We start from the raw sequence: 57,671 nt of genomic DNA on the forward strand, positions 1-57,671 counted from the left end.
CTCGCTCTTGTCTCGGATGATTCACTTTTACCCCCTCAATTCGCGTATGTGCCAGTTGGGGGTGCGGAATGTGGGTTTAAATTGCATGGTAAAATAAATTTTCACTCTTGTGGGGAGTAGGGGTTGGGCCGGAAAGTCCGCCCTCACCATACAATTTAAATGAACAACAATTAACAATCGAATTAAGTTGATTATGCGACAAAGATAGGAATTTTCTAACGCCAGATAACTTGTGATAAGCTGATGCACCTCAGCTTAATATCATGTCCGATAGATTGACCATAATATCCGGGCAGGGCGGGTTTTTGAGATTGTTAATTATTGGCAGATATTGTTGGTGAACCCGCCCCTACCTGATTTTGGGTAATCGACCGGACATGATATAATTATTACTTCTTTTATATCGCATTACTCGGAAATCTCTGCTTCAAAACAGGCATTACCGGACAAGGTTTTTGCTCCTGTAAATTCTCTGGTTTGTTCCAAGTAAAAGGCCCTTTTTTCTCCGCCGCCATCCACAGCAAGCTTTTTGCTCGCGTCATCGCTACATACAGCAGTCGAAACTCTTCTGCTGTTTTCAAATAACCTGCTTGTTCCCAGGCTTCGCCTAGATTCGGTAAAGGATATTTTTCGTGCAAACTTGCTCTAATCTGTGCTCTCGCTACCTCTGCTAAAGTGAAATCTCCTAAAAATCGGGCTTGCGGCAAAACTCGCAAATTTCCGGGGATGGTTTGTTCGTGCAGAAACGGCAAAAATACGCAATCCCAATCCAATCCTTTAGCTTTGTGCATGGTAATAATTGTTAGTTGACCTTTGCTGGTATAGCGTTCTTCTATTTTGTCGTCTGCATCCACAGGTTCAAATCTTTCGGAACTGACAATTTCGCTTAGTACATCCAAAATATTACGCATTGAATTGTTGCCGGCTGTTTGGATTGCTACTCGTTCTGCTAATTTGTCGGCCGTGGCTAATTCTGTTTGGTCGTATTGCAGCGCTAAGGCTAAGAATGAAATGATTTGGTATGGTGGCAGTTCTAAGCTAGCTTGCAGCAAACCGCAGCAAAAATAGCGACATTTGCGAACGGGGTCTGACTGCTGCGGGTCTAGCGGGCCTGGGTAAAGGAATTGTTCGGGGCTAGTCGCAAAAGCATTGTAGTCTTGTTTGGGGATCAGTTGTCGATCGCTCAAAATCTTTAACGCTGCTTTCAGGTAGTCTGGAGAGTGGGGGCGATCGAGGAATTGCAGGAGTGTTAAGATTTCCCAAGGTACTTGAGAATGTCTGTCGCGTTCTCCCACATCTTCAATTTTAATCCCATATTTCTGCAAATCAAAGCTTAATCCGTGCTTTTTAGGATTTTCTAGCACTTCTTTGATAAACTTACCTTGTTTGTTTTCCCGCACCAAAATAGCCATCGATTTCAGATTTTCTAACGGCAATTTTGCACTATTTTCACCCTCGCTAGCTTCACCGCCTGATTCGATATTTTTGCCATTTATTCCAAATTCAAACTCTGCCGGTAAAAATTCTTCTACTAACTCTATTACCCGCTTGCCAATTAACTCAACTGTATGGTAAATATCGCGGGGAGTATGCAATTCTAATCCTCGGCCAATGGGATCAGGATTGGCATTATGCTGCGGGTCATCGCTGGGTACTGGCTTAATAGTTTGGTCGCGAAAAGGCTGTTCCGTTCCCGCTAATTTCGAGCTATTTACCCATTGCAACATAAAGTTAGCGGCATCGATAATCACCTGGGTGCTGCGACCTGCGCCGTCCATTGTGGCTAACTTATTCTCTACTTCGCACTCATCACAAAATTGGTTAAAATAAATCGGGTCTGCGGGAGTGAAAGTAGAATTAATCGCTTGATTTGGGTCGCCAACTCTGATAAAATTGGGAGGTAAAGTAGGATGATCGGGATCGATCGCCAATGTTTCCAAAAGCCGAGTCTGCAAAGGTGTAGAATCCTGCGCTTCATCCTCAAAAACGGCAAATACTTGCTTTTGCTCGATCGCCCTCGCCCTCGGATTTTCCAACACCCGCAAAGCGGCTAAAATCATTTCGTCGTAATCGATGAATTCCCGACTCCTCAACAAAGCTTGATATTTTTGATATAAACCCCCAGCTACTGCTAAAATCTCATAACCGTCTCCAGTATCAAGAGCGCTCATTTCTAACAACTGTTCGGGAAATAAACCAGAAGATTTCGCCTCGTGAATCACAGTTTTAGCTACCTGCGGCAAAATTTCTGTCCGCAAAACCGATTGTCGCCGCAGCCTCTCCGTTTCCTCTCCATCGAATTGCTGTCCTTCCAACAAAACTTGATATCGGCGGGGATTTTCGGCAATCCAAAGTTCTACACAAGTGCGGATTAATCGGTGACTTTGAGTGGGAGTAACTAAGGTTGAATTTTCTAAATTTAAACCCGACAAATCGGGATGGCGCATCGCAATATTCAAAGCTAAACCGTGCAAAGTGTGCACCGCAAAGCCGCTTTGAGATAAAGACAATTGGGCCAATCTTTCCCGAATTTTAGCTTTAATATTAGCAGCAGCCGATCGCGTAAATGTCACGACAATTAACTGGCGGCGGCTGTGAAGCCCGTTGCGGGCGATCGCAATTGCCGACGCAGCAGCCATTCCCGTAGACTTCCCGGCCCCCGGAACCGCCGAAACAGCAAGGGGGCCGCCTTGCCAATCCGCCATGTCCTGCTGGCCCGCACGCAAGCTTTCGCGAATTTTAAGGCAAGCTTGCTCTCGCAAAACTGGGGCAACCCCTGATTCTGAAAGCGCTGAGGCTACATCTGGGCGATCGATCTGGGTTGTCGATCGCATAAAATCAGTATCAAATTCATCTGTCATTCGATTTTAGATTTTAGATTTTAGATTTTAGATTAGAAAAATATTTGTGGCGTTCAGCCTTTTCAAACGGTATCAGAAACCGAGTTGCTTTAGTTGCGATCGCCTATGCCCAGAACCCAAACCGTCAATCGATTTTAGATTTTAGATTTTAGATTTTAGATTGAATAAAGCGACCTCGCTCATAAATCCGGGGGCTGGCGATGGGAAGCGAGGAGCTTTTTTCTCGCTCCACGGATGAATCCGGGGACTTGTGACCCAATTGTTTTCGGTCATCACACCGATATTTATTGGCGTTCATCTGCGTTCATCTGCGTTTATCTGCGGTTAAAAATCTCAAAGTATTCAACCTCTACCGTTTCCATTTCGGTATCGGCTAAACTAACGCTATCTATTCGAGCTTAAATTGAAACCAGCATAAAATTCAATACCCAAGCCTTTTTTATAGGAGTCACCCAAATGAAAACTCACCTCAAAATCAATTCCCCCCCGCCCAAGCCAAACCCAAACCCAGCCAACAACAGCACAACTCGTTTTGCTGTAGCAGTATTCTTAACTTTATCTTCAGCCATTGCTTTGCCTAGTTGCGGAGGATCTCCGCTGCCCAGCAGCGATACAGGCGGCGCAGTTTCATCCAGCAGCCCTGAAAACCAAGTTGCCCTATCGGCTCCACCACGCCCACCTGCACTCCCACCCATACCAGGAGTCACAGCCTCAAGACCTCGTTCGGCTCCACCACCCCCTCCTGCACTCCCACCCATACCAGGAGTCACAGCCTCAAGACCTCGTGCTGTATCACAAAAAGTAGCAGAAACTCCGGCAATCCGTCCCCAACTGATTAAAAAAGCCCAACTCAGCGTAGTTGTCAAATCTATTGACACCAGCACTAAATCTGTTACCAATATTGTCGAAAAACAGCAAGGCGATATTTTGGGTTTCCAAAATCAAAAGCCCCCGGATTCCAGTGTCCGCCAAACCGCGTCTATGGAGATTCGGGTGCCTCAAGAACGTTTAGAAACTACTTTACAGGCTTTAGCAAAACTCGGAAATGTAGAGAACCGTTCTCTGATGGCTGAGGATGTTACCGATCAATTAGTTGACAACGAGGCTAGGCTACGGAACCTCCGCAAATCAGAGGAAATGGTGTTAAAAATTATGGAGCGATCGGGTTCTGTCGGCGATGTGCTCAAAGCTTCTCAAGAGTTGAGCAAGATTCGGGAGTCGATCGAACGCATTGACGCTCAGTTAAAAAGTTTGCGAAATCAAGTAGCCTATTCGACTATTAGCTTAACTCTAGAAGCAGCAGTATCGGCTCAACAAACTCAGGAACCTTCTCTAGGTTTGCGGGCGCAGGAAACTTGGGGGAAAGCGACTCATTCTGTGGGTGAATTGACGCTCGGTTTGTTTGGTTTGGGTATTTGGCTGTTGGCTTACAGTCCTTATTTGCTGTTGATTGGGGCTGCGGTTTACGGCTTTAATCGATTTAAGAAACAGCATTCTGTTCCGCAAATTCAAGAACCGAAACCGCCTCAGTAGTCAGTAGTCAGTAGTCATTAGTCAGTAGTCATTAGTCAGTAGTCAGTAGTCATTAGTCAGTAGTCATTAGTCAGTAGTCATTCCACCCACGTAAAATTTATGTATTGTGGAACGGCCGGAGAACCCGTTCTTAAAACCAACGACAACTGACAAATAGCAACTAGCAACTAACAACTAACAACTAACAACTAACAACTGACAACTGACAACTGACAACTGTCAACTGACAACTGACTAATCATCAATTTGCCATCCATCTTTGGTATAGTCTTCATCCACAATCTTTTTGGGACGCATCACCAGAACAACTCGCCCCAAAATAGGAATATCTGGGGATTGTTCAAACCAGTACAATTCTAAATTGCCCCCGTTATCGGCGAGGAAATAACTGTCAGCATCCCACTGTCTTTGAGCTCGATCGGCAATAATTAAAACTTCTTCAACTTTGCCTTGCAGCGGTACCGGCAATTTATCACTCATTCCCAAAACAGCCACCGGATCTTCAGCGTTCAAAATTACCTGCCATCCGGGAATCGCCACCCAAGCTCCGGCTCCGGAAAATTTTACCATTCGGAACGGCTCGATTTCCTCCGGCAAAGGCACTGCCAGCAAATCTGTCGTAGAAAGTGGCAATTTGCCCACAACCGGGACAACGCGCGGCAATTGTTCTTCGGTATCGAGCCTGTAGACGGGCAGGCGGGGCGCTTCCCGTCTCGGAACTACGGTAAAATCAACGAGCAACTGCTCGATTTGCGCCCTAGCCGTTGGGCTGCTAGCTAATTTTAAACCGCGAGCAATTAAGCGCGATCGCTCTTGCAAATCGCTTTTCTGTCTCGCCAATTGCCAGCATTGGTAAGCCATAGCATCGCCGGGAGTGTCTGTGAACCCTTGGGGAAGACTCCCGAAGTGCGAAAACTCCTTGATCGCTTTAGCAACTTGGCGAGCATCGTCAACATCCAAATTGTGGGTTAGCATCAAAGCAGCCGCCCCGGCCCGCTCTACTTGAGAGAGAATCCGAAACTCGTATAAGATATCGCTACCTTTGCCCAAAAAGTGCGATCGAACTTCCTCTGAAGCCCCAGCATTGACCATGCTGGTGTAAACTTGGGCTGCGACGCTTACTTGATTTTGCTGAATTGGCTCAAAACCAGTTTCTTCAAAAATCCTTTGAGAGTTGTAGCCAGCTTTTAGCAGTGCTGTGCAGGCCTGTCCCCACTCTACCCAAGTGCCTTCTTTTCGGCGGAGCGATCGAATTAACTTTTCGGCATCCACAGCATTTGTGGAGGATGCAGATGCAGGAGGGGAGGAATCTTGCGGTGTATCAGTCATAATTGAATCAAAAACTCAGGCTAAGTTATGTGTTATTGGATACCGGCAAGGCTCGTGTCGCGGCAGAGCGATAGATTAATAGTAAGTGAGTTATGAGACTATTGTTACAGAATAGTTGCTCGCCTAAATTTACGAAGGGGAGTTTATCGTATTGTTATGGATAATGCCATTTCAGAGCTTGATCAAATTAAACGCCAGCTCATGACCCTACACAGACCGAAAAAGCCCAAAATGCTGGTAGTAGACGACGAACCAGACAATCTGGATTTACTCTACCGCACTTTCCGACGAGATTTTAACGTCCTCAAAGCTGAGAGCGGAATTCGCGCCTTGGAAGTCCTCGGCATCGAAGGCGAGGTCGCCGTCATCATTTCCGACCAGCGGATGCCCGAAATGAAGGGAACTGAGTTTTTGAGCAAAACCGTACCCCAGTTTCCGAATACGGTCAGAATTATCTTGACTGGTTTTACGGACATTGAAGACTTGGTGGATGCGATTAACTCAGGACAGGTTTACAAGTATATCACCAAGCCTTGGGACCCGAACGAACTGAAGATGGTGGTGCAAAAGGCGGCCGAGACTTATGAAATTCTCAAGCAGCGGACTGAGGAATTGGACCGCGCCCAAACTCAAATACAACTGTTAGCAACAATCATGCAAACGGCTGTGGATTATCCGAGTTTGGAAGCAAGTTTAGATCCAATTGCTACTGCTATAAGTGATAATTTTTTGGCGGACTATTGCATTTTACAACTGGTGGACGGAAATGTTTTAATGCCACTCCAAGGCTGTCACACCACTGGTTCACCTGTGGAAAATTGGCTGGCAGATGATCCTCTGGTTCGAGAAGCAATTACCTCTCAAACTATTCAGGGTGCTGTGAATATTGGGCTCGACACAAACCTAGCGAGTTTGCCGCACTATCAGAAATCAGGCATTCAAGCTCACCTGAGCATCCCAGTGATTCACAAAGGTCGATCGATCGCCCTGATTTCCATGCAGTGGAAGCAACCCTGTTCCCTGCGCCCCGACGAACTCACAACAGTTCACCTCGCCGCTCAAGAAGTTGCTTTGGTATTGACGAGTTTTCAGGGTCATTAGTCATCAGTCATGAGTCATCAGTCATCAGTCATTAGTCCTTAGTCATCAGTCATCAGTCATCAGTCATCAGTCATCAGTCGGCTCTGTGTCTTGAGTCGAAAATGATAGCCAACCAATGATTAAAGACAACATATCACCGATCGCTAACAAATAAAAAAGCATTAATGACTGGCGACAGCATGACATGAATGGACGGATTAATTATTAGTTCCGGCTGACAAATCACCTTTTCCCCAATCACCTTTTCACCTTTTCCGCAATGACAAATGCCCAATGACTAATAACGCCGCACAAATTAAAACTATATTTAATCGAATTGCACCAGTTTACAACCAATTGAACGACTGGTTGAGCTTTGGGCAACACCGGATTTGGAAGCAAATGGCGGTGAAATGGAGCAGTGCGGGCCCCGGAAATACTTGTTTAGACTTGTGCTGCGGTAGCGGGGATCTAGCTTTGTTGCTGGCTAAACAAGCAGGGCCGACCGGTTGCGTATTTGGAGTAGATTTTTCCGCCGAACAATTGGCCGTGGCGGCCAGGCGCGATCGACCTTTTCTCACGCCTGCAAGCCCCATTTCCTGGGTAGAAGCTGACGCCCTAGACTTGCCTTTTACTGACAATTACTTCGACTGCGCCACAATGGGTTACGGCCTGCGTAACGTGACTGACATCCCCCGCAGTCTTCAGGAATTGCACCGCGTCCTCAAACCCGGTGCCAAAGCAGCTATTCTCGACCTCCACCGCCCCAGCAATTCCCTAATGCGGAGCTTCCAGCAGTTTTATCTAGACAGTCTCGTAGTGCCCATTGCTCAGCAATTTGGCATGACTCAAGAATATGCCTACATTAATCCTAGTTTAGAAAAATTCCCGATCGGCGAGCAGCAAGTCGCGATCGCCCACAAAGCCGGATTTGCCACCGCCACCCACTACCCGATTGCCGGAGCTATGATGGGAGTATTGGTATTAGTCCGTTGACTGTTGTCAGTTGTCAGTTGTCAGTTGTCAACAGTCAACAGTTAACAGTTAACAGTCAACAATCAACAATTCCCAATTCCCAATTATTGATGAATCCGTCTGACATTTGGCTGTTGTTGGCCCCACCTGTAGTGGGAGGAATTATTGGCTATTTCACTAACGATATAGCTATCAAAATGCTGTTCCGCCCGTATCGAGCTATTTACATCAAAGGGCGGAAGTTGCCTTTCACTCCAGGCTTGATCCCCCGCAACCAAGAGCGCTTGGCAAAGCGAATTTCCGATACAATTATGGGTTCGCTGCTGACGCCCCAGGAACTGCAAAACTTGGCGCGCCGCCTTTTGCAAACCGAGCGGATGCAGTCGGTGATTCTCTGGCTGTTGCAGTTAGCGCTGGATCAGGTAAAAGCAGACGCAGAGCAAAAAACCGCTAAAATTCTCGCTAACATTTTGCGAGATTTGCTGGGGGAATCTGTGCCGCGAATTCTCAAAGTTTTGGCACGCCGGGAAGATTTTTTAGAAGTTCAGCTTAATCAAATTTTTGACCAAGTTTTGCTGGAGATTCAGTTAACGGAATCTCAGGCGGCTCAGCTTGCTGATTGGTTGTTGCAGGTAGTAATACCCCCGGAAGTGCTGCGGCAGGCTTTAATTGACTTTTTGACGGATCGCAATATTTCGATCATCGATGAAGGGTTTCGAGAAAAAACCAGCGGCACTTATTGGGTAGTAGCAAATTTGTTTGGTTTGCGGAACACTTTAACTCGGCTGCGGACTTTTTGTTTGGATGACAGAGAAGCCACAAATCAACGGTTAGCAGAGTTAACTGTTTCTTTGGGAATTCGCGGGCGAATTCAGGAATGGCTGCAAAATTTGTCGATGCAAAATTTACCGGTTTCGACTGTGAGACAGTTGCGAAAAACTATGCGCGACAGTGTTCGCAGCTATGTTCAGCAGCGGGGTACAGACGTACTTGAGGGGTTGAGTAAATCTATTGACTGGGAAAATATTTCGCGGTTGCTTCTCAATCGCTTGCAAACTTCAGCGGTGATGAGCGCTTCCCTCGGAATTGTCAGCAAAGAACTTGCTTTGGTTTTAGAACGCTATCTAGAGCGGGATTTAGAAAATATTGTAGCTCAGGCTATCCCGATATTGAATATTGACCAGGTGATTGTCGATCGAGTTAAAGGTACTTCTCCTGAAGAGTTGGAGTTAGCAATTCAGGGAATTGTCCAAAGCGAGTTGCAGGGAATTGTAAATTTAGGAGGCATTTTGGGTGTTTTTGTCGGCTGTTTACAGACAGTTGTGATTTGGATTCAGCGGTGATTTATTTCGACAGGTGTGAGCTCTTTGTTGTAGTCTAATATTCACTCTCTCTGGCGCAGCCAGTACCAAAAACCCGGTTTTTCGCTAGTATTTGCTACCTAAGCCAGAGGATTTTTGGTAGAAACCGGGTTTTTGTGGCCCAATCCTAATTTACTTATTTTCTAAATCTATGCCAACTCCCAATTCGGACGATCGCACAAACATCCCAAAAAACCCGCGCAACCTCAGCCGCCAACAATACGAGCGTTTAACAGCAGAAATGGCCACTCCCTACCGGCCTCTGCGACAGTTTGTCTATGTAGCTTGTGGCGCTTCTGGCTTTATAGGCGGCTTGGTTTTCCTCGCTAAAATTGCCTCTGGCCGGGAAATTGGTTCTGCTTTGCCCAATTTTGCCCTCCAAGTCGGAGTTGTGGCCCTGATGGTGTTCCTGTTTCGCTGGGAGCAGCGCGCCGACGGCCGATCCCCCAAGTCGAAGTAATAAAAATTTACAAATCGAGACAAAAATATATCTGAGGCAAGGAAAAGTTATAAATATAAAGAAATTATTATGAAATCGTGGTTTCCCAGCGATCCCTGTAATACTAAGAATGTGGCTTTAATTGGGGTCAGCAAATTTAAAGGCCCTAATCATAAACCGCTTGTAATTCGTTCAATTGGGGTCAGCTTTCATAAAGACCCTAAATATATAAAATAAATTAAAGCCCAGCGCCAGCCTTCACTGATAGAAGAGCTGGCGTTAGGCATTTTGCTAGGATCGGGAAATTGGGAGAGAGAATCATATCAATTCCGGTTGCACCGTCGGTGATTTTTGACTGTTGACTGTTGACTGTTGACTGTTGACTGTTGACTGTTGACTGTTGACTGTTGAATCGTGGTCGCAAAACTGAATGGTTGAGTGTTATCAGTAGGGTGTGCACCGCGTACAGAGAGGCCCATACAAGCGCCCTGACCCGATTTTTTTGCCTAGCATCCGATATAGGTAATACCAGTTCCCAAAAATCCTGCACCTGTAGACTTGTGATCGAAACCACGATCGTCATCAGTCATTCGCAATTCTAAAATCTAAAATCTAAAATGCTATAAGTGCTGGGGCGATCGACTAATTTGGTATTTCCCCAAGACCTTAGCCTGTGCAGTAACTAATGAGATGTGTCAAAGTCTAAGTAGAAAAAGATGTTGGGAGATTTTACTATGAATCGATCATTTTTCCAAGGGCGGTGGACGTTATTTTTGGCAGCAGGCGCGGGAATTGTATTTTACAGCAATGCTGCGGCGGCGGCCGAAAAGGTAGTGCTCAAATACAGTGCGATCCGAATGACTTTACCCGTCAGCGAATTAGAAATTTTTGCAGAAACTGGGAAAATGTCGCCCGCGTTAGAAATGCTGCTGGGAAAAGCAAAAAAAGACCCCGAAGCGGTTCGCAACAGTCTGACGAGACCAGTAAAAGTCAGTCAAAGCTTTTTGGATCGGACGCTTAACAGTAAGGTTGGAGAAATAATTCTCGATGAGGTGGGTCAGGTAATTCGCACTCCTTCTGGGAATGCAAATCGAGAAGCTTTGAGATCTGCCTTGGTGCTGTCTGCAACTAATGATAACGAGATTACAATGCTGGAAGCGATGAAGAATTATCCTACTCCAGAAGTTTATGTTGAGGGCGATCGCTTAGTTGAAGCTTACGGCAAACTTGTAGCTTTGTCAGAACAATTGGGCGGCGTTTCAGAACGGCTGCAAGACATTTTGAACAAGATTCGTCTGCCTAGATTGTAGTGGATTTGGTCAAGGACGGTTGATTGCTTCGAGCGATCGCACTTGGGTTGCTGAACCTGCATCTACAGGGGAGTTACCTTTTTTTGTACAAAATTTGCCTAATTTTGACACGAGTTAAAAACCAAATCTAACTGCCGGCCAGCTTCAAACCCGACGGGAATCAGTCATTCCTAATTCTAAAATCTAAAATCTAAAATCAGATAACTTCGCTGTCAAGTCTAGATCGGGATAGATGTTAGAGAGTTTACGAAAAGTTGCTCCTGAAGTATAGCAATCCTAAATGATTTCTGAGAAACAACCATAGCTAAAAAGCTTGGGAAAATCAAATATTTGGAGATGAGTGACTAATTTAAATAGGGCTTGCTGGGCGTTGCTTAATTAGGGTATGAAAAAAATAAGTTGAAAAGGCCGAAGCTTTGTGGATACTGGTTTCTATGACTGGCATATTTAGCCTTTCATACCGTAAATCAGCAACGCCGAGAAATACTGTCCCCTGCAATTTGATGCCCGAAGTTGCGATCGACACTCACTCTCGACACTCACTATCGGCACTCACTTAGCATATTGGAGGGGATGCCAGCAGAATTGGGCTATAAAATTCACAAACCGTGACAATTATTTGGTTTTAGGGTACTCAATAAGCCAAAGTTTCTAAAGTTTCCCGCAGATAGGAACGAACCTGCTGATCGATGGTGGCATTTTGCTGCTGACGCTCAAAATTGAGTTCTAGCTGCCAGCGTTGAAATCCTGAACTTGCGCCGATCGCGGATTTGAGACTGCCCCAGATTTCAGAATCTTCGCACAGCTCGATCGGCTCGGCGGCTTGAGGTTGTTGTGCGATCGGTAGATAATTCGCCATATTGTTATACCTCTGTTTTAATCCCCTGTAAGGATTGAAAGCTGACCTTGACACTCTCTATTATAGATTCTTCTCTCCAAAGAGCCAACCTAAAATATCCACAACCTGCGATTAAAAATTAAATATTAAGACTATTAATAATCTCTATCCGAAGAGGGGCCTTACCTATTTTTTTCACAGCATACATCTGTACAAATTAAAGTAGCTTAAACTACAATTGTCCCCCTCTTAATTTTTAATTTAACTTTTTTTCGATCGACTGTTCGGGTAGGGATGTAACGCCGTTGGTGTCAGCAGGCTTTGGGTTGACAATACTGCCGACAGAATTCCCTATGCTGGATGCTGGCTCAATTGACTCTACGGGTGCAGCCACAGCGGCAGTTGTCTCGGCTGCCAAAGCCGGCAAAAGTCGATCGACTTGCCAAGGTGCGATCGTAAAATCCTGCCGAATTTTTTCTAAAACATGAGGCTTTGTCGCTGCAAATTCTGATTCCGGCGTCAGCAAAACCGCCATGACACTAGCCGACACCTGCACAAACAAATTGCTAGCTAAAAAAGCAGCAACTGCCAACAACAATCCAGCCACTCGCCAGGAAGGAGGAAATGGAGCCACCGAAGCCGCGAGGGGAGCCAATCGGTAGAGTTGCCACAAAATTACTGCCAGCAAAACAGCCACAAAAAGAGCGATTCCTTGATTTAACTTAGTTTTAAACCGAGTCAGAATCTGCTGCTGCACAGAAGTTAAATTCTGCGGTTTCACCGCCACAACTAAAATACTAAAAATGTAAAAAGGGCGGAACCACTGCATCCACAGCACAGGAACAATACCTGCTACAGCCACTAAAAACATTTCTAACCAGACAGGGAGCAGGGGAGAACCCACTGCGAGTCCCAGCAAGCACACTCCCAGGAATATCGGCAGTGTAGCCGCCCCAGAAAGGTGAATCCACAAAAAAGGATCTGACCAAAAAGAACGCACTTTAAATAATTATGAGTTATGAATTAGGAGTTTTGAATCTTGGATTTTGAGATTTTGGGATGCACTCTTGACTCTAAAATCCGATGCCCGGAGTAAATATTTAGCTATCAAACCGAGGACTTACAAGCAGAAATCTGGTTTATTTCGGTAATTCTTATTTGAGCGAGCGAATTTTAAATTTTAAGCAAGGGTAAAGACGATTAGGAAGTTCTTAATTCCTTCTTCCTTCTTTTTTCGGTCAACTGTCAACTGTCAACTGTCAACTGTCAACTGTCAGATGAGTTTGGGAGTATTGAGTGAAGAGAAGAGTGGCGAGCGATCGGCAATTTGGTTGCGATCGCTCAAAAATTCTCTTCCAACTCAACACTCACAACTCAAAACTATTGAGAGAGAGTCCGGCGCTTAGTAACCATCCGGTAGGCTTCAATAAGATCGCCATCCGCCCAGTCGCTAAACCCGCTCAAAGAAATGCCGCATTCAAAGCCAGCATTGACTTCCTTGGCATCTTCCTTCATCCGTTTGAGGGAGTCGAGGACACCTTCGTAAACGACATTGTTGCCCCGGCGCACCCGCACCTTACAGTTACGGATGACTTTGCCAGAGAGTACCATACATCCAGCCACAGCCCCGCGACCGATCGCAAAGACAGCGCGCACTTCGACTTGACCCAAAGGTTCTTCCACCAATTCGGGTTCCAGCAGGCCTTCCATCGCCCCTTGAATGTCATCCAAGAGGTTGTAGATGATGCTGTATTCCCGCACGTCTACGCCAGCTTGGTCAGCCGCGAGGCGAGCGTCGGTGGCCAGAGTAGTATTGAACCCGATAATTACAGCATTACTGGCTGCAGCGAGGTCAATATCCGTTTCTGTAATTTCCCCAGGAGCAGATAGCAGCAGTCGGAGTTGAACTTCTTTTTGAGGAAGTTGAGTCAGAGCGCCGACAATTGCTTCGAGGGAGCCTTGGACATCTGCCTTCAAGATCAAGTTGAGTTCCTTGAGAACGCCTTCCTTAGCTTGTTGAGAGAAGCCGCTGAGGCTGATCCGGCCGCCTTGCAGCAGGCGTGAATCTCGTCGGGAGGTAGCTCTTCCAGAGGCGATCGCCGCAGCTTCTTTTTCGTTTGCGAAGACATCAAACTCGTCTCCGGCGCGAGGAACTTCCCGCAGCCCTAGCACTTCCACCGCGAAGGATGGAGTTGCGTGCTCTACGCGATCGCCCCGGTCATCGATCATTGCGCGCACCTTGCCCAAAGCCGAGCCTGCGACCACAATATCGCCCACTCGCAGAGTGCCGTTCTGCACCAGCAGAGTTGCCACAGGCCCCCTTGCCTTGTCGAGGTGAGCTTCAATCACAGTACCCTTAGCCGGTCGGTGCGGGTTGGCGTTGAGGTCTTCCATTTCCGCGACTGTCAGAATCATTTCCAACAGCGTATCCAGGTTTTCGCCTCGGATCGCGCTGACTGGAACCATCGTGATATCGCCGCCCCAGTCATCTGCGACCAAGCCGTACTCAGTAAGCTCTTGCTTCACCCGTTCCGGCTGAGCACCCTCCTTGTCAACTTTATTGATAGCCACGACAATTGGCACTTTCGCCGCTTTCGCGTGGCTGATCGCTTCAATTGTCTGGGGTCGCACGCCGTCGTCCGCCGCCACCACCAAGATGGCGATGTCCGTAACCCGTGTTCCCCTAGCCCGCATCGCTGTAAAGGCTTCGTGACCGGGCGTATCCAAAAATACCACCTGCTGGCTCTTGCCTTCGTGTACCACATCCACGTGGTAAGCACCGATGTGCTGGGTAATGCCCCCAGCTTCTCCCTGAGCCACCTTGGTTTTGCGGATCGAGTCGAGCAAGGTAGTTTTACCGTGATCCACGTGACCCATAATCGTGACTACTGGGGGACGGCGTTCGAGGTATTCCAAATCCGCTTCGTCCAGCATCTCGATCACTTTGAGAGCTGGGGCTACTTTTTCTGGGGTTTCTACCTCTACGCCCATTTCTTCGGCTACCATCCTCACCGCTGGAATGTCCAGGGTTTCGGTAATATTTACCGCAATTCCTTTAGAGAAAAGCCGCTTAATAATTTCGGTTTCGGGAACAGCCAGAGTAACTGCTAGTTCTTGAACGGTCATCGGCCTGCTCAGCAGCAGCTTTTCTGGACGTTCTACCTTAGCTTCGGCTGTTTTGCCCCGGTTGCCGCGTCCCCCGCTCGAACCTGAAGAACTTTTATCGTGAGAAGGGCCTGGTCTCTTATTTTTTCCGCTGCTTCCGGGTGCGCCCGGAGTTGGTGTTGACTTGGGTGCTGCTTGTCCCTTCGCTTTCGCTGGGCGGGCTAGGGAGAGGCTGACCGTGACTGGTGCTGGGAGATCCAAGCCGTTTTCTAAGTCATCGTCATCCTCGTCTATGGGTTTGAGGCGAGAACGTTTTGCCTTAACAGCTTTGGCAGCTTTTGCAGCATCTGAGTTTTCGTCATCATCTTCTTCCCAAATGACCGATGTCTTTTTGGCAGGACGAGGGAGGGAGGGCCTTTCGAGGAGAGGAATCTCCAGCAACGGCGTATTATCTTCTTCATTGTCATCAGTGTCATCCCCTAGCGCTCCGGTGCCACCGCCCCGGCTACGCAGCCCGGTAGCTGACGTTGCGGGGGCAAGGCTCCGGCGCGGCCCACCGGGCTGGGGTCGATCGGCCAGTGGAGTTTTGACTGGGCCACCAGCGCCTTCCCGGCGCGGTCTTTGCGCGTCGCGGGATTCGGTAGGAGCTCCCGGTGTAGGTCTGCTGGGGCGGCTCGGTTTCGCCGGCGCTTCCAGAGTTTCTGACTGTACTGATTGCTCTTGCTCGGTTTTTGCAAGTTTGAGTACCGGCTTGTTCCCCAGATTTTGTGGGGTACGGCTAGCCGACTCGGACGCCCCTCTGACTGGCGGCGACGTGAGTTTTGCCGAAGGCGCGGGAGGGGCGATCGGCGGTTGCGGGGTGCGTTCTGGAGCCTTTTCCGACGGCGGTTGAGGTGCCGCAGGTGCCTGAGCCTGGGCGGTGGTTTCCGGGGCGATCGCACCTACAGTTTCCGACACTTCTGACGGAGCTGCCGAGACTGCGACATTTGGCTTCGACAGTACAGGTCTATTGATAGTAGGTTTAGCTGGAGGCTGGAGTTGTTGAGCTGCAGGCGACTTGGGAGGAGTTGCCACGGTTGCCGCGGGCTGGTTTTTGTTCTCCTCGTTGCCTGCAGGCTGGGAGGAAGCACCAGCCGGCCGTACTTTTGGACTGCGTATTTCTAAAATTTGCTGCTTTTTTTGTTGGTCGTTAGGGTGAGGGCCAGATTCTCTAGATGGCGCTGCTGCTCTTTCGGGTGGAGCTGGCTTGCCGGGGGAAGAGTGGCTACTGGCTACGTATTTTTCCGCCGTTTTGCGAATGCGCTCTGCTTCGGATTCTGTAATTGTGCTGCTGTGGCTCTTGACTGAAATATTGAGCCGCTCGCATACTGCCAAGATGTCTTTATTATCCAAATTTAGTTCCCGTGATAATTCGTAAATTCTTACTTTGCCGTTGTTCATCCACTCTGCCCTCTTTTGTGCCAACCAGTTTTTACATTGTGATTTTTTGTTCTAATGACGACATCATTCGGTGTGATTGATTCAGTGTCAGGAATCGGGGTTTTGGTACTCGCTCAGCAATTTTATCTAAAAGATGCAACTCGCTGAAGTCTGCGGTTGAAGAATTCTCAAGTCTGTTTGGGAACTTGGAACTCCGAAGTCTGAGTTTTGGCAAAACCCACTCTCTCAAGCTTCAAAGTTTGCCTTTCCACCTTGAGGATACCTCTGCTAGTACCCTACCCTTATCTAATCTGACACAAATCTTTCCAGACTGGTGGGCAGATCGGATTGGGGTTTTATAGCTGGCGCTACCGGTAATTACTGGTAGGGCTGCCAAGAGGGTTTATACAGTCGATGCCGAACTATTGTCGGTGTTTCGTCCGGGTGAGCCAGAGTAAGATGTACAGTCAGATGTGGCTAAACGCTGCCAAAGTGTTTGGTACAGTTCGTCAGACACAGGCGCTTTGAGCGATCGCCCAAGTCGATTTTTTTTCTGAGCTGCTTTGAGGCATTCTGCTTCCCGACAAAGGTAAGTAGAACGGCCCATGCCACGATCTAATTGTACCTGATGAGAAGGATAGAGCCTGACTACTCGCCAAAAAGCTTCCTTAGGAGCTATTTTTCGACAACTTGCACAGCACCGGTAGTTCGGTTTCATTTCTTGTGAGAGGGGAAGTAGGGGGAGAGGGGGGAGTAGGGGACCAGTCCTCCTGGTCTCCCGAAGACAGAAAATCGTGTAAATGTCACAGTTTTTAGACTGCAGCTTCGGTTTCCTCCGTGGTAGCTGCCTCCTCTTCCTCAAATTCTGCGCTTTCCTCGTCGCCGTCGTAGTCGCCCGCTTCGTCTGCGTCGTCGTAGTCGCCTGCTAGTTCTTCGAGCCTAGTTGCTTCTGCTGCCAATTTGCTGTCTTCGGCGGCGCGATCGTACTTAGCAATATCTTTGATATCGATTTTCCAACCGGTGAGGCGGGCCGCGAGACGGACGTTCTGACCTTCTTTGCCAATGGCAAGACTCAGTTGGTCTTCAGCGACCAAAATGTGAGCTCTCCTGCCTTCTGGAGCCACCAAACGCACTTCATCTACTCTAGCGGGACTCAGAGCGTTAGCAATATAAGTTGCTGGGTCTGGAGACCAGCGGATCACGTCGATTTTTTCGCCGCGCAATTCGTTGACTACTACCTGAATCCGCGATCCCCGCGCTCCGATGCAGGCTCCTACGGGGTCTACGTCGCGATCGAGAGTATCAACTGCTATTTTAGTCCGGGGGCCGACGTGCCGGGAGGGCGGATTTGCCTCCCTGGCTACGGCGACAATCCTCACCACCCCGTCTTCTATTTCTGGTACTTCGTTAGCAAACAGGTACACCACCAAACCTGCGTCGGCTCTAGAAACAAGTAACTGCGGCCCTCTAGTAGAGCCTTCGCCTACTTTTTTGAGATAAACCTTGAATGTAGCGTTTGCCCGGTAATTGTCGTTGGGCAACTGTTCGCGCTTCGGGAGTTCGGCATCTACTTCTGGCTGACCGAAGCTGCTGGTGACTGCTAAAATTACCGACTGCCTCTCAAACCTGAGCACTCTTGCTTGAAGAACAGTTTCTTCTAAATCTTTAAACTCTTCTTGAATCATTTTGCGCTGTTGGTCGCGCAGTTTTTGAGCGAGAACTTGTTTGGTCTGGATCGCGGCCATGCGACCAAATTCTTTTTGATTTGGTGTTACGTCTACGAGCACGATGCTCCCAGGCTGAGCTTCCGTGGCTACTTCTTGCACTTCCGTAAGTGAGATTTCGTGATCGGGATTGATGACTTCTTCGACAATAGTTTTGTTGGCTAAAACGCGGAAACCTTCTTGTTCTGCGTCGAGTTCTACATCAAAGTTGTCGAAGTATTCTTCGCTGAAGTGATCGAGTTTTTGGGTACGGCGGTAGCGTTCGTATCCTTTGAGCAGGGCTTCTCGCAAGGCTGCTTGGACGGCGTGTTTGGGTAAATTGCGTTCTTTGCTAATACCTTCGACCATTTCTTTTAGTCCGGGCAGGGGAACCATTGACATATAAAACTCTCCTTTTTTGCTGTGGTAATAAGTAACTGGTAATCGGTAATTGGTACTTGGAAATTTTCTAGAAAGAGTGATGACCAATGATTGATGAGTTACTGGATAGGATTAGGGAAGCTAGGTGCTGTAACAATTTATTTGTTGTTCCTATTCAACCCGCTGCTACAGATGTGATTGTTAAAAATTAACTCGCAGCCAAGCGTTTTCAGCTTGCTGCGAGGCAATCTCAAAACTCAAATCGGGCGGGCACAGGGGCACCGCCCCTACAACTCAAAACTCAAAATTTCCCTTTACATCTCCTTTCCTTCGTCTAGTTCAACTTTGACAATCTGAGGGCGGGGAATTTTAACCTGTCGCCCTTTTTGATTGAGATAAACCGCTGTTTCATCCCGGCCCAGGAGTAGTCCTTTCCACTCTTTGATTCGCGAGTCCGGTTCGGTGGTTTTGGCTGTCACGGGGAAACCTTTAAAGGTAATAAATTCTCGATCGCTGCTGAGCAATCGGGATATTCCGGGACTGGAAATCTCTAGCACGTAGGCATCGGGTATGATGTCGGCTGCCTCTAACTCAGCATCGAGGGCTGTGCTCATGCGCTCGCAGTCGGCTAAACCAGTGTCTTGTTGGAGGTTGCGGATGTCTACCCGCAAGACGGGAGGATTTTGGTTGGTGTGAAACACTGCTCCCACTACTTCCAATCCCAGTGTTTCCGCAACGGGGGTAGCTAAGTCAATGATTTGTGGGATTAGGGGATGAGTCATATCGAATACTTAAGTTAAAACTCCTAAACTCGGACACGGGCAAGGAAAAATTTGTTGTTGAGATTGCTTGGTTTTGAGGTGGTTTGATTAGGTGGCTGCGACTTTCGTCTTCAACTTTGGGACTTACCCAACATCCCAGCAGGGGATCTCAAGCGGGGGGTACCCCTACTAAATCAGTCCTCAACTTGCAAGTCAGACGCCCTGAGCTCTTTTCCTGCGACTAATGCAACAAAAAAAGTGGGCTTGACCCACTCCTAGGTAAAACAATTTCTTCCAAGAAGTTTGAGGACTTCTTCTGATCGAAGGGAGGCCTCACTTCTCAGTTTAGCTCGATCGCCCGCCCGGTGACAAACCGATCGCCCTGGGCGGCCTGTCCGAGGGCAGAAGGGGAAAGCTGACAGGGGGAATAAGGACGACTTGATCACAGTTTTGGAGTGGGGTGGGGCGAGGGCAAATTCCTGGTTGATACCGAAGCCGGTGCGATCGTCCCTAAAACTGTTGGCTATGGTCACTCAGGCGTTCTAGGACTTGCGATACGGGAGTTTCTTGGGGAAATTCTCATTTTAGTTCGGACAAGCCCTCTGCTTCTTGATAGGTGGGGAAGAGTTTGACAGTGAGGGTGATTGGTAGATTCGACAGGGGCGATCCCATGATTAACGGTATCTTGACAAAACAGCAAAACTAAGATTTACCCTAAAAAAGTCCCCTTACTAATGCTGGATAGGAAGCTCAATTACAAACTCTACCCCCCATTCGGGCGAGGAAATGCAACTCAGCTTACCACCATGTTTTGCTTCTACAATCTCACGGCTAATAGACAAGCCTAAACCTGTCCCTTTACCCACTGATTTTGTAGTAAACATCGGCGTAAATAAATGCTGCATTATCTCCGGCGTTATCCCCAGCCCATTGTCAGCAATCCGAATGACAACTCTGTCGCCCTGAAGCATTTCAGTGCAGATCCGAATCTGTGGATTGTCATTGCTCTGTTGCTTTTCCCCGCAGAGCGGACAACTGATCGTAGACTCTTCTAAAGCATCAATTGCATTCGCTAATACATTCATAAACACCTGATTGATTTGCCCAGGATAGCACTCGACCAGCGGTAATTCGCCGTACTCTTTAATAACCTTAATAGCTGGGTGAGTGCCTTTACCTTTCAATCGATGACCTAAAATCAACAGGGTACTATCTAGCCCATCGTGAATATTCACTGGCGTTAGTGCCGATGTATCCAACCGAGAGAAATTACGCAGTGACATAGAAAGATTGTAAAGGCGCTCTGTTCCCACCGCCATTGAATCAATAATTTTTGGCAAATCTTCAACAATAAAATCTAACTCAATCTCCTGGCACTTATCCTCAAATTCTGATGTCGAAGCAAGTTTGTTCGGGCAATGCCGAGCCATCTCGATCAAATCGGCAATATATTCCTTGGCAATAGGGATATTATTGGAGATAAAACTAACTGGATTGTTAATTTCGTGAGCTACCCCAGCTACAAGTTGACCAAGGCAAGCCATCTTTTCACTTTGAACGATTTGCACTTGAGCTTTTTTAAGATTCTCCAAAGCTTGAGAAAGTTCAGCCGTTCGTTCTTCCACCCGTTTTTCTAACTCCTGCGCGAGCTGATGTAACGCTGCTTCTGCTGCGAGTCTGTCTTCTATTTCCCGTTTCAGCATTAGGTTTTGCTCGGCAAGAATTTTAGTAAGAGAACGCAGTTTTAAATGGAGGTTGACGCGAGCTAACACCTCCTTTTGTTCAAAGGGCTTAGTAATGTAATCCACCGCCCCTAGATTAAAGCCTTTGACCTTATCTCCTATGTCAGAAAGAGCCGTCATAAAAATTACGGGAATTTCGGTTGTCAACGGACTTGCCTTCAACCGCTGACAGGTTTCAAACCCGTCAATTCCTGGCATCATCACATCTAACAGAATCAAATCAGGCTGAGTATATTCAGCCTGTTCGATGGCAGTTTCGCCATCAGTTGCTACCAATATCTCCCATCCAAAACCCGCTAAAGCTTCAGAAAGCACGTCCAGATTGCTAGGATTATCATCGACGATTAAGATGCTACTTGTTTCCATATTTGCTGCCTTCATTCTTTTTGTATTCTGTGGGATGTAATAAACTCTTTGATTTTTTTGACCTGATAGCCTTGGGCTAACTGGCGCAGCTCAACAGCAAAGGACACAAATTTCTGATCTAACTTCTCTAGGTGCTCAGTGCGCTTCACAATTCCTTTCACGTTGCCTCTCATCGCCAGTTCAAATAAAAGTTCAATTTCTCCTGGCGGGGGAGCCACTACAGAATTCGATTCAGAAAGTGATTGAGGATCAGAAGAAAAGGGAAGATTCCTGATTTTTTCATTTTTTAGTTCGTCATATATCCATTCAACTTTTAAATACTTTTGCAACATCTCAAATAGCTCTTCTGCCTGCACTGGCTTACCGAGAAAATCGTTGGCTCCCCCCTCCAAACTTTTATGTTGATCGGTAGCAAATACACTGGCAGATGAAGCAATGATTGCCACGTCTTTATAGTGTGAAAAATTTCGGATACGGCGCATCATCTCAAAGCCATCTAACACTGGCATCACCAAGTCAGTGATAATCAGATCAAACTTAAACTCTTCTACTTTTTCTAAACCTTCTTGACCGTTTTTAGCTTCGGTTACTTCAAAGCCGAGGGGTTCCAGCAAATTGACAATGACCGAGAGGTTTTCCCATTTGTCATCCACAACCAAAACTTTCTGCTTTCTACCTTGGTAGCCAACTAGCTTTCTTTGCTTGGCAACCGTGGCTGTATTTGCCCAGTCTGCGGCTTCCGGTAAATCCAGATCTAGCCAAAAAACACTGCCGACTCCTGACTGACTTTTTACTTGAATTGTACTACCCATCATTTCGACAATTTTCTGGCTAATTGTTAAACCGAGCCCGGTTCCTTCCGCCTGACGCTTACTGTCTCCTACCTGTTCAAAAGGCAAAAATATTTTTTCTAATTGTTCTGGTGTCATACCAACGCCAGTATCTTCTATTTGAAACCGAATGTTATGAATTGGTGAGGCTGGCTTTTGCTCATTGGTTTGTACCTTTTCACCTGTCCCATTTTCCAGATATTCTATCTTAAAAGTCACTCGTCCCAAGTCTGTAAACTTAATTGCATTGCTCAGTAAGTTAATTAGTACCTGTCGCAAGCGTTTCTCGTCAGCGTAGATGCCAGCAGGCAGGTCCGAACTAGGTTGATAAACAAAAGCAATTCCTTTTTGTTCGGCTCGGATGCGGCAGATTTCTGCGACTCCTTGCAAAAAGGAAGGAAAATGGAAATCTTTCGCGTACAGTTCCAATTTCTGAGCTTCAATTTTAGCGAGGTCTAAGATGTCATTGATCAGGGTTAACAGGTGGGAACCACACTGGTGAATAATACTGATGCCTTGGATATCTTTCGGAGCCATCGTTTTTGAGCGTTCTAGGATTTGAGCGTATCCTAAAATTCCATTGAGTGGCGTTCTCAATTCGTGACTCATATTCGCTAAAAATTCACTTTTAGCTTGGTTGGCCGTATCAGCGATTTGTTTGGCTTCCGTGAGTTCTGCGGTGCGTTCTTCTACTCGGATTTCTAGCTCTGAATTGGTCTTGGCTAGCGCCTCAAAGGATTCGCGCAACTGTTGTGCCATAAGGTTGAAAGACTGACCCAGAACTTCTAGTTCTTCTATGCCTTTTACCTGCACCTTTTCCTTTAAGTCGCCACTTGCGATCGCCCTAGAAGCTTCGCTCAAACGGAGAATCGGGCTGGTAATCCAGCGTGCGGTTAAGATTCCCAGAACGGTAGCCAGCGCCAAGGCTCCCAAACACAATAAAATGGTAGTCTGGGTATTGGCATTAATTTGATCCATAAAATCGCTTTCAGGAACTACGACGACGATCAGCCAGTCCAATCCTCGGCTATCCTGAAAGGGCATAACTTGGAGGAATTCTCGCTGGCCGGCGATCGTAAAATCCAATTGCTGAGAGGTGCTAATTTTAGTGAGGTCGCCAAAGTGTTCTTTTAAATGCGCTGTTGTCAGCCGAATTAAATCATCTTTGCTGTCTAAAGCATTCAGGCGATCGAGTTTGCCATTGTTGGTGATAAAGGCTTCTTTGAGAGTTGAACTGCCTACTAGGAGTCCAGAACGTTCCATAATGAATGTCTGTCCCGATCGACCCATTTTTAAGCTTTGCAGAAAGTCGCTGAGGAAAGAGATCAATAAATTAGCAACGAATACTCCGCGCAGTTCGCCACTTTCGTCATAAACTGGATGTCCGGCAGGGAGGGAGAGCGTTTTCTGACCTGTAAGCGGAAAAATTTCGCTCCATGTGGGCCGACCTAAACGTACACTGTCTTTATACCAAGAACGGTTGAGTATATTGTTGCTAGGAGAAATTTTTAAGAGCTTTGTTTGATTGCCTTTGCTATCCGAGTCATAAATATGAAATTCACTACGACTATCCTTATCTACTCTTTTAAAAAAAATTTTGCCATTCTCTTGGCGTTCAATGGCAATGAACTCTCCCGTTTTAGTAGCAAAACCCATCTGGGGCAGAGAAGGAAAAGCTTGAAGTTGCTCCCACAAATAGCGCTCCATACTCTCCAATTCGTCTGGATTTAAGTATCCTAGGCGAAGGGCATTGGCATTGAGTTGATTGACGCGAGGGGCTGTATCTAGGTATGTGTTGAGCTGCTGCTGGATGCGGGCCGTAATTTCACTCCGCAACTGGCTAGCAACTTCGTTGACTGCTTTTTGCCCGTTGCGTAAGGATAGCCAGCCTGTGAGCCCGACGGCAGCAAAGATTTGCACGACGAATGGCAATACTAAAATCAGGCGAAGTGACAGCTTTTTTTGAGAACGGTTTGACAGAAAAGTGGTTGGAGAGGTCTGTGACATTGATTGGTGTTACTCCTGGGGTAACGAGTTGGCTGAAAAATCTCAGGTGATTTAGTGAAATGAGGCTGAGGAAATATATATGGAAAAGCAATCTATAATAGTTACTGTAAATTTTTAGAAAGTAATTCACTTGAACAAGCATTGCTACTTAGGTATTTTCCCTGAAAGCTTTATAATTGTAGCTGACTGAAAATGCTGACGCGCCTTCTTTTTTTTCTAGCAGTTGTAATTTTTTTATCGCTTAGCAAAGCAGTTAGAAATCCTATCTAATAGATTACCTCGTTTAGAGATATGTGTAGTAGTTTTTAACTTTACTTTACACAGTGGTAATAAAAAGTATAACTTCATCAAAGTTACATATAAATTGATATAATATACGTCTAAAAAAATTGACCCTTTGCGCTAAAAAAATGACACGCCAGGCCGCTGAGAACCGTAAGGGCGGTCTAACTCACTACCGCGCTGAAGATTTGATGCACAACTCTGCAGATGACTCTCGTAGAGAATGCCGATCGCACATGAAACTTTACAATTCCAGCAAGCTTCATGTGCAGGAGTTACAGCAGGGTAATTGCTAATTGCTGGTTGGGGAAGAAAAAAATAAGTAAAGCGGTGGAGACTTGCCCTAACGCGGGGCTATCCGTTGCAGTTCTTTGGCTTGTTCTAAAATTTTCTCGAAGTCTTCTTCGCTCAACCGCTGAATGTAGTTGATTTTGAACTCTTCTAGGAAGTCGCACAGCAGCAGTTGTATTTCTTGCCAGGTTTGCTGCTTTTGCAGTTCGGTTCCTAAAGCTTGCCCGAAATGTTGGACTAGCTGGCTGGAGAGTTTGATGCTTATGGGGTCTTCGCTGGCGATTTTGAAGGCTTCGTAGGCATCTTGGGGGCCGAGGGTGGCTAATTTTGAGAGTTCTGCAACTAATTGCTGTGCTAGCTGTTCGGGCAGGTTTCCCAGGCCGGGTACTTGCTTCCATCCTTGATAGAGGGGGGATTGTTTGAGGAAGCTTTCAATATTGTACCGGAGGAGGGCTTCTAGGTCTGGCTGGAGTTGGGGGAGGACTTTGTAGACGGTTATTTGGACGAGATGGGTGGCGATCGCTTCTATTTCATTAACATTGTTGATGTCTAGATAGCGCTGTTTTTTAGATTGAAATAGTTGACGGGCAAGTTCGCCTGTGGTAATTGATTGCTGCATCTGGTTGATGAGTTGAATTACTACAACTTCGGTCAATTCTTGGGCGAAGTTGGCGACGAAACCTCGGCTGATTTGGGTGCGTATGGGTTGGAGATCTGGCATTTTGGCTTGGTGAATGCGAATTGTGACGGGTAATACTCGCAACAAGCGCCAGAATGGGAGGAGCATGAAGATGTCGTACCATCGCCAGAGCATCGCCGATCGCCAAGTGACGCTGCGGTGGCGGCGGCTGATCGAGTAGGTACGGGCTAGAAATTCGATCGCGAATATGGCAATAAATGGCAGGTCGATTAGCCAGAAGTTATCGGTGAATTCGCCGTTGTCTCCAATCTCGCGGTAATAGTTGGTGGCGATTAATGGCTTGATTTTGGAGTCAAACCACTGGATTTCTTTTTGCCAGCCTTGTTTGTTTAAATAGTCAGGGCTCCAAAATCTTTGGAATGATTGTTTAGCGGAGTCTTGCGGATTCGGGATGCGATCGCGCATCCGGTCTTTTATTTTTTCTAGGGTGCCGCTTTTTGATGCTACTCGAAAGGGATCTTCGTCGATCATTTTCGCGCTCAGATTGTTTATTTCCTGCAATTTTGCTGCTACTTCGGGAGATGGCAACCCTGTTTGCACTACTTGACTTTTTAATTCTTCTAAGGTTTCCAAATATTGCTGGGTGTCTCGGTGGGGTTTAATTCCTTTAAATGGGTCGTATACTTGAGTTAGAACTGGCAGTTGCCGGAGGTAGAAATCTCGCCCAGGGACGTAAGTTATGTCAAATAATACTAAGCTTAAATTTCCTAGGGCGACCAGTGCCATGAACCGCTCGAACCAAGGTACTTTTGGTGATTTTATGCGGGAGTTTGGATTGGGAGAGGGCTGTAGTTTTGGTGTCACTGGCGGTTCCTAATTAAGTAGACCGATAGAAATAGATGTAACTGGTAATAGCTGAAAAAAGGAAACAGGGAAAACAGGCTAATTTTCTGGTCGCGCTCGGATTGCAATCGCGGAAGCTAGTATTTATTTTAACGTGGGTTTGTTGGGGATTTTTGGACTGTTGATTAGGCTTGGTTCGATAAAAAATTATACGGCTAAAATATTAAGGTCGATCGAACTTGACGGAAGCTGTGGCTCCCGTTAGTGTGCTTCTCTCTGGCAATAAAATTATATCTCAGGCGGAATCCTCAGTTTTTTTTGCGTTGCAGAGCTCACGGGGCTGGTAATAAATTACTATTTCTGTTTGATCTGGTGGCTCTTTGACCGCTAAATCAAATGTATTGCACGGATCGGACTCGAAGGTTAGATGTGGACTTCGAGTTTGAGGTCAAACCCTCAAGAGAGTTATACTTGCTCAGGGGCAGTCTGGCGAGAGCGCTCCCTCTGAGCGATCCCGTGGCTGCCGCCTCCGTAAGGTTCGAGGTCTCGCCTCTACAAAAACCAGCTCGCGATCGGACTCTTGAATAATATAAAACCCTGACTATAATTTTGTTCGCATTTTTTTAATATATGACATACTGCCTTAATCTCGATTGCCCAAGAGACAAGCGTCAGAACCCACCAGGCACAAAGTATTGTCTTAATTGTGGTTCAAAGCTGCTGCTAAAAGACCTTTATGCAGCAACTGAACCGCTGCGCGATGGGGGATTTGGCAGGACTTTCCGAGCTGTTAATCATGGAAAATTTGAGGAATTGTGCGTGATTAAACAGTTGTCACCTCCTCAAGAGTTTCAGCGGAAGCCCGGTCATTTTAAAAAATATGTTCGACTTTTTGAACAAGAGGCAAGGCGGTTATACGAACTGAAGCACCCGCAAATTCCTCAGTTAATTTCTTATTTTGAGGAAGATGGGCGCTTGTATTTGGTTCAAGAGTTTATTGATGGCAATAATTTAAAGGATGAGTTAGATAAGTACGGTGCTTATAGCGAAATTAAAACTTGCGAACTGCTGTTAGATTTGTTGCCTTTATTGAAGTTTGTTCACGACCGAAATGTAATTCACCGCGATATTAAGCCTGAGAATGTGATCCGCCGAGCTCGCGATCGTAAGTTAGTGCTGATAGATTTTGGGGTTTCTAAACAGGTAGTAGCGGCTGCTCCGACCAAAACAGGAACTAAGTTGGGAACTCCCGGCTACGCGGCTCTAGAACAGCGTCACGGTAGGGCGGTTCCTGCTAGCGACCTTTATAGTTTGGGGGTGACTTGCATTCGCTTGCTGACTTCTGTTATGCCTTATCTCGATATCTACGGAGACATTCACGATGACCTTTACGATCCGCTTGAAGGCCGATGGCTTTGGAGGGAAGCTTTGCCAAAAGGAACACAAATTAGCGATGATTTAGGTCAGGTTTTGGATAAGTTGATTCAGGAATATGTTAAAGATCGCTACAAATCGGCTGTGGAAGTTTTGGAGGCTTTAAAACCTCCTGTTGTTGTTGTCCCCGTGCTCGTCGAAAAGTCGCAGCAGGCAACTGTCATTAGTCCTTCGGTTCCGACTCAACCTGTGACGGAGACTCCGCTAATTTCTGTGAATTTAGAGTCCGAAAAAGGTATTGATTATTCTCACTTGGCCAGGCTGCTGGCTGCTAAAAATTGGCGTGGTGCTGATGAGGAAACTTCTGTGAAAATGCTGGAGGTGATGCAGCAAAATTCACGGGGTTATTTGAGTGAGGAAGATATTAGGAAGTTTCCAGCTAAGGATTTGCAGACTATCGATCAACTTTGGGTGCGGCACAGTCACCGCAGATTCGGTTTTTCTGTGCAAAAGGGTTTGTGGCTCAAGTTGGGGGGAAAGCCTGGTGTTTATGATGCTACAGTTTGGGAGAAGTTTGGCGATCGAGTGGGCTGGCGGGTTAACAGCCAGTGGGTATACTATTCGGAGCTGAATTTTACTTCTAAAGCAAAGCCTGGACACTTGCCGGGGGGGACTGTTTTTGGGTGGGAAGGCGGGGTTTTGTGTGGTGTTTTGGGTTTGGGTGGGATCTGGTTTCTGCTGTCGCGGCGGGATTTGTAAAGGGAAGGTAGAAGGTAGAAGGCAGAATTTATTAGTCAGGCTGCACCCCAAGCGAAGTCGAAGTGTTAGTCATGAAATATAGCCTTTCTCAGTAAGATGAGGTGCAGGCTTGATATAGGGCATCGGGCATCGGGCATAGGGCATAGGGCATAGGGAATACCTCACTTTATTGAGAACTGCTATAGTTTTGAGTTGCGAATTAAAGAGTTAACAAGTTGTCAACTACCCAACATCAAGCGGAGTACCGCCGGAGATGTGGGCTTGTATCTGAACTCCACCGCAATTCCGAAAACCTAGATAGGATTTCAGCTTTGGTTTCACCGCTCGATACATCAGGGGATGCTGACAAGCTCCCCGTGCTAGTCCAGTCCTGCCGAACTAACAACGTTCTCATTGCAATATTTCGCGCACCAACCAAATCAGCGTGTAACTCATGACTACAACATTCGCATCGAAACAATAGTCCTTTGTTAGGTCTATTAGCATCTGAAGTATGTCCGCATTTAGGACAACTCTTCGATGTATAATGCGCCGGGACGTTAGTAGCTAGAGAGCTGTTTAGATTAGCTTTGTAGTCGATATAACCGTGCAATTCGGCAAACGACCATTTAGCTTTATTTCGATTAGCTTTTCGCTGTTTCTTGCTAGCCTTTTTCCCAGATTTAGACTTAGTTCTATCTCGGATTCCGGTCAAGTTTTCTAGTCCAATCAGGCTGTTAGGCTTTGCGATTTCCTTGCTGATTTGGTGATTTACGTCAGCGATAAACCGTCTTTCTCTTCCAGATAAAGCGATTAGTCTTCGCAATGCCTGCCGAGTGCCTTTACGCTGAAGAGTCTGTCTAGCTTTGTGATAGCGGTTGGCTTTGTGTCTAGCGTCTTTCCCTGAATAGAATTTAGACTTATTTTGTAAGTCTGTTTCCACCGCTAAGTAGCGCATCCCCACATCGACGCCAGAAACTCTGGTTATTTTCAGTGGTTCGAGTTCAGGTGTTTCTACCTCAACACTTACCATCAAATAGTAAACTTTAGAGGAACGCTGATAGACAATTTTAGCTGCTCCAATCTTGGAACCATTGGCAATCAAATCCAGATGCTTGTTGTAGCCATCATACGGGACTACTATTCTACCTTGCAGCGTGATAATACTCACTTGCTGCTCGGTCTTAAAAGAGTAGTCCCGTTGATAATTTAAGGTACAGGTTCGAGAAATGTATTTAGGGGGTTTATCCAGTCCTTTATACCGCCTCTTCGTGTAACCTTTGGCGATAGCATCGTTAGATTGTTTTACCTTAGACCAAAGGGTCTTATAGGTTGCAGATACTTGTCTGGGTACATTGCAAGCCATTTGCGATCCAAGCCCAAATCGAACTCGCAATTCATTGTAGACAGCCTTCTGTAACTTAGCGCCATTACTGACTTTGCCCGCATCAAAAGCAACTTGTGAAGTATAGTTCAGAGCATCCCGGTAAGTTAAGGCAGTCTGAGACACCAAAGCTTTTTGCTCGGCATTCAGGTTTAGTTTTAACTTGGCGGTGATTATTTGAGGCATTAGTTTCACAAATTCTAAAAAGATTGTATCTCGTGAGCATGGGAGAAGCAAGTGGTGCAGCAAAAATAATTTGTTCGCTCATCGACCGCCCCTCGCCTTCCGCACCTAAAACTATCGGTTTGGCTCGGGCGGCTCTCTTCACTCACGCAAATTCCTCCCGACGCTCACCTGAGTACAGGTAGAGCGCGGGACTCCTTTTGGTTTAGTTGAGTTTAATTATCTGTTATGTAGAAAATAGCTCTAAAAAAAGCGAAAAATAAGATATAATCACAAACCCTTTTTTTTGTGCTATGTTCTTAGAGAAGGGCAAGTTTGCAAAGTCAAAAGCCAGTCCTCGGCCCTGCAAAAGCAGGGGGACTGGCTTTTGCTCCAATTTACCAAGGAGATTTATCTAGTATGTTGCAAGAAAAACGTCTCAAGCCGTGGACTATAGTTCGCTCGCTTCCAAATGTGGAAAAGGTTGTTGTGGGTGAGTTTCGCAGTTGGTCTGATGCAGACGGTCACTTGAAAATTCTCAAACGGATGGTTCCGGCGGATCGATTGAGTGTTGTGTTCGATCCGGTAGTTCAAGCGTAACGTCGCTGGTAAATTGATCAGCGTGCGATCGCTCTTTGAGCTAAGCGATCGCCTATTTTTTTACATAAATTTTTATGTAATAAAAATTTACAATAAAAATTTACATAAAAAATGCGACCGCTAAAAAAGCGATCGCAACTTGAATCATTGTCCTTAACTGCGGCGAATTTCCGTAATTTGGTCGGCAACATCCAAAATTCTTTGGGGCATGGATGGCCCAGTAAAAATCATATCCAAATGATGTGGCTTGTTGTCAATCAATTCCACCACTTCGGCTTCGGGAATCAAGCCCAAATTAACCGCTAAACTCAATTCATCGAGAATAACTAAGGCATAACGACCTTCGCGCACCGCATTTTGAACATACTGCCACAATTGTTCGATCGATCGCGTCTCCAGCTCATCTAAATCGGCATTCTCAATGCAGCGTGACAAATCGCAGCGCACCCAATCTAAATTTTGCCCCAGCCGCACCGGATGCTGATGCCCTTGATTAATTCCCCCTTTGAGAAACTGCACCGCCAACACCGGAGCTCCCTGTCCTGCAATTCTGAGGGCTTGAGCCATGACACTGGTAAAAAAGCAGCGGTGCGGGCCTGTAAAGACTTGCACCAGCCCTTGAACTGTGTAGGGCAAGCTGTGGGTTAAATTGAGTTTAGGGGTTTGTAACTGAGCAACCATAGGGCAATATTTAATCAGCAACTAAGTCTTGAGTGCAGCTTCGACCTTGGCGCGGCTGAAGCCTGCTTGACAATATATAGTGTACTGGGCCGAGTGCACATCCGATCGAACGCTAGATATACAAGTTGTCAAAAGCTAGCGGCAGTGGCATTCGCAGTCGTTTGTTCGATTTTTGAACTCAATTAGCACTTACATAGAAACGGGGTTTTTTAGGAAAATAGGGCGTGGAGCTTGACATTTATACAGTTATAGGGTTAAAAACCAAGGTGATGAGAGTCTCGCTGCGTCCAGGGCTTTTCAGAAAAGGTACACACATCGCGTAAAATTTGAATGTCGCGGCACTAGGAGCAGGGACTGTGAGAGTGGTGATTCTGGGAGGGCCAGGAGCGGGAAAGGGAACTCAGGCTGAACTACTGTGCAGCAATTTGAGCCTTCCTTTGCTGGCTGTGGGGGACATTCTACGGGAGGCGATCGCAGAAGACACAGATTTAGGCAAGCTGGCGGCGTCTTATGTCGAAAGAGGGGAATTAGTTCCCGACGCAACTATGATTGAATTCTTTCGCCGCCGGCTGCTGCTGTGGGATGTCTTTAATGGCTGGGTGTTGGAGGGATATCCGCGAACTGCTTTTCAAGCTGAGGAGTTGGATTTTTTATTAGAGGATTTGGCTCAGGAGCTAGATTGGGCGATTTTGTTGAAAGTGCCGATCGAGGTTTTGCTGAGCAGGTCGATCGAGCGCGATCGATCGGATGACCACCCTGAAATTTTACAGCGTCGGCTCGATTTGTTCCACGAACGCACTATTCCTCTTTTAGAGTATTACGAATACCGCAACAAACTGTTAACTATTGATGGCGATCGATCCCCACAACAAGTCCAGCAGGATATTCTAAAAATTGTCAGTAGTCAGTAGTCAGTAGTCAGTAGTCAGTAGTCAGTAGTCAGTAGTCAGTAGTCAGTAGTCAGTAGTCAGTAGGAAGAATTACGAATCCCCGATACTTCGGCTACGCGAGCGTACAACTGTCCCAATGCCCAATGCCCAATGCCCCATGCCCAATTACTAATTAGCTTATGTCTTTCCAACGTCCCGATGGCAGACAACCAAATCAAATTCGTCCGATTAGTTTCGATCGACAGTTTACCAAATTTGCTAGCGGTTCCGTACTCGCGAAAAGTGGGGATACTCAGGTACTTTGCAGCGTTACAATCAAGCCGGGAGTGCCTAGATTTCTGGAGAATACCGGACAAGGTTGGCTAACAGCGGAATACCGAATGTTGCCGGGATCGACACCGCAGCGACAAGAGCGGGAATTTATGAAATTATCGGGACGGACTCAAGAGATTCAGCGGTTGATTGGGCGCAGTTTGCGATCGTGCTTGGATATGCAACTATTGGGCGAACGCACAATACTTGTCGATGCCGATGTTTTGCAAGCGGACGCTGGGACTCGCACGACTTCAATTACTGGCGGGTTTGTGGCTGTGGCTGACGCTTTGAATAAGTTGGTGCAAAAAGGTGATTTAGTGCGATCGCCCCTGATTCGTCAAGTAGCGGCCGTGTCTGTGGGACTTTTGGAAGGAGAACCGTTTTTAGATTTGAATTATCTTGAAGATGTGGCGGCTGAAATTGATTGTAATGTGGTAATGAATGGAGATTTGAACATCATCGAAATTCAGGGAACTGCGGAAGAAGGAAGTTTCAGTCGGAGTCAGTTAAATCAAATTTTGGATATGGCAGAAATCGGGATTCAGGAATTGTTGGAGGCTCAGCGGCAGGCTCTTTAGACCGATTGATTTTAACCCCAATTGTTGGAGATGTCTGTTTGAATTTATCGTTGGGTGGGGAGGGGTTTTCCGGTCTGTATGGCAACCGGAAATATTTTTGGTGAAAGCCGCCCCTACAGATTTATTTACCTTACACTTGACAAAAGTTGCGGTAAGTGCTATACCTAGACCAATAGACGGGGCGTTGATCACTCTGCCCTCCGAGTAGTAAAACCTACGCGATTAATGCAGGGACGCGAACAGCCATTGCTTTCAACTCCCCAAAACCTTTGATGCCGTCAGGCGATTAACTAAATTATTCCCGAGCAGGCTAGTGAATACTACCTCTCTCAAAAATCAAATGTCTGCACTCCGAGTAACAAGTTCGACAGACATTTCTTTCAGAGTAAATGGCTTAGAACTCCCAGCAGACCACGGTTACGGGCTGTTTGCAGCGATTTGTGAAGTAGTGCCGATGTTGCGGGCCGATCGCACAATTCGGCTGCTGACGGTGGCGGGATATCCAGACAGACAGGGGAAAATTACTCTCAAGCGCGAGATCGGGCGATCGTCGCGAATGCGGATCAGGGTGGCTGCAGAAAACGCGCACCATTTCTTTAAACTCGGTGGCCGGCAATTGTCTGTGGGCATCCACCAAGTCGTGCTGGGAGTGCCGACAATATTGCCCTTAAAGCCTGCTGCTGACTTGTTTGCTCGGGTTGTGGTGATTTCTGGCTACGAACAGCAGGATTATTTTTTAGCGGCGGTGAATCGGCAACTGAAAGCGCTGGGAGTGCGATCGGGCAATGCTGAAATTCCCCTCAATCAATACGGCGAAATCGCCAGAAAAACTATCAAAGTTAAGGGCGATACAAAAGTAGGTTATGCGGTGAAAATATCCGGGCTTACTGATGAAGATTCTTTGTTGGTGCAGCATAACGGTATTGGCGGCAAAGGACACATGGGAGGTGGCTTTTTTGTGCCTCACTGGGAGGCTAAATGAAAGTGAATTTTCCCCGACTTTTTGCTAAGTCTTTGCCCAAGGATTTTTCAAGGCTGCCTAAAGAAATTCAGTCAGCTCACTTTTTGCCCGGACATACTGCTGCGGTGTACTGTTCTGCTGAAATCATTCTCAACCGATTGCTGCCGATTATGTTGCGTCAATTAGGTTTGGGCGATGAATGGGCGAAATTGCTGTTGAAAACAACTTTGATGGGATGCTACATTCACGATTGGGGGAAAGCCAACCAGCACTTTTTGGGATTGATGGCAACCGAGTCAGTGCATTATCAAAAGCATCCTGACTGGCTACAAACGATTAAATCAGAATTGCCAACTAACGAAAGAAATCAAGTCCAACAAATAATCCGTCACGAAATTTTGAGCGGCATTTTGGTGCTGCAAGTTCCAGAATTTAGGCAGTGGCTGGAAAGTTGCGAAGATGTCGATTTGTTGGTGGCTGTTTGGGGGGCGATCGGACACCATCTCAAAGTCGATCCAACAAAGGAATTTGTCAAAACTAAGGGCTGCGGCAATGCCCCGCTTTATGTATTTTGCCAGCACAAAATTCCTTCTAAACCAGATTCAAAACCCGTCCGATATGATTTTAGGGCGCTGCTCAAAATTGGGACTGGCAGCCAGTTAAAATTGCCGCCAAAACTACCCCATGTCAAAAAATCAAATTGGACGCAGGAGGAACTAAAATATGCTGTTGAGGCAGTAACGGACGAATGCGAAGCAATGGCAAAAACTGTGGGGCGAAATAGCGATCGCCAGCGGTTCATTGCCGCAGTGAAAGCGACTGTCATTGCAGCGGATATCGCAGGTTCTGCGGTGCCGGAAATCGCAAATCAGCGACAATGGTTGAGGCAAGTTTTGGAGCAAGTATTGAGCCGGGAAGATTTACAGCAGGTTATCGATTCCCGGCTCAATAAAAAGCAGCCGAGGGGTTTTCAAAAGTCTGTTGCTGCGACCAAAAGTAGAATTACTTTAGTTAAAGCTGGTTGCGGAACTGGTAAAACAATTGCTGCTTATTTGTGGGGATTAAATTGGGCAATTAATAGAAAGCTGTTTGTGCTTTATCCTACTACGGGGACGGCTACTCAGGGCTTTTTGGATTACGGCACTTTGACTGAAGCTGAAACAGCTTTAATGCACTCTCGATCGAACATCGATTTAGAGGTGTACCAAGCTTTGATTAATGAAAATGACGACCACGTTGAAAATGAGTCGAGACTGCAAAGTTTCAAAGCTTGGATTGCCAAACTCATCGTCGGCACGGTAGATTCAGTTTTGGGATTGATGCAGAACTACCGCAAGCCGATTTATGCGTGGATTGCGATCGCCCAAGGTGCTTTTGTTTTTGATGAAGTTCACGCTTACGATGACAAATTGTTTAGCGCTTTGCTGAGATTTATTCAGACATTTAAAGGCGCGCCGATTTTGCTAATGAGCGCTAGTTTCACTCAGGAACAATTGGCAAAAATCTACGCTACCGTGTCGGAGTTGGGCGAAGAGATGACCGAGATTGAAGGCCCGAAAGATTTGGAGGATTTGCCACGCTATAAATTCCAAGTAGTTGAAAGTTCCACCGATGTCATGGTGGATGTCGCGGCTGCTTTAGCAGCCAATCAAAAGGTTTTGTGGGTCAACAATTCTGTAAAAAGTTGCGTTGATACTTACAATTTTGCGGTGAATGAGTTAGTTAAGTACCCGAATTTAGATTTTTTGCCTTTAGTTTACCACGCTCGATATCGGTACAAAGATCGGGTCGATCGCCATTCTCAAGTAATATCAGCTTTTTCGCAGAAAACTAAAGGTGTGCTGGCTGTTACCAATCAAATCTGCGAAATGTCCCTCGATTTGAGTGCCGATTTGCTGATAACGCCATTTGCAATTTTTGCGGCGCTGATTCAGCGGCTGGGGCGGCTTAACAGGCAAGTTGAGTTTGATGCTACTGGCAATTTGGTACTAGCATCGGGACGAATTTGCCAAGCTATATTTTATCCGACTAACACTCCTTATCCTTATACGGGAGAACAGGTAAAAGCTGGTCAAGAATTCGTTCGAGAAGTTGCGGAATTGGGGGAAATTTCGCAGACTGATTTAATGAATGCGGCTCTCAAAATCACCGGCGAACCGATCGCCGAATATGACTCTGCATGGCTTGACGGCTTGTGGTGTACCAGTCGCGAATCTTTGCGAGAGCCTGGGAATACCATTAATGTGATTTTAGCAGAAGATAGGCAAACTATCGAGAAAATTGCAGAGGAAAAAAGGGCGAAAAAAGGCATCAGTAAAAATAAGGCTTTGGCTGAAGAAGCACTAAAATGGGCGGTTCCGGTGCGGCTTCCCAGTCCTATTTCTCTACTCACAGATTGGAAAAGATTTCAAAAATTTTATCCGATCGCCCCAACAGATGCCGTGATTTACAGTGAGGTAACGGGAGCTTGTGAACAGTACAAATGTTGAAATTGTTCTTAACTTGCACAGCCCGCATTATACGGATATGCACGCGGCGGGTTTGGCTGGTTTGTGGATGACTTTAAAGCAATTTAATCTGGAGGGAATTAGTTATGATAAACTGAAATGGGAGCTGGGCGAATATGAAGTCGCGCTGAATATTCAAGGGAGTCATTTAGAGGCGATTGAATGGTTGATTCAAGAGTCGTTTTTGCTGAATGACGGATTGATTGGATTCCGGGGAATCGATTCGGAAAATCTCTTGGCGGAGTCGAGAGTGGCGCTGCATCAAGGATTGTTGAATACTTTTTTGCAGCAAGGGATACTTTCTAAAAGCGACGGCATAAAATCTCAATCTTTTGAGATTGATGAGGGCGAGTTGCCGCTAGTAGTAAGTTACAAGTCGCTAACTGAATACAGCCATCAAAAGTTTGCTAAAAATTTGTGCGATCGCGCGGGTTTCCTGCTAGAGAAACCCTTGGCAGTAGCGGGCTGGCTGAATCCCGGCGCTACAGTCAAACACACTGCTTTCACAGGCAAAACTAGCATCGAACAAAGCGCTTTAGATGCTTTAGTGTTGCTTTACGCGCCCGTAGTTTGCTGTTATTTCAAAATTCGGTCGTTCGCAAAAGGAGAAAAAGCATCTGCGGCTTTGATAATTCCTGAAATCTTGAATCTCAAACAGTTTGCTGAAACTAGAATGAGTTACGCCAAACGCCATCAAGCGTACAAAAATTTTCATGCTTCCGGGATTGGAGATGCAGCGCTGCGTTTTTTAGTGACTTACGAATCCGCAGTAGAGATTGCAAAAACTTACAAAGTTAGCCGCTGTCGCGCTGTGATTTTTGGGAAAACGCCGTGGAATCAAAAGCAAAAATCTCCGACGGACAAGTATTCCGTAACTGCGGATGCAAAAATCTGTGCCGCTTATCAGAAAGCGCAAAATGCTTTCAAGGATAAGTATGTAGTTTACGGAGATTCGGGCAGTGCCATTGTCCCCAGCTTGGCTAAAGGTTTAATCGCTGATGCTTTGATTAAACACCTTCCTTGGTACGGAGAGTTGGCGGCGAAAATAACTAGCAAAGAATTGTTCGATCGACTGTGTTATGAAAGTAAAGGATTTCGAGATATGGTAGAATATGCGGAGTGGAAAGAAGCATCCCACGGGCGGTTTGTTGAGGCTTGTCACGATGCTTTGAGAGGAATTTACGCTGGTTCTTTTAAGCAAGGAAAGGCTGAAGCAAAGCGCCAAAATGCTAGCGAAGAACACGGCAAAAATTTAGGTGAAAAGCGGATATCAGATGAGCGGGAAAAAGTGCGATCGAAAATGATTCGCTGCAAAAACTTTTCCGCATTCTGTTCTTTCATCACGGAATTTTGGTCGAAAGCGGGCTTTTCGCGAGTGCAGCAAGAATATCAAGCAGAATTGTGGAATTTAGTATTAGATGATTGGGAAATGGCAAGAAATTTAGTCTTGCTTTCCCTCGTCAGTTACAAAGGCAGGAAATCTGCTGAATTGCCGCCTGAATTGCCAAGCAGCAATCGGGTGGAGGTTGAAGATTCTGATGTTGATTTAGATGAGGATGATGGGGATGAGGAAGAAGAAGATGACGAAGATGATGATGGTGAAAGCGTGCCTTTGCCATCATCCCTTCGCAATTTACGTTAGGCAGAACTTACGCACACACTATATCTGTAACTGAGGAAATACCATGACTTATCATTTGTTTGGCAACATTTTGACCAATTACGGCATCGCTGCTAACAACCGGGGTGAAAACCAAGGTAACGTGACAACTTTGCAGCGCTTAGCATGGAAAAATTCGCTGCGGACTACTGTATCTGCTGAGGCTATTCGGTGGGCAATTCGCTATCAGTGGCAGTTTTTAGGAGAAGATGTCAACCGCAAATGGGATGATGATAAAAATGAAAATTATCGCGTTCAAGAAGGTGTTTTCGATCCAGAAATCTACATTGATGATGATGTTTTGGGTTACATGGATGCGAAAGCGGCAACGGAAGATATCAATAATGATGGGGTTCCAGAGTCGAGCGACACCAAACCAACTGCTAAAGGCGGCAAGGCTAAAGCTAAACTGAAAAAAGGGGAAAGTATTGCTCGCAGGGGGGTGCTAGAAGTGACTCGCGCGATTTCTTTGACTGCGGATACTGGCGATTTGTTTTTTGGCTCGACTAGCGGCAAAAAAGACCGGAAATCTATTCATCAAACGGAGGCTCACGCTACTCGCTATCAGTACGGTTTTGCGATGACTCCGCACCGTTTGAAGGTTGCGAATCGGGTGATTTCTGTTTTGGATGCTTTGGCTTCTCTCGGAGGTGTTGCGGGAAATCACGCTCGGTTTCTTTACGATTTTTCTCCTGAAAGTATTGTGCTCAGGTGGACTCACGATTTTGCTCCCCGGATTCTTTACTGCTTTGAGGAAAATCGCAAAGGGGAGATTTCAATATCGGATTTGGTGCGCCGCATTGAGGCTGGAGATATTGACCCGAATGAGGTGTGGATTGGCGGTGCAATTTCTGTGGAGCCGGAGGTGGAAGAATTGGAGCAATTGGGTGTGAAAGTTTTTCGGGGAATTAAGCCGGCGGTGAGGGATTTGCAGTCTGTGATTTTGTCGGATATCGATCGGGAGGCTGCATGATCGGGTTGCGAATTGAAGTGCCAATTGCTTGTTGGCGGCAGTCTTATGCGCGGGAATATGCGGAAAGTTATCCGGTGCCGCCGCCGGCTACGGTGTACGGAATGCTGCTGTCAATGGTGGGGGAAATTAACCGCTATTCTCACTGCGGCTGTAAGATTGCGATCGCCCTTTTGTCTGCTCCCAAAAGTTCGACTTTGCTGCGGACTGTTCGGCGGGTGAAAGTTGCGAAGGAGGAGTTTGCGGCGGGCAATGCGCGGCCGGATTTTCAGGTGTTGCTGACTGGTATTGATTTGGGAATTTGGGTGGATTTTGGCGGGGATGTTGGCAATCCCAAGCTGTTGGAAAGATTGCGGGAGGCAATTTTGCGCCCGGAGTCGGTGAGTAGATTTGGTGGGGTTTCGCTGGGGGAAAGTCGGGATTTAATTAATTCTGTTTTGCTGTGGCGGGATGAGTTTGAAGCTGATATTTGTCAGTGGTTGATTTTAGATCGAAATGGGTATTTGGCTTTGCCTTGCTGGGTGGATCATGCGGGTTCTAAAAAGACTAGGTGGCAGCGCTATGTTTTGGCTGATGCTGGGGATTTTTTGCTGGCGGATGTGTTGGCTGGGGTTGATTGCTGGAGTGCGATCGGGCCTGAGTAATGGATTTAGTGTGGCAAGGTGCTTGCAAAAATGGCTGGGAGGGTCTATTGTGGAAGGGGTTAGGCGATCGGCCTACTAATAACCTTTGATGCCGTTAGGCGTTGATCACTGCGATCGAACTGCTTTGATGTTGGAAGGAGGTTTTAAGGATTTAGTCGGGCAAGGTGCTTGCAAAAATGGTTTGGAGGGTTTATTCTTTAAGGGGTTGGGCGATCGGCCAAGCTGAAATAACCTTTGATGCCGTTAGGCGTTGATCACCTGTTGAGCGTGTAAAGCAACAGCGCGGAAATTGCTCTGAAATAACCTTTGATGCCGTTAGGCGTTGATCACTCACAACAAATCACAAGCCAAGACCGAGACAATGCCGACTGAAATAACCTTTGATGCCGTTAGGCGTTGATCACGTCACTTCCTGCCCTTCCCGGCGGTTCGCTCGTAGCCTGAAATAACCTTTGATGCCGTTAGGCGTTGATCACGCTGTCCCCGTTGCAGAAGGCAATACAGCCAACCCTGAAATAACCTTTGATGCCGTTAGGCGTTGATCACTCTCCCTCAGCCGGATTGAGCAATGCTTCAAAAATTCTGAAATAACCTTTGATGCCGTTAGGCGTTGATCACGTTCCTCAATGGGTGAAAGACTGGGAAGAGACGGGCTGAAATAACCTTTGATGCCGTTAGGCGTTGATCACTCTTTCGCGAGTTGGTGTAATGAGCACCGAAACCTGAAATAACCTTTGATGCCGTTAGGCGTTGATCACTAGTAGGAAGCGCCGCTGGCAACTCCGCCATTCACCCTGAAATAACCTTTGATGCCGTTAGGCGTTGATCACTCCATCAATAAGAAGGACACGGATACAGTGACCCTGAAATAACCTTTGATGCCGTTAGGCGTTGATCACATTTAATAAATTTGATTTTAGAGTTTCTTTGGTCAACTGAAATAACCTTTGATGCCGTTAGGCGTTGATCACGCAATTATCAGCAATCAGGGCGGAGTAGCTGCCGGACCTGAAATAACCTTTGATGCCGTTAGGCGTTGATCACGCTGCAAACTGCCGCAGTTTTAGGCACAAAAAAGAAGCTGAAATAACCTTTGATGCCGTTAGGCGTTGATCACAGAGGCTAGCGAAAACTGTTCCTACAGCAGTTTTGTATCTGAAATAACCTTTGATGCCGTTAGGCGTTGATCACAAAGAGATTGGATAAGTAGGTGTGCAGAATTAATTACACAATATTTCTACTGAAACCCTTGCCTAGCAAGGAGTCTTTATGTAATTAATTTTGTGTGGTTACTTATCAGCTCGACCGACTCCCCACTGAAATAACCTTTGATGCCGTTAGGCGTTGATCACGAAGAAGCAATTAGCAGTGTTGTCGGCAAAGAACTGAAATCACCTTTGATGCCGTTAGGCGTTGATCACAGCCTTCTGCGGTTGAGCAAAGCGGACTTGCAGAAACTGAAATAACCTTTGATGCCGTTAGGCGTTGATCACATTCAGGCGATTGACGGTATTGGTTTAGCCGCTTTCGGCGTAGCTGAAATAACCTTTGATGTCGTTAGGCGTTGATCACCAAATTACCCTTGTTTCGAGTGGCGATACTGTTTCCTGAAATAACCTTTGATGCCGTTAGGCGTTGATCACTACTCTATTTGACAATTTCCAACCCCGCTGACTCTGAAATAACCTTTGATGCCGTTAGGCGTTGATAACGTGATTTTGATTGGAAAAACTTTACTGCGTAAAGGTCTGAAATAACCTTTGATGCCGTTAGGCGTTGATCACATGCGGTATCTAGCAGAACCCATGCTAGAAGAAGCCTGAAATAACCTTTGATGCCGTTAGGCGTTGATCACGACTTACACCCGCAAATGTTCTAGGCTCGCAAGAACTAAAATAACCTTTCATGCCGTTAGGCGTTGATCACATAAATAAAATTTCCGTTCCTGAGTTTTAAGAGCTGAAATAACCTTTGATGCCGTTAGGCGTTGATCACAATTTGGGCAGCGGTAACTCACAGCTAATAGTTGTGCTGAAATAACCTTTGATGCCGTTAGGCGTTGATCACATCAGCGCTTGCTTGGAAGCGGGGATTAGCCCCGTCTGAAATAACCTTTGATGCCGTTAGGCGTTGATCACATTTAATAAATTTGATTTTAGAGTTTCTTTGGTCAACTGAAATAACCTTTGATGCCGTTAGGCGTTGATCACGAACCAAAAATTTTGCTTGTCCGCCTCGACATTCCTGAAATAACCTTTGATGCCGTTAGGCGTTGATCACGACTTCGGACGCAGCAACTCAGCAGCGGTAATTTTCCTGAAATAACCTTTGATGCCGTTAGGCGTTGATCACCAGCGCGAGGCAGAAAATTGCGGGCTGAATATTTCCCTGAAATAACCTTTGATGCCGTTAGGCGTTGATCACCGAGAAATTGAGTGTCCGCACATTGATGTCGATGTCTGAAATAACCTTTGATGCCGTTAGGCGTTGATCACAAATTCTGCCTTCAGCTTTTTCCAGAAATCAAGGAACTGAAATAACCTTTGATGCCGTTAGGCGTTGATCACCTCTGAAAGAAGCGCACCCGGTTTCGTTTCTAAGTCTGAAATAACCTTTGATGCCGTTAGGCGTTGAGCACTAACAACCTACTCCGTCAATTTTGTTTCCGCCTCCGCCCTGAAATAACCTTTGATGCCGTTAGGCGTTGAGCACGAAAGCGATGTAGTGGGAAGTTTGAGTGAAGAAATCATGCAGTTGGTAAATGCTGCTCTAAAACTGCATTTAGATGTCGATTAACTGTGATATATAGGCGTTTTTTTTCGTGGCACGGGCGTCCCGCCTGTGCGATCGCAAGCTTTTAAGCTATAATAGCTGCGTAACGTCGAGGTAAGTAAAAAAGTAACATGGATCAAACTTCTACAGTTACAATTAGCAATACATCTTATCAAACCCTCGCAGAAATCTCTGCACTCTCAGGAAAACCAATCGAAACAGTTCTCGAACAAGCGATCGAACAATACCGAAGACAACAGTTTTTAGCAGCAGCCAACCAAGCTTATCTTGCCTTACGCGATCGCCCAGAAGCTTGGCAAGAAGAGCTTGAAGAACGGGAAGCTTGGGATATCACTTTAGAGGATGGTTTAGAATGACATCCGCCAAACCATCACGGGGTGATATATGGCTGATTGACTTGAACCCAACACGAGGAAGAGAGCAAGCTGGCAAGCGTCCCTGTCTGGTGACATCTGTAGATTTATTCAATCAGGGTGCTTCGGGATTAGTTGTGGTACTACCAGTCACATCGAAAGATAAAGGAATTCCCTGGCACGTCGAAGTTAACCCCCCAGAAGGAGGACTTAGACAGCGAAGTTTCATTAAATGTGAAGATGTGCGATCGATCGGTATAGAAAGATTTTTTGAACTGTGGGGTACAGTTTCTCCCACAACATTAATGATGGTAGAAGAAAGACTGCGTATTCTTTTGAATTTATAGCTAAAAAATATTTTTTAAGCTTTCAGACAGATAAATATCCCTTTCATTCCCCTGACTGAATTTGACTCCTCACCCACTTCCTAAACCCTCGAATCATCGACGTTTCCCCGACATCTTTTTGCGTTTCCAAAAATCCCATAATCAGAGATGGCGAGAAAAAAGGGAAGTGAGGAGAAACCTCGCGTTCTAAATATTCCAATACGGTTCAGATAAGACACTCAGGGAGCATTGGTCACAAGTTAAGCCTGTATGGCAGTTGTCAAGGGGATTTGAGAAGATGTCTCAAAGAAAAATTGGTTGTTGCCTCGCTGTCGATCAGGGAAAGGTGCAACAATTAACTTAACATTGGGCTTTCGTTGAGATTTAACAATACCTAAATCTTGGTTTTCGGGCGCGGCGAAATACTTTGGAGGGTCAGTTGCCGGTGCGTTGTTGGCGGGCTACATAAAAATGGTAAAGACCCCGGTAAATCATCTCTAATGAAATCGCATCTATTGGTAAAGAGAGCAGGTCAGCAACGGCATCACCTAAATCAACCAAGAGTGCATAAAATATCCAAGTCCCCCAAACTTGAAGCTGAATGCCGTTGAGAGAACCCGTCCACAAATAACTTAAGCCCAAGAGTCTTTTGACGGTATTAAAAGCATCTTCAATTCTCCAGCGCCTGCGATATAAATCTGCGACGACGTAGGGAGGTAATACATGAGGTTCTAGCACGCTTGTCAAATAAGAATGCCAAATTTTACCGGAACGAATTTCAATCAAACGTAAGGTAATAAATGGAGTTTTAGAAGTTCCTGAGCCTAGCCTTATCCGACTATCTCGGAGTTCATAACTATTGGTAAATACTTGCTCTATTTTAATTGATGCTCCTTTTTTCAAACGAGTAATGAGCGTGGATATCTCGTTCAATTAATTTGAGCCAAAAGCTAAAATGATAAAATCCTCTATCCAGTAATAGTAAGGTTTGAGTTGGCACAAATTGCAGAAGATTTTATTCAAGCTTAACATCAGAAGCTCTCGGTTTTCCAGAAACCAAATATTAACAGGGAGCCTGGTTATTAAATCTATAACAGTTGCCATTTTTCCAGCCAACTGCCCTCTAGGTATATCTTCCAAGCTTTTGAGCTTGCAAAATAATGCTTCGAGCGTTGAGCTATCTATTATCCAAATTCTCGAAAATTTGGTCAAGGCAAATTGAATGCTTTCTGGTAGGGGTCGTTGGTTTCTCTTGTACCAAGCAGTTCTTAAACTTAGTAATAAATTTTTGAAGACTCCTTCAAATAAAGTGGCAGGAAAACTTAGAAACCTTTGAGACATTGCTTGTTGACTAACTGTCGTATGCCTGCACCACAAAAAACCTTCTCTTGCCAGCATTCTTGTGAGTTCTGTCACTCCAGCTACGTCTCGCCACAGCAAGGTTAATACTGCTGCTACCATCAACGGTAAGTTGAGAATTCTCCCTCGTAAACCCAGTTGACGGTAGTAATTTTCTTGTGAGGTGATGGCTGGTGTTAATAATGCAGATAGTTGCGAGGCAATTACCTCATCTTCCACCATTGGTCTTGTGTTTTTTTTGGCGTGGTCACGGTTGGTTTTTTGACTTTTAGCCATATTTACTGACCTACACAATCGCTCAATTATTTGTCAATTATATCGTTTGATAATACCAACATGGTACAACTATTATCGCTGGCCCCGACGCTGCTGTGCTCTGGCGGTGCTACTATACTCGCTCGACCGCCCACAATGCCTGTCAAGCGAACAAATTATTAATAATGATAATCGCTGTCGGTGGAAGAGTCGGCCGTTGGCGGACTCTCCCCCCTTACTCCTTGTTTGATTATCATTATTCTTTAATTATATTTATACACAAAGAGGTATTGACAAAATCTACTTTCTTCTAACTTGTTACCAATAATCTCGGTGAGAGTCCCTATTGGCCTAGATTTTCTCAAACGGTTCACAGGCGGGGATGAGGCAGAAGTCTGATTTTTTATTTTAGCAAATTAGTTGGCTTCTAATCTGAGTAAGATTAACGAGAGAGCGGATTCGCTGGAGAACCAATGCGAAAGAGGATCGTAAAAACATTATCATTCAATAATAAACGATTCCCCAAAACATCATCACCATAATCATATTGCTTATTTTGCCAATTGAGGGATAGGGTAGGACTGTTGTAGTTATTTTCCAGTTGCCAACTTACACTAGCACCGTAGAGAGAGCGAGTGGAGTTTTTATCGATGGGGGCGATATAACCAGACAGAGTGAGAGTGCTTAGAGGACGGATGGTTAACTCAGCGAGTAAGCGATCGTCGTAGGAATTGGGTAGGATATCACCAAAATAGTTGGTCAAACCCAGAGAAATAATTCCCCAATTCAGGCGAGCGCTAACGGCTACTTCACTAGCGGGTGAAATACTAAGTACATCACCAATTCTTGTTTCTTGATCGAGAGCATAATTAAAGCCAGTTGATAAGGTTAAATTTGCCCGCCTACTGAAACGAAAGGTTTTGGCGACACTCCCCCAAAGTTGGCTGTAATAATCGCGATCGGGGTTGAGATAACCAATCGCACCGCCGCGAAAACTCCAATTGTTTAGCGTGTTTCTCGTGTAATCAGCACCGAGGTATAGTTTGGGCTTTTCTGAAGCAATCACACCCGTATAGTATCGCAGGATATCTTCACCTCCCGTCCAGTTTCCGGTAAAGCTGAGATGAGGATAGTAAGAGGTTTTTTCCCCATAGATACTTTCTCTAACAAAGTTGACATCTTGCTGTAAAAAACCTAAATAAACTTGGGCATAAAAATTCTGCAAATTGGCCGTAGAATACTGATTTTGGTTAACCGCAGAGAATAACTGTACATTGGTATTTGCTCCACCTTCTGCACCAGCATCGACAAGGGTGACTTGTGGGCCTGTTGGATCGTAAAAGATTCGACCATCTTCAATATTGCGATCGATCACGGGAGAAAGACCGAGCCAAAGGCTGTTATAATTCGCTCTAGGAACTTGACTTAAGCTGGTGACATTAGGCGTTAAACTTTCGGCCCGTCCGAGTCCGGCGGAATATATCGTAAAACTACTGCTTGGTAAACGAGTATTATTAGCAGCTAAAAACAAGTTGCGGTTGATATTAGTATTAACCGGATTTTTACTGCCTTCTAGGTCAGGAATGACATCGGGTAAAATTTGCGCGCCCGCTTGAATTGCCGTATTTAGCCAGCGATTTTCATCATCAACAAAGAGAGTAAATCCTCGAACCGTCCGTCCTAAAACGGCTTCTCGATCGTTGGCTTTAACAACTTGACGAACTCGGGAAACAGTACCTGCAATCGTATAGTCAACTTCTTCTTTTCTATCAACTTTTGTTTTTTGGGATTGGCTGTTTCCCGGATAAGCACCGGAATTGGGAAAATAAAAATCGACGCCAATGGGTTGACTGCTGGTTCCCCCTTGAAAGCCGGGAAGCTGCATAAAAGCCAAAGTTTCCGGTTTGACAACCTCCCCAACCTGAGACGTTTGAAAGACGCGGGTAGGCACGAAAAATTCTGGATCTATACTATTGCGATCGATAACTAAACCTGGGGTATAAGTACATTGTTGGTCACTGGGAGTGTTGGGAAAAATACAAGCCCCCGTTAAACTCATTTGAATTTCTAACCCAGTCATGGTTTGGGGTGCGGTAGTTGTGGTTGTAATTGTTCGTTCTAGGGGAACAGTCCGCAGTTGAAAATAAGTGCCTTTTTGGTCTACTCTATAAATATTATTTCGGCTTAAACTTTCACTGACTCGACTGTTAAGTTTGAGAGTGCCATTAAAAAAAATATCGCTGTCTGTGGTGTCAGCAAAAGTATGGAAACCACTAAACTCCCATTCAGTTAGATGGCTGATGGGAATGTCATTGAGAGGTAAAGTAGTCGTGAAGGGGCTAAGTTTTTCGTCGGGCGCGATTCGAGGTGGAATAATGTAATCGGGGTCAGTAGATGGCGCAGAAGGTTGGGGCAATCCGTTAGGATTATTAGTTGATGGGGGTTTTGTGGGTTCAGGTTCAGAGGCTAAATTTGGGGATGAGGGTTCCAGGTTTGTAGCAGAAGTAGACCAGTTTGGTGTTTCTGATAAAGGGGTGGCTTGTGGAAGGTCGGAAACACTTGGAGCGATGCGAGGTGGAATAATGTAATCGGGGTCAGTAGATGGGGCAGAAGGTTGGGTCAATCCGTTAGGATTATTAGGTGATGGCGGTTTTGTGGGTTCAGGTTCAGAGGCTAAATTTGGGGATGAGGGTTCCAGGTTTGTAGCAGAAGTAGACCTCTTGGTTGTTTCTGATAAAGGGGTGGCTTGTGGAAGGTCGGAAACACTGGGAGCGATGCGAGGTGGAATAATGTAATCGGGGTCAGTAGATGGGGCAGAAGGTTGGGACAATCCGTTAGGATTATTAGTTGATTGGGGTTTTGTGGGTTCAGGTTCAGGGGCTAAATTTGGGGATGAGGGTTCCTGGTTTGTAGCAGAAGTAAACCAGTTGGGTATTTCTGATAAAGGGCTCGTTTCTGGAAGGTCGGAAACACTCGCAGCAGAGGAATCCAGTTGATTGGATGTGTCGAGTAAATTGGAGCGAGTTTCTGCTAGGGCTGGGGTTGAGTAAGCGATGCTAAGGAGAGTCAAACCGACGAGAATACTACCATTGTATGCTGTTGAGAGGAGCGCCGTAGGGTTAGCGATAAATTTGAGGAGGTTAATCATCATTAAAAGCGCGGCAAGTAGGGATTAAATATATTAGTTAATACAGTGATTCAAGCCTGATATCCTGATGATTTAATAACAATTCAATTTGTGGCTTTAATATTGTTGTTATATATAGAGGCTCTCAATCATTGGTACAAATATGTAGGGGTAGTGCTACCCCTACTCCCCGTGCCTACCCCCCACGGATCGGGGCAACCACGGGGGGTTTGCCCCTACAAGAATTAAATAATTCATTTAGGTTCGCTATAGATGCAATAAAAAAATATTTATTGGCATGAATATTTGGAATTTTTAATAATTATAAGATCAGAATCAAGGGTGCGCTAACGGAAGTTAACGCACCTGATAATTTCAGGATTTAGACAATTAGACAGGCGCGATAGCGCTAAAATCAGCCCTCATAAAGGGGGGAATCGATAAAATTACCCTCCCAAATCCCGGAGGAATTTGTGTTAACTAAAGAAGCGAGGGTTTCTCCGGTTGATGCAATTTTAATTAAGGTGGAACTACCACTTTGGGAAATCTGTAAATCGCGGAAAGTTAAACCTTCCTCTAATCGGATTCTGTCTTGCCTACCTTGGAAGCCATAGATCAGATCCTGACCCATTCCTGGTGCAAGGACAAAGGTATCAAATCCTGCATCCCCGTAGAGCCGATCGCTCCCTGCACCGCCATTGAGGATATCATTTCCATCACCCCCATACAGGATGTCATTACCCGCATTGCCGAGGAGTTGGTCGTTACCGGCATCACCGTAAAGGCGATCGCTGCCATTACCCCCGCGCAACAAATCGTTATCATTGCCACCATAGACAATATCGTTGCCACCACCGCCATTGATGGTATCGTTTCCGGCGTTACCATAGAGGATATCGCTCCCTGCTAAACCGTCGATTTGGTCACCAGCCGCAGTACCCCGCAGAATGTCGTTATTGCGTGTACCGGAGATTGGATTATAAAAGGGGTAGTCGATTGGGCCTTCTGAGTCGTGATTGCCTAGCATGAAATACTTTCTCCTGAAAAATAGTGAATTTGCGTCAAAGTAGCGAAGAGATAATTTACCTCCATACACACCTGAAAACTTGGCGGTGAAATAGTTACAGAGGTCAGCGTGCAAAAAAGTCGCAGAAGTTGCCGCCGTAGCCGCCAATTGCTGAATTGTTACTGAAGCTAATACCGTTCGTCGTCACCACACCGCTATTGAGCAACAGAGGATCGCCGAGTCCTGTAGCAGCGATTTGAGCGCCTGTTAGTTTGTGGAGTCGTGCGATGAACTCTTCGCCAGCATCTCCGGCTGCAACGTTACAACCATAGAAGACGAGGTGGGCAACATCCCACTGTTGCAGTTGAGTCGCGTAGCCGTTGAGGGTATCTAAACTCAGTTGGCTATTTCCCAGATACAAGCAACCGGGGGAACCGTGGGAAATAATATGAACGGCATCGGTATTTGGACGGTGTTGTAAAACAAGGCTAATTTGCTCGATGCCATCGGCAGTCCCATCTAGGACAAAAACTTCAGTAGTGGAAATGACACCCTCAATGAGTAGATCGGCGTTTTCTACTCCAGCATCGATAACAACAATTCTGGTGGCTGGATTGATAGTTTTTGAAGTATTGAGCATGGGTTTCCTCTGGGGAATGTCCTGTTATTCATCCGAAGGTATTGCGGATAAAAAATCCCTCTTAATGAGGATCTTTCCTGACTTTCTGTGCCGCGAGTCGCTGAGATCCTCATATCAGATTTGAGATGGGAAAAAATTAATTCAATTGCTAGTTATCCTGCACCGGAAGCTGAACCTCCGGAGCCGGAGCCCCCGGAGACGTAACCACCGGAGCGCCATTACGAGTACCAATTTGGATGGTGTACCCGGCTCTGAAGGTATTTCCTTGCAAGCTACCGAGAGCGGGGTCGGCGCTAGTGTCCATGTTAAAGCCATCCCGAGTACCAAGAGCGGTGAAATCCAGTAGACCCCCAGTACCAATTGCAAAGGCTGAGTTCTGTAAACCGTTGCTAGTGGCAGGAAGGTAGTTGAAAGAATGAGCCGCAGCACTTTGTTTACCCACAGCAGCCGAGACAGCGACACCTGTAACCGCATTGTTGTTAACAGTGAAAGCCGCAGAACCTGCCACACCACCTTCACCGGCACGGGCTACGGTAGCGAAACCAAAAGCATTGAGAATAACGAGACCACTAACGAAAGCAATACGACGAATCATCATTTTTCAACTCCAGGGTTGGTTTTTTGTGTTCTATTAGTTAGACGTTTCCCGAAGGCGATTTGTGAATAATTCAGTCTTTAGATAGATGACATCTCTAACCTTTGGGGGATGACCCGGTTCGAGGGAGGGTTTGACAAATTCTTGCTACGCAGTCCATCTCTTCCTGAAAATCTAGATTGAGGAAACGGGATGCCGAATTTTTCCATGCCAAATTCCGCCTAGCGCCATATCGCGCCAGTCATAGAGAAAGCGAGAATATAGGGGATTGCAGCTCGCGGCAGCATTAATGCCCAATACGCTTGGGTTAAGGAAAATCTTGGGCGGAGTGAAACGGAGGGTTCGTTCCACGGGCCCAACCTACGCACTACTGATTTAAAGCGATTTTCTGCCTGCCTATTTTTCAGATGGAAGAAAGCCAGCCGCCACTGTCTGCCCACATCCTCCTGTACAGTGGAAAAAGCGATACAGCAGACGCACCGTTGCGCGATATGCCTCCTGCACCCTGGGGCGATCGCATTTCGGGCGATCGAACATCGATCGAGTATGGTTTTTCTCTGTTGAAAAAGTGGGAATACAGCGGATTGCAGTCGCTGATGGTACAACAGCCCTGTGCAGGCTGCATTAATGATGCCTCCACACCAAGAGGTTTTTGGCTTTCCCCAGACTCAGAAAGCAATCGGCTGTAGGCGTTAGGGGCGATCGCTTTTTCGCTGTCATCCCCCAGACTATTAGCCAATATCCGTAGGGGCGAATAATCCTTCGCGCTTAGATGCAAAACACACACCGCCGCTTCTTGCTTTTCCTCACCGGCAACAATTTCTCTTTCTTTTATCTCGCCATCAGATTGAGCATTCACTAAAACCGGCTCTTGAATTTCCCCACCTGCAACGATTTCTCTTTTTTCAATCTCCTCTGTTACCGTTTTTTTTTCAACAATATTCAGAGACTTTTTCCCTTTGGCAGACTGAGGAGAAAACCTCGACTTAGGATTAGACAAATCCGAGTCAGTCCCCTCTTCACCGAAATTTTCATTGAACCGCTGACGCAAAATTGCCCGCGCCTGGGAAATTCGCTTGCGGACGTTATCGTAAGATATACCAAGCTGTTCTGCAATATCTGGATAAGATAGCCCTGATTCAAAATGGAGAAGAAAAGTCTCGCGCAATCTATCTGGCAACTCATCTATTGCCTCGCGAAAAAATAATTCGACTTCTCCCCGCATAGCAGCGCGAACAGGTGTTTCTTCTGGGCTAATTAATTCGGTGTCGTTTCCTATAGCAATGGTGTCTAAACTTTCAACTCCTACTGCACCCCTGTTGCGCTCTCGATGGATATCGGCGCACAGGTTATAAGTCAGTTTGGTTAACCAAGCCTTAAAGTTTTTGATATCATCCGTACCATCTCTTGCTTTCTCCCAAGCTTTCAGCATGGCGCGACTGAGGGCATCTTCCGCATCGGTTGGGTTGCCCATCCACTTGCGACAGCAACGGTAAAGGTAATCTTGATTATCTTGCCATAATTTCCAAAAAGCTGAATCTATATCTGGAGTGCATGAGGAAGGGACTGATGCAGAACTAGAAATTAACATCTGTGGGTGCCGACACTCTAAGTGGACAAACAACTGGCGATTAATTTAGGCCGTAATTTACCTAGCCTCAGATGCACCTATCACCATGTTGACTCACCACTCAGGCTCATGTCAGTCGGAAAAGTCGGATCTTTTAAGTCGGAAAAGTCGGAAAAGTCGGATCATCGCGGCTATGAGTGCATAGCTGAGACATCCCTTGGCAGTTTTAGGACTTACGCAAACGGCTTTTTAACACTATTGGTAGTGTAAGGTGCGCCATAAGCACCCTACAGATAGAGTTTATGCGTAATTCCTAAGTAGTGTGTGCGCCATAAGCACCCTACAGATAGAGTTTATGCGTAATTTTTCAATTTAATGTCACCAAGCTAAAATCTGAACTTTAAGATTTAAAATCCTTGGACAGAGGATTCAGCCACAGCAGAATTGTCCGTTTTAATTCATTTAATTCTCGATACACTTCTTGTTTGACCCACTGCCCGATCGCGTCGAAGGGTGTAAAAATTTGACCCACAGGCCAGCTAACATCTTGCCCCAAGGGCGTTTGATGGTTGCCGGCTAGAGTCTGAACTGTAATCATGTCGGGAAATCGTGCTTTTAGCAGTTTGGTCAACAGCAGGGTTTGGTCGATGTTGTCGCCGTTAAATTTGACTAAAAGATTGCGCCGGATTTGATAGCTATCTTGGACGAGGCGATTGGTGTCTTGCGGGGAAGGGGTAAACTCGACTTTAAAGACGGGGGAAATTTGCTCGACGATCGGGATTGCTTCGGATGCCGCATAATTGTTGAAAGAGATCAGAATATTGCCTGCCCTTTCTATGTCAAACACAGAACCGATCAGCAAGTGCAGTTTGCATCCCATGCTGTGTCCCATCCCGTAAATCGGGAGATAGGAAGATTTGAGCAATTTAGTGGCCTGCAGGCGATCGAGGGCATTTTCAAATTTGTTGAGGACATCGCGGGCGATCGCAATATGATCCAAAGTATTGACAAACGGCGTGGCGACTACAACATATCCTTGATTCCCCAAAGCTTCTAACAGCCAGCGATAGGTGAGTTGGGGTGCTGTCGCCACAAATGCACCGCCGAGAAAATGTACGATCGCGATCGGTCTTGAAGGAATTAATACCCAGTTACCAGAAATTTCTTGCCAGTCCATAAATTAAATCTAATTCAAAGTAAAAATGCGATCGTCCTCTGAAGGTAGAAGGTCGAATGTTTTATAAATTTTTGCTTTTATTTTCTGCATCAAAAAGGGGTTTGCTACCCATTTTTTTATTCAAAAAACTTTGCTCTTTACTTATATTATGATATTTAGTGTAACTGTTTTTGCAGCAAATAGCACGGCGCGGGCTCGCTGCTATTTGCGCCCTGTATAGGGTTGAAGTTGGCGATCGAATAACTCAAGGCTGACATCCGATCGCGTCGCGGCTTTCAAAGATTTGTATATGGTGTCCTATCGCACGGCTGCAAGCCGCTCTAGCTGGTATTGCGGGTAATTGACCCGACAGGATATTAACAGTCAAATACGGCTCAAAACCCGAATATCGCGTATTAACCAGTCTCTGGGCGATCGGCGTCGATTCGGCTTTATTGGCAGCACCTAATTTCTTAACTAAACCCGCATACAACTATAACATCCTTTAGGACAGCCCCCCGATTTCAGGCGATCGCTGGGGGTTTAATTGTGGCGAATGACTGATACCTTCTGCGGTTTGATGACTCAACTTTTCGTGAGTCTTCATCCATTTCCACTTGTGCACAGTAGCTTGAGGATTGAGCACTGTGGTAGCGACGCCGTAAACAATAGTCGGCAAAACCTCCCGATTTAACCAACTTTGTCCCAGCTTTCTCATGTAGTGCAGTGCCAAAACTTCTCGAAATTTGTTAAGCCTTTGCAAAAGCGGCAAATTCTTAAAGCATTGCTCTTCGTACTCGTTGAGCGATAACTCTTTTTCTCCCCGCAAGCGCCGCAGTTGGTTTTCCTTGACACAATCAGAAGCTATGCGCTTCTTCAGCCAGTGCTTATCTGTGAGAGAGTTCCCTCTAATCCGATAATTTCCCAAAGGTTCTGTCGCCGCTAGCAAACCGTACTTTTGAGCAATTTTGGTAAATAACGCTGTATCTTCTCCTACCTCCCAATCTTCTGGAAACCCGCCTTCTTGGAGTAGAATAGAGCGATCGACTACAACAGAAGAGGGGAAAACCCAAGGACTTTCGCCTGTCTCCTTAATCGCCTGCATTTCTGCTTTAGTTGTAGGATAGGTGGGAATATAACTCAACTTGTTGCCGCGCTTGTCTAAATACCGCAAAGCGTGAGCCACAGATTTGACTTCGGGATTGTCTGCGAGCATCTTCAAACAAACTTCTAACTTATTGGGTTCCCAGGTATCGTCGCTGTCGATAAACGCTACATACTCGCCTGTGGCGCGATATATCATTAAATTTCTCGCCTTAGAAACCCCGTAATTTTGGGGATTCCGAAAGTATTGAATTCTCGAATCTTGCTCTACCAGCTTCGCAGCAACTTTGTCAGTAGCGTCAGTAGAGCAGTCATCAACAATTAAAATTTCTAGATTCTTGTGGGTACCATTGAGTACGGAGGCAACTGTCTCGGCCAGAGTGTCGGCAGCATTGAATGCAGGAATGATTACGCTGACTTTTTGGCTGTTCATAACTTGCATTAAGGTGTGGTTTGGTAGTTGTGCGCCGAAGTATAGTCTCGAAGCAGACACTCTGACTCATTTACTTGCAAGTACCTGTAGTAAGGAAACTTGCCTACATACTGCCAATATAACAGGTTTACGGACATCAGTGCGATCTGCCATAAGGAGGGGACAGCCCTTAGCAGGCGGAGTGCAGACTATTATTTGGCGGGCCATTTTTCTGACACAAAGGCGACGGGTGCGAGGGATTGAGGGTTTTTACCGGGGACTGGAATTGTCCTAAATTCGATCGCATCTTTTAAGTCTGCTATAGCAATCCTAAATCATTGGTGAATTTCTTACTCCCGAGCAAGCGGGTTCGGGGAGGGTTGGGGTGGGGTAAAAAATTTACGACTCCTGCAAGGATTGCTATATGTGTTGCATTACCCTAGCCATTACCTAAAATACTGAGGGTTTTGCTGTTGCTAAATCACGCTCTGAAACACAAATAATTTGAAAATTCATAACCGTGAATCCTGGTTTATATGATTGGCATCTTTAGTTTTTCCTACAGTAAATCAGCCACGCCGTTTTTCTGCGTTAATCAGCTTTTTTCAAATCAGGATTTTCTCAAAAAAGATGCTTTTTCTAACTTGTTTACTTATTAAGTTGCCCTAAGCTGTCCCTCATTTCTTTATTTCTCTTTCACCGCGATCGCCTCTCAGGGTCAAATCGTTTCCCCGTCTGCCATAACAGGTAATTTAGCTGCGATTGAACTCTGTACCGCTAGGTCTTAGGGAACACAAGAGTATAATTATACTATAAAAAAGCCTCTTCTCACCCGTAAAAAATGTTGCCAAATTTCTTGAGTAAAGTGCGAATTTATACTTGTTGCCTAACAGTCTTGGTGTTGGGTGGCTGCCAGCAGCAGCTACAGGCAACCTTGCAGCAACAGCGCAGCAAACAGGGGATGGCAGTTTCAGCTCACCCTCTGGCGAGCGCTGCGGGGCTGGCACTGCTGCAACAGGGCGGCAATGCAGTGGATGCGGCGGCTGCTACGGCTTTGGCAATTTCTGTGGTGGAGCCTTTTTCGGCGGGTATCGGTGGCGGGGGTTTTTTACTGCTGCGACGGGCGGAAACGGGGACTGTGCAAGCGCTGGATTTCCGGGAACGAGCTCCGAAACGGGCGGCGCGGGATATGTACCTCGACAAGCAAGGGAAGGTGCGCCAAAGGGCAAGTCTGGACGGGCATTTGGCTGCGGGTATTCCGGGTACTGTTGCTGGACTTTATACGGTGCACCGCGAGTATGGTAAGTTGCCTTGGGCCCAGGTGGTGGCGCCGGCGATCGCCCTGGCTGAAAAAGGCTTTCCGGTAAGTTCGCGGTTTACCACGGCTACCGGGCGACGACAGGATGTTCTCAAAAAAAACCGGGCGGCGCGGGAGGTTTTTACTCGTGGTGGCATTTTATACCAGCCGGGTGAGCTTTTGGTGCAGCGGGATTTGGCGCGGACTTTGCGGCAGATTGCACAAAATCCGCAGAGTTTTTATAGCGGGGACATTGCGCGGGCGATCGCCACCGATATGGCTAAAAACGGCGGCATTATCACTCTCGAAGATTTGAAAAACTATACGCCGATTTGGCGAAATCCGGTTTGCGGCAACTTTCGCACCTACGAAATTTGCGCGATGTCGCCTCCTTCATCCGGCGGCGTTCATTTGTTGCAAATCTTAAATATTCTGGGAGATACGGATCTCAAGAGGTTGGGGAGGCAGAGTCCAGATACTTTGCACTTGCTGGCGGAGAGCATGAGGATTGCTTATGCCGATCGGGCTGAGTATTTGGGCGACCCGGATTTTGTGAGGGTACCGGTCAAAGCTCTGACTAGCACCAATTATGCAAAATTGAGACGATCGCAAATCCAAATGTCAAAAGCCAGACCCTCCAGCGAGGTAAAAGCTGTTGACGCTGAAACTTTGAGCCGCTTTGTGTGGGAGTCTCCCGAAACTACCCACCTAACGGTAGTTGACAAAGAGCGCAATGTGGTATCCTTAACTTTTACAGTGAATGGCGGTTTTGGGGGTGGAGTCGTGGCTGCGGGTACGGGAATTTTGCTCAACAACGAGATGGATGATTTTGCAGCCGCGCCGGGAGTGCCGAATTTGTTTGGTTTGGTGGGCGGGGAGGCAAATTCGATCGCCCCAGGGAAGACTCCTTTATCGAGCATGACGCCGGTCATCGTGACAGAAAATGGCAAATTTCGTCTGGCTGCGGGGGCTCCCGGAGGCAGCACGATTATTACCACGGTGCTGCAAATTGTGCTTAATGTGTTGGTTTATGACATGACTGTCGGCGATGCTGTGTCTGCACCTCGGATACACCACCAGTGGCAGCCCGATCGGCTGAGGGTGGAACGGGGAGGTTTTGAGGCTGCGACGCTTTCGGAGTTGCGGCGGCGGGGACACCAGATTGTCGAAGGTGAGGGCTGGGGCAATGCCAATGCGATCGTCCTGACTGCAGACGGTTGGTTGGAGGGGGCTGCCGATCGGCGCGGGGAAGGAGAAGCAAGGGGGTTTTAGTCATGAGTCAGTCGATTAGAGATTTTAGATTTTAGACGGGGGTGAGCCGTCGATCCGCGCGAGCGTCGAAGGATTTTATATCTACTCCACAGATGAATCTGGGATGTGGAACTAGGGTCAAAAATTTTGTTCTCTCTACGACAGGAATCGGGGGCTTGTATAGTTTTTTTGGGCGAGGTCATCTTTCATGACTCATGAGTCATTAGCTATTAGTCATTAGTCATGAGTCATTAGTCATTAGTCATTAGTCATTAGTCATTTGGGAGAGCGCCAACGGTATCAAAACCGGGGTTTTTGGGTTTCCCGTGCGTCAGTCATGAAATTATTAGTCTGTGTACGTGTATTTTTGAATCCGTATTTTTGCCATGAGGTTTATAGGCTGACTAATTGCCAGGAAGTACCAAAAAATTTAACCACAGAAAGCGTATATACACTTATGTGTAAAGTTATTGTAAAGGCACTAGACATTGATACTTATATAATGTAAAAATTAAGTTGTGCATAGGATCAGGTGTGTATCTTCCAGGAAAAATTTATGATAATTACTCACAAAATTGCTGCCTTAACAGCTACATTAACTACTGCTCTGAGTTTGTTGGCAGCGCCAGCAATGGCATTTTCGGTAGGGGCAACTAATAACGCTGAGACTTTAAAAAATAATTTATTGGGAGCTAATACAGCCGGGTTGAGTAATTTCTCTGTTTCAACTACGGGTAATTCGGCTGCTTTTGGTACTTTCACTAATGACCCCTTCGGTTTGACATCAGGTGTTGTTCTGAGCACTGGTAGAGTCGCCGATATACCGGGTACGAATCAGACAGATAACTTCACGACAAAGGACAGCGA

41 protein-coding genes, 1 pseudogene and 2 CRISPR repeat arrays (1 of these 44 running past the window's edge) are annotated in these 57,671 nt (G+C 46.2%); of the genes and pseudogenes, 20 read left to right on the top strand and 22 right to left on the bottom strand.

The window, feature by feature from the left end:
- Nucleotides 1-398: 398 nt before the first annotated feature.
- Entirely contained in the window at nucleotides 399-2,861 is a 2,463-nt protein-coding gene (locus QUB06_RS07480) for an ATP-dependent helicase (RefSeq protein WP_333434756.1), read from the bottom strand.
- A gap of 456 nt (nucleotides 2,862-3,317) precedes the next feature.
- Between QUB06_RS07480 and QUB06_RS07485 the strand changes: the two genes are divergently transcribed.
- On the top strand, nucleotides 3,318-4,394 hold the full coding sequence (locus QUB06_RS07485) for a DUF4349 domain-containing protein (protein ID WP_333434757.1): 1,077 nt from the start codon (nucleotides 3,318-3,320) through the stop codon (nucleotides 4,392-4,394).
- Between the two features lie 234 nt (nucleotides 4,395-4,628).
- On the opposite strand, the gene QUB06_RS07490 is transcribed toward QUB06_RS07485, so the two are convergent.
- Complete coding sequence (locus tag QUB06_RS07490; protein ID WP_333434758.1) at nucleotides 4,629-5,723, bottom strand: RuBisCO accumulation factor 1; 1,095 nt, start codon at nucleotides 5,721-5,723, stop codon at nucleotides 4,629-4,631.
- A gap of 156 nt (nucleotides 5,724-5,879) precedes the next feature.
- On the opposite strand from QUB06_RS07490, the gene QUB06_RS07495 reads away from it, so the two are divergent.
- From QUB06_RS07495 to QUB06_RS07515, 5 genes are all read left to right on the top strand, one after another.
- Complete coding sequence (locus QUB06_RS07495) at nucleotides 5,880-6,824, top strand: response regulator (RefSeq protein ID WP_333434759.1); 945 nt, start codon at nucleotides 5,880-5,882, stop codon at nucleotides 6,822-6,824.
- 273 nt (nucleotides 6,825-7,097) lie between these two features.
- Nucleotides 7,098-7,799 carry a bifunctional demethylmenaquinone methyltransferase/2-methoxy-6-polyprenyl-1,4-benzoquinol methylase UbiE gene (ubiE, locus tag QUB06_RS07500; RefSeq protein ID WP_333434760.1) on the top strand — a complete coding sequence of 234 codons (702 nt, stop codon included), beginning with the start codon at nucleotides 7,098-7,100 and terminating at the stop codon, nucleotides 7,797-7,799.
- Nucleotides 7,800-7,888: 89 nt separating this feature from the next.
- A complete protein-coding gene (locus QUB06_RS07505; RefSeq protein ID WP_333434842.1) occupies nucleotides 7,889-9,121 on the top strand; it encodes a DUF445 family protein in 1,233 nt (410 codons plus the stop codon).
- Nucleotides 9,122-9,290: 169 nt separating this feature from the next.
- The gene (locus tag QUB06_RS07510) at nucleotides 9,291-9,599 is read left to right on the top strand and encodes a DUF3493 domain-containing protein (RefSeq protein WP_333434761.1); all 309 of its coding nucleotides are present in this window, start codon (nucleotides 9,291-9,293) and stop codon (nucleotides 9,597-9,599) included.
- A 713-nt stretch (nucleotides 9,600-10,312) separates the two neighbouring features.
- A complete protein-coding gene (locus QUB06_RS07515; RefSeq protein ID WP_333434762.1) occupies nucleotides 10,313-10,888 on the top strand; it encodes an alpha/beta hydrolase in 576 nt (191 codons plus the stop codon).
- 634 nt (nucleotides 10,889-11,522) lie between these two features.
- Here QUB06_RS07515 and QUB06_RS07520 read toward each other — a convergent pair.
- The 8 genes from QUB06_RS07520 to QUB06_RS07555 all read right to left on the bottom strand — a co-directional run bounded on the left by QUB06_RS07520 (nucleotide 11,523) and on the right by QUB06_RS07555 (nucleotide 24,040).
- Nucleotides 11,523-11,747: a hypothetical protein gene (locus QUB06_RS07520; RefSeq protein ID WP_333029417.1), complete on the bottom strand. Its 225-nt coding sequence runs from the start codon at nucleotides 11,745-11,747 to the stop codon at nucleotides 11,523-11,525.
- 235 nt (nucleotides 11,748-11,982) lie between these two features.
- On the bottom strand, nucleotides 11,983-12,726 hold the full coding sequence (locus QUB06_RS07525; protein WP_333434763.1) for a low-complexity tail membrane protein: 744 nt from the start codon (nucleotides 12,724-12,726) through the stop codon (nucleotides 11,983-11,985).
- A gap of 380 nt (nucleotides 12,727-13,106) precedes the next feature.
- Entirely contained in the window at nucleotides 13,107-16,271 is a 3,165-nt protein-coding gene (gene infB, locus QUB06_RS07530) for a translation initiation factor IF-2 (protein ID WP_333434764.1), read from the bottom strand.
- 382 nt (nucleotides 16,272-16,653) lie between these two features.
- Nucleotides 16,654-16,968, bottom strand: coding sequence for a YlxR family protein (locus QUB06_RS07535; RefSeq protein ID WP_333434765.1), 315 nt, complete (start codon nucleotides 16,966-16,968; stop codon nucleotides 16,654-16,656).
- Nucleotides 16,969-17,062: 94 nt separating this feature from the next.
- The gene (nusA, locus tag QUB06_RS07540) at nucleotides 17,063-18,355 is read right to left on the bottom strand and encodes a transcription termination factor NusA (RefSeq protein WP_333434766.1); all 1,293 of its coding nucleotides are present in this window, start codon (nucleotides 18,353-18,355) and stop codon (nucleotides 17,063-17,065) included.
- A gap of 293 nt (nucleotides 18,356-18,648) precedes the next feature.
- The gene (rimP, locus tag QUB06_RS07545) at nucleotides 18,649-19,116 is read right to left on the bottom strand and encodes a ribosome maturation factor RimP (RefSeq protein WP_333040953.1); all 468 of its coding nucleotides are present in this window, start codon (nucleotides 19,114-19,116) and stop codon (nucleotides 18,649-18,651) included.
- Nucleotides 19,117-19,826: 710 nt separating this feature from the next.
- On the bottom strand, nucleotides 19,827-21,218 hold the full coding sequence (locus QUB06_RS07550; protein WP_333434767.1) for a response regulator: 1,392 nt from the start codon (nucleotides 21,216-21,218) through the stop codon (nucleotides 19,827-19,829).
- Entirely contained in the window at nucleotides 21,215-24,040 is a 2,826-nt protein-coding gene (locus tag QUB06_RS07555) for an ATP-binding protein (protein ID WP_333434768.1), read from the bottom strand. The genes QUB06_RS07550 and QUB06_RS07555 overlap by 4 nt, the downstream gene beginning before the upstream one ends.
- Nucleotides 24,041-24,450: 410 nt before the next feature.
- Here QUB06_RS07555 and QUB06_RS07560 point away from each other — a divergent pair, with 410 nt between their 5' ends.
- Nucleotides 24,451-24,618, top strand: a complete 168-nt coding sequence (locus QUB06_RS07560; protein ID WP_333434769.1) for a hypothetical protein — start codon at nucleotides 24,451-24,453, stop codon at nucleotides 24,616-24,618.
- 47 nt (nucleotides 24,619-24,665) lie between these two features.
- On the opposite strand, the gene QUB06_RS07565 is transcribed toward QUB06_RS07560, so the two are convergent.
- Nucleotides 24,666-26,117 (bottom strand): hypothetical protein, encoded by a 1,452-nt coding sequence (locus QUB06_RS07565; protein WP_333434770.1) that lies wholly within the window; start codon nucleotides 26,115-26,117, stop codon nucleotides 24,666-24,668.
- A 609-nt stretch (nucleotides 26,118-26,726) separates the two neighbouring features.
- Between QUB06_RS07565 and QUB06_RS07570 the strand changes: the two genes are divergently transcribed.
- Nucleotides 26,727-28,229, top strand: a complete 1,503-nt coding sequence (locus tag QUB06_RS07570; protein WP_333434771.1) for a GUN4 domain-containing protein — start codon at nucleotides 26,727-26,729, stop codon at nucleotides 28,227-28,229.
- A 232-nt stretch (nucleotides 28,230-28,461) separates the two neighbouring features.
- On the opposite strand, the gene QUB06_RS07575 is transcribed toward QUB06_RS07570, so the two are convergent.
- Nucleotides 28,462-29,778 carry a transposase gene (locus QUB06_RS07575; RefSeq protein ID WP_333434772.1) on the bottom strand — a complete coding sequence of 439 codons (1,317 nt, stop codon included), beginning with the start codon at nucleotides 29,776-29,778 and terminating at the stop codon, nucleotides 28,462-28,464.
- 312 nt (nucleotides 29,779-30,090) lie between these two features.
- Here QUB06_RS07575 and QUB06_RS07580 point away from each other — a divergent pair, with 312 nt between their 5' ends.
- A complete protein-coding gene (locus tag QUB06_RS07580; protein WP_333434773.1) occupies nucleotides 30,091-30,354 on the top strand; it encodes a hypothetical protein in 264 nt (87 codons plus the stop codon).
- 153 nt (nucleotides 30,355-30,507) lie between these two features.
- On the opposite strand, the gene QUB06_RS07585 is transcribed toward QUB06_RS07580, so the two are convergent.
- Nucleotides 30,508-31,035, bottom strand: coding sequence for a P-loop NTPase family protein (locus QUB06_RS07585; RefSeq protein WP_333434774.1), 528 nt, complete (start codon nucleotides 31,033-31,035; stop codon nucleotides 30,508-30,510).
- Nucleotides 31,036-31,391: 356 nt separating this feature from the next.
- On the opposite strand from QUB06_RS07585, the gene QUB06_RS07590 reads away from it, so the two are divergent.
- The 9 genes from QUB06_RS07590 (at nucleotide 31,392) to QUB06_RS07630 (ending at nucleotide 43,053) form a co-directional block, all read left to right on the top strand.
- The gene (locus tag QUB06_RS07590; RefSeq protein WP_333434843.1) at nucleotides 31,392-31,946 is read left to right on the top strand and encodes a nucleoside monophosphate kinase; all 555 of its coding nucleotides are present in this window, start codon (nucleotides 31,392-31,394) and stop codon (nucleotides 31,944-31,946) included.
- A 158-nt stretch (nucleotides 31,947-32,104) separates the two neighbouring features.
- The gene (gene rph, locus QUB06_RS07595; protein WP_333434775.1) at nucleotides 32,105-32,818 is read left to right on the top strand and encodes a ribonuclease PH; all 714 of its coding nucleotides are present in this window, start codon (nucleotides 32,105-32,107) and stop codon (nucleotides 32,816-32,818) included.
- Between the two features lie 313 nt (nucleotides 32,819-33,131).
- Nucleotides 33,132-33,800 (top strand): type I-MYXAN CRISPR-associated protein Cas6/Cmx6, encoded by a 669-nt coding sequence (cas6, locus tag QUB06_RS07600; protein ID WP_333434776.1) that lies wholly within the window; start codon nucleotides 33,132-33,134, stop codon nucleotides 33,798-33,800.
- The gene (cas3, locus tag QUB06_RS07605; RefSeq protein ID WP_333434777.1) at nucleotides 33,797-36,268 is read left to right on the top strand and encodes a CRISPR-associated helicase Cas3'; all 2,472 of its coding nucleotides are present in this window, start codon (nucleotides 33,797-33,799) and stop codon (nucleotides 36,266-36,268) included. Before cas6 ends, cas3 begins: the two co-directional genes overlap by 4 nt.
- Nucleotides 36,249-37,928: a type I-MYXAN CRISPR-associated Cas8a1/Cmx1 gene (gene cas8a1 / locus QUB06_RS07610; protein ID WP_333434778.1), complete on the top strand. Its 1,680-nt coding sequence runs from the start codon at nucleotides 36,249-36,251 to the stop codon at nucleotides 37,926-37,928. The genes cas3 and cas8a1 overlap by 20 nt, the downstream gene beginning before the upstream one ends.
- A 43-nt stretch (nucleotides 37,929-37,971) precedes the next feature.
- The gene (locus QUB06_RS07615; protein WP_190738796.1) at nucleotides 37,972-38,919 is read left to right on the top strand and encodes a DevR family CRISPR-associated autoregulator; all 948 of its coding nucleotides are present in this window, start codon (nucleotides 37,972-37,974) and stop codon (nucleotides 38,917-38,919) included.
- Nucleotides 38,916-39,560, top strand: a complete 645-nt coding sequence (cas5, locus tag QUB06_RS07620) for a type I-MYXAN CRISPR-associated protein Cas5/Cmx5/DevS (RefSeq protein WP_333434779.1) — start codon at nucleotides 38,916-38,918, stop codon at nucleotides 39,558-39,560. The genes QUB06_RS07615 and cas5 overlap by 4 nt, the downstream gene beginning before the upstream one ends.
- A gap of 222 nt (nucleotides 39,561-39,782) precedes the next feature.
- Nucleotides 39,783-40,752: direct repeats of the CRISPR family, unit length 36 nt; unit sequence CTGAAATAACCTTTGATGCCGTTAGGCGTTGATCAC.
- 124 nt (nucleotides 40,753-40,876) lie between these two features.
- Nucleotides 40,877-42,272: a CRISPR direct-repeat array (repeat unit 36 nt; unit sequence CTGAAATAACCTTTGATGCCGTTAGGCGTTGATCAC).
- Nucleotides 42,273-42,463: 191 nt separating this feature from the next.
- A complete protein-coding gene (locus QUB06_RS07625) occupies nucleotides 42,464-42,709 on the top strand; it encodes a hypothetical protein (RefSeq protein ID WP_333239226.1) in 246 nt (81 codons plus the stop codon).
- On the top strand, nucleotides 42,706-43,053 hold the full coding sequence (locus QUB06_RS07630) for a type II toxin-antitoxin system PemK/MazF family toxin (protein ID WP_333434780.1): 348 nt from the start codon (nucleotides 42,706-42,708) through the stop codon (nucleotides 43,051-43,053). Before QUB06_RS07625 ends, QUB06_RS07630 begins: the two co-directional genes overlap by 4 nt.
- A gap of 239 nt (nucleotides 43,054-43,292) precedes the next feature.
- Here the strand turns inward: QUB06_RS07630 and QUB06_RS07635 are convergent.
- The 9 genes and pseudogenes from QUB06_RS07635 to QUB06_RS07675 all read right to left on the bottom strand — a co-directional run bounded on the left by QUB06_RS07635 (nucleotide 43,293) and on the right by QUB06_RS07675 (nucleotide 54,277).
- A pseudogene (locus tag QUB06_RS07635) lies at nucleotides 43,293-44,613 on the bottom strand (IS4 family transposase).
- A 475-nt stretch (nucleotides 44,614-45,088) separates the two neighbouring features.
- Complete coding sequence (locus QUB06_RS07640; protein ID WP_333434781.1) at nucleotides 45,089-47,797, bottom strand: hypothetical protein; 2,709 nt, start codon at nucleotides 47,795-47,797, stop codon at nucleotides 45,089-45,091.
- A gap of 391 nt (nucleotides 47,798-48,188) precedes the next feature.
- On the bottom strand, nucleotides 48,189-48,800 hold the full coding sequence (locus tag QUB06_RS07645; RefSeq protein WP_333434782.1) for a calcium-binding protein: 612 nt from the start codon (nucleotides 48,798-48,800) through the stop codon (nucleotides 48,189-48,191).
- A gap of 103 nt (nucleotides 48,801-48,903) precedes the next feature.
- Complete coding sequence (locus QUB06_RS07650) at nucleotides 48,904-49,419, bottom strand: DUF4347 domain-containing protein (RefSeq protein WP_333434783.1); 516 nt, start codon at nucleotides 49,417-49,419, stop codon at nucleotides 48,904-48,906.
- Nucleotides 49,420-49,567: 148 nt separating this feature from the next.
- A complete protein-coding gene (locus QUB06_RS07655) occupies nucleotides 49,568-50,017 on the bottom strand; it encodes a hypothetical protein (protein ID WP_333434784.1) in 450 nt (149 codons plus the stop codon).
- Nucleotides 50,018-50,417: 400 nt separating this feature from the next.
- A complete protein-coding gene (locus QUB06_RS07660) occupies nucleotides 50,418-51,605 on the bottom strand; it encodes a sigma-70 family RNA polymerase sigma factor (protein WP_333434785.1) in 1,188 nt (395 codons plus the stop codon).
- 379 nt (nucleotides 51,606-51,984) lie between these two features.
- Nucleotides 51,985-52,761 (bottom strand): DUF1350 family protein, encoded by a 777-nt coding sequence (locus QUB06_RS07665; protein WP_333434786.1) that lies wholly within the window; start codon nucleotides 52,759-52,761, stop codon nucleotides 51,985-51,987.
- Nucleotides 52,762-53,005: 244 nt separating this feature from the next.
- Entirely contained in the window at nucleotides 53,006-53,233 is a 228-nt protein-coding gene (locus QUB06_RS07670) for a hypothetical protein (protein ID WP_333434787.1), read from the bottom strand.
- Nucleotides 53,234-53,245: 12 nt separating this feature from the next.
- Nucleotides 53,246-54,277: a glycosyltransferase family 2 protein gene (locus QUB06_RS07675; protein ID WP_333434788.1), complete on the bottom strand. Its 1,032-nt coding sequence runs from the start codon at nucleotides 54,275-54,277 to the stop codon at nucleotides 53,246-53,248.
- An 820-nt stretch (nucleotides 54,278-55,097) separates the two neighbouring features.
- On the opposite strand from QUB06_RS07675, the gene ggt reads away from it, so the two are divergent.
- The gene (ggt, locus tag QUB06_RS07680; protein WP_333434789.1) at nucleotides 55,098-56,825 is read left to right on the top strand and encodes a gamma-glutamyltransferase; all 1,728 of its coding nucleotides are present in this window, start codon (nucleotides 55,098-55,100) and stop codon (nucleotides 56,823-56,825) included.
- Between the two features lie 535 nt (nucleotides 56,826-57,360).
- Nucleotides 57,361-57,671, top strand: partial view of a choice-of-anchor L family PEP-CTERM protein gene (locus QUB06_RS07685; RefSeq protein ID WP_333434790.1) — the 5' portion only. It continues 571 nt past the right edge of the window; only the first 311 of its 882 coding nucleotides appear in the window; the start codon lies at nucleotides 57,361-57,363; its stop codon lies beyond the right edge, outside the window.

Origin of the sequence: Microcoleus sp. D2_18a_D3 (assembly GCF_036702455.1) — a bacterium.
Lineage (GTDB): Bacteria > Cyanobacteriota > Cyanobacteriia > Cyanobacteriales > Microcoleaceae > Microcoleus.

What these genes read in the sequence shown, in the direction of transcription:
- QUB06_RS07550 (WP_333434767.1), bottom strand. Translation starts at nt 21,218, where the DNA reads ATGAAGGCAGCAAATATGGAAACAAGTAGCATCTTAATCGTCGATGAT.
- QUB06_RS07570 (WP_333434771.1), top strand. Translation starts at nt 26,727, where the DNA reads ATGACATACTGCCTTAATCTCGATTGCCCAAGAGACAAGCGTCAGAAC.
- rimP (WP_333040953.1), bottom strand. Translation starts at nt 19,116, where the DNA reads ATGACTCATCCCCTAATCCCACAAATCATTGACTTAGCTACCCCCGTT.
- QUB06_RS07515 (WP_333434762.1), top strand. Translation starts at nt 10,313, where the DNA reads ATGAATCGATCATTTTTCCAAGGGCGGTGGACGTTATTTTTGGCAGCA.
- QUB06_RS07585 (WP_333434774.1), bottom strand. Translation starts at nt 31,035, where the DNA reads ATGGTTGCTCAGTTACAAACCCCTAAACTCAATTTAACCCACAGCTTG.
- infB (WP_333434764.1), bottom strand. Translation starts at nt 16,271, where the DNA reads ATGAACAACGGCAAAGTAAGAATTTACGAATTATCACGGGAACTAAAT.
- QUB06_RS07630 (WP_333434780.1), top strand. Translation starts at nt 42,706, where the DNA reads ATGACATCCGCCAAACCATCACGGGGTGATATATGGCTGATTGACTTG.
- QUB06_RS07665 (WP_333434786.1), bottom strand. Translation starts at nt 52,761, where the DNA reads ATGGACTGGCAAGAAATTTCTGGTAACTGGGTATTAATTCCTTCAAGA.
- QUB06_RS07480 (WP_333434756.1), bottom strand. Translation starts at nt 2,861, where the DNA reads ATGACAGATGAATTTGATACTGATTTTATGCGATCGACAACCCAGATC.
- ggt (WP_333434789.1), top strand. Translation starts at nt 55,098, where the DNA reads ATGTTGCCAAATTTCTTGAGTAAAGTGCGAATTTATACTTGTTGCCTA.
- QUB06_RS07555 (WP_333434768.1), bottom strand. Translation starts at nt 24,040, where the DNA reads ATGTCACAGACCTCTCCAACCACTTTTCTGTCAAACCGTTCTCAAAAA.
- QUB06_RS07510 (WP_333434761.1), top strand. Translation starts at nt 9,291, where the DNA reads ATGCCAACTCCCAATTCGGACGATCGCACAAACATCCCAAAAAACCCG.
- QUB06_RS07485 (WP_333434757.1), top strand. Translation starts at nt 3,318, where the DNA reads ATGAAAACTCACCTCAAAATCAATTCCCCCCCGCCCAAGCCAAACCCA.
- QUB06_RS07490 (WP_333434758.1), bottom strand. Translation starts at nt 5,723, where the DNA reads ATGACTGATACACCGCAAGATTCCTCCCCTCCTGCATCTGCATCCTCC.
- rph (WP_333434775.1), top strand. Translation starts at nt 32,105, where the DNA reads ATGTCTTTCCAACGTCCCGATGGCAGACAACCAAATCAAATTCGTCCG.
- QUB06_RS07650 (WP_333434783.1), bottom strand. Translation starts at nt 49,419, where the DNA reads ATGCTCAATACTTCAAAAACTATCAATCCAGCCACCAGAATTGTTGTT.
- QUB06_RS07645 (WP_333434782.1), bottom strand. Translation starts at nt 48,800, where the DNA reads ATGCTAGGCAATCACGACTCAGAAGGCCCAATCGACTACCCCTTTTAT.
- QUB06_RS07615 (WP_190738796.1), top strand. Translation starts at nt 37,972, where the DNA reads ATGACTTATCATTTGTTTGGCAACATTTTGACCAATTACGGCATCGCT.
- QUB06_RS07655 (WP_333434784.1), bottom strand. Translation starts at nt 50,017, where the DNA reads ATGATGATTCGTCGTATTGCTTTCGTTAGTGGTCTCGTTATTCTCAAT.
- QUB06_RS07625 (WP_333239226.1), top strand. Translation starts at nt 42,464, where the DNA reads ATGGATCAAACTTCTACAGTTACAATTAGCAATACATCTTATCAAACC.
- cas3 (WP_333434777.1), top strand. Translation starts at nt 33,797, where the DNA reads ATGAAAGTGAATTTTCCCCGACTTTTTGCTAAGTCTTTGCCCAAGGAT.
- nusA (WP_333434766.1), bottom strand. Translation starts at nt 18,355, where the DNA reads ATGTCAATGGTTCCCCTGCCCGGACTAAAAGAAATGGTCGAAGGTATT.
- QUB06_RS07575 (WP_333434772.1), bottom strand. Translation starts at nt 29,778, where the DNA reads ATGCCTCAAATAATCACCGCCAAGTTAAAACTAAACCTGAATGCCGAG.
- QUB06_RS07675 (WP_333434788.1), bottom strand. Translation starts at nt 54,277, where the DNA reads ATGAACAGCCAAAAAGTCAGCGTAATCATTCCTGCATTCAATGCTGCC.
- QUB06_RS07505 (WP_333434842.1), top strand. Translation starts at nt 7,889, where the DNA reads ATGAATCCGTCTGACATTTGGCTGTTGTTGGCCCCACCTGTAGTGGGA.
- QUB06_RS07535 (WP_333434765.1), bottom strand. Translation starts at nt 16,968, where the DNA reads ATGAAACCGAACTACCGGTGCTGTGCAAGTTGTCGAAAAATAGCTCCT.
- QUB06_RS07495 (WP_333434759.1), top strand. Translation starts at nt 5,880, where the DNA reads ATGGATAATGCCATTTCAGAGCTTGATCAAATTAAACGCCAGCTCATG.
- ubiE (WP_333434760.1), top strand. Translation starts at nt 7,098, where the DNA reads ATGACTAATAACGCCGCACAAATTAAAACTATATTTAATCGAATTGCA.
- cas5 (WP_333434779.1), top strand. Translation starts at nt 38,916, where the DNA reads ATGATCGGGTTGCGAATTGAAGTGCCAATTGCTTGTTGGCGGCAGTCT.
- QUB06_RS07660 (WP_333434785.1), bottom strand. Translation starts at nt 51,605, where the DNA reads ATGTTAATTTCTAGTTCTGCATCAGTCCCTTCCTCATGCACTCCAGAT.
- QUB06_RS07520 (WP_333029417.1), bottom strand. Translation starts at nt 11,747, where the DNA reads ATGGCGAATTATCTACCGATCGCACAACAACCTCAAGCCGCCGAGCCG.
- QUB06_RS07640 (WP_333434781.1), bottom strand. Translation starts at nt 47,797, where the DNA reads ATGATGATTAACCTCCTCAAATTTATCGCTAACCCTACGGCGCTCCTC.
- QUB06_RS07560 (WP_333434769.1), top strand. Translation starts at nt 24,451, where the DNA reads ATGACACGCCAGGCCGCTGAGAACCGTAAGGGCGGTCTAACTCACTAC.